This window comes from Pyxidicoccus sp. M15 (assembly GCF_056858435.1).
This window is the reverse complement of sequence record NZ_CM166495.1, coordinates 9,620,649-9,675,627: the sequence shown is the minus strand read 5'-3', so window position 1 is coordinate 9,675,627 and position 54,979 is coordinate 9,620,649. Positions and strand designations below refer to the sequence as shown.

The 54,979-nt window shown below is 71.0% G+C and carries 51 protein-coding genes (2 of these 51 only partly in view); 16 read left to right on the top strand and 35 right to left on the bottom strand.

Features of this window, described 5'->3' with window-relative positions:
* A protein-coding gene (locus ACX9TP_RS35710) for a sulfite exporter TauE/SafE family protein (RefSeq protein ID WP_482975123.1) crosses the window boundary here: on the bottom strand, positions 1-279 show its beginning. It extends 429 nt beyond the left edge of the window; the window shows 279 of its 708 coding nt (coding positions 1-279); it begins with the start codon at positions 277-279; its stop codon lies beyond the left edge, outside the window.
* A gap of 48 nt (positions 280-327) precedes the next feature.
* On the opposite strand from ACX9TP_RS35710, the gene ACX9TP_RS35705 reads away from it, so the two are divergent.
* From ACX9TP_RS35705 to ccoG, 6 genes are read left to right on the top strand one after another with little or no spacing between them, the layout of a single operon-like run.
* Positions 328-2,814, top strand: coding sequence for a heavy metal translocating P-type ATPase (locus tag ACX9TP_RS35705; RefSeq protein ID WP_482975122.1), 2,487 nt, complete (start codon positions 328-330; stop codon positions 2,812-2,814).
* Positions 2,811-2,999 carry a cytochrome oxidase gene (locus tag ACX9TP_RS35700; RefSeq protein ID WP_482975121.1) on the top strand — a complete coding sequence of 63 codons (189 nt, stop codon included), beginning with the start codon at positions 2,811-2,813 and terminating at the stop codon, positions 2,997-2,999. Before ACX9TP_RS35705 ends, ACX9TP_RS35700 begins: the two co-directional genes overlap by 4 nt.
* A gap of 4 nt (positions 3,000-3,003) precedes the next feature.
* Positions 3,004-5,367, top strand: a complete 2,364-nt coding sequence (gene ccoN / locus ACX9TP_RS35695) for a cytochrome-c oxidase, cbb3-type subunit I (protein ID WP_482975120.1) — start codon at positions 3,004-3,006, stop codon at positions 5,365-5,367.
* A complete protein-coding gene (locus ACX9TP_RS35690; protein WP_482975119.1) occupies positions 5,367-5,546 on the top strand; it encodes a cbb3-type cytochrome oxidase subunit 3 in 180 nt (59 codons plus the stop codon). The genes ccoN and ACX9TP_RS35690 overlap by 1 nt, the downstream gene beginning before the upstream one ends.
* Positions 5,539-6,090 carry a c-type cytochrome gene (locus ACX9TP_RS35685; protein WP_482975118.1) on the top strand — a complete coding sequence of 184 codons (552 nt, stop codon included), beginning with the start codon at positions 5,539-5,541 and terminating at the stop codon, positions 6,088-6,090. Before ACX9TP_RS35690 ends, ACX9TP_RS35685 begins: the two co-directional genes overlap by 8 nt.
* 28 nt (positions 6,091-6,118) lie before the next feature.
* Positions 6,119-7,531, top strand: coding sequence for a cytochrome c oxidase accessory protein CcoG (ccoG, locus tag ACX9TP_RS35680; RefSeq protein ID WP_482975117.1), 1,413 nt, complete (start codon positions 6,119-6,121; stop codon positions 7,529-7,531).
* A 25-nt stretch (positions 7,532-7,556) separates the two neighbouring features.
* On the opposite strand, the gene ACX9TP_RS35675 is transcribed toward ccoG, so the two are convergent.
* From ACX9TP_RS35675 to ACX9TP_RS35660, 4 genes are all read right to left on the bottom strand, one after another.
* Positions 7,557-8,147: a hypothetical protein gene (locus ACX9TP_RS35675; protein WP_482975116.1), complete on the bottom strand. Its 591-nt coding sequence runs from the start codon at positions 8,145-8,147 to the stop codon at positions 7,557-7,559.
* A 297-nt stretch (positions 8,148-8,444) separates the two neighbouring features.
* On the bottom strand, positions 8,445-9,323 hold the full coding sequence (locus ACX9TP_RS35670; RefSeq protein WP_482975115.1) for a hypothetical protein: 879 nt from the start codon (positions 9,321-9,323) through the stop codon (positions 8,445-8,447).
* Positions 9,320-10,852 carry an alpha/beta hydrolase gene (locus ACX9TP_RS35665; protein WP_482975114.1) on the bottom strand — a complete coding sequence of 511 codons (1,533 nt, stop codon included), beginning with the start codon at positions 10,850-10,852 and terminating at the stop codon, positions 9,320-9,322. Before ACX9TP_RS35665 ends, ACX9TP_RS35670 begins: the two co-directional genes overlap by 4 nt.
* 142 nt (positions 10,853-10,994) lie before the next feature.
* Positions 10,995-11,876, bottom strand: a complete 882-nt coding sequence (locus ACX9TP_RS35660) for a LysR family transcriptional regulator (protein ID WP_482975113.1) — start codon at positions 11,874-11,876, stop codon at positions 10,995-10,997.
* A 124-nt stretch (positions 11,877-12,000) separates the two neighbouring features.
* On the opposite strand from ACX9TP_RS35660, the gene ACX9TP_RS35655 reads away from it, so the two are divergent.
* Positions 12,001-12,597, top strand: coding sequence for a glutathione S-transferase family protein (locus tag ACX9TP_RS35655; protein ID WP_482975112.1), 597 nt, complete (start codon positions 12,001-12,003; stop codon positions 12,595-12,597).
* An 18-nt stretch (positions 12,598-12,615) separates the two neighbouring features.
* On the top strand, positions 12,616-14,418 hold the full coding sequence (locus ACX9TP_RS35650) for a CocE/NonD family hydrolase (protein ID WP_482975111.1): 1,803 nt from the start codon (positions 12,616-12,618) through the stop codon (positions 14,416-14,418).
* Between the two features lie 35 nt (positions 14,419-14,453).
* Here ACX9TP_RS35650 and ACX9TP_RS35645 read toward each other — a convergent pair whose 3' ends face one another.
* From ACX9TP_RS35645 to ACX9TP_RS35550, 20 genes are all read right to left on the bottom strand, one after another.
* Entirely contained in the window at positions 14,454-15,686 is a 1,233-nt protein-coding gene (locus ACX9TP_RS35645) for an alpha/beta fold hydrolase (RefSeq protein WP_482975110.1), read from the bottom strand.
* Between the two features lie 104 nt (positions 15,687-15,790).
* The gene (locus ACX9TP_RS35640; protein ID WP_482975109.1) at positions 15,791-16,669 is read right to left on the bottom strand and encodes an alpha/beta fold hydrolase; all 879 of its coding nucleotides are present in this window, start codon (positions 16,667-16,669) and stop codon (positions 15,791-15,793) included.
* Positions 16,670-16,803: 134 nt separating this feature from the next.
* The gene (locus ACX9TP_RS35635; RefSeq protein ID WP_482975108.1) at positions 16,804-17,562 is read right to left on the bottom strand and encodes a hypothetical protein; all 759 of its coding nucleotides are present in this window, start codon (positions 17,560-17,562) and stop codon (positions 16,804-16,806) included.
* A 13-nt stretch (positions 17,563-17,575) separates the two neighbouring features.
* Positions 17,576-19,261: a hypothetical protein gene (locus tag ACX9TP_RS35630; RefSeq protein ID WP_482975107.1), complete on the bottom strand. Its 1,686-nt coding sequence runs from the start codon at positions 19,259-19,261 to the stop codon at positions 17,576-17,578.
* Between the two features lie 3 nt (positions 19,262-19,264).
* Positions 19,265-19,474, bottom strand: a complete 210-nt coding sequence (locus ACX9TP_RS35625) for a hypothetical protein (protein WP_482975106.1) — start codon at positions 19,472-19,474, stop codon at positions 19,265-19,267.
* Positions 19,471-21,198, bottom strand: coding sequence for a tail fiber domain-containing protein (locus ACX9TP_RS35620; RefSeq protein WP_482975105.1), 1,728 nt, complete (start codon positions 21,196-21,198; stop codon positions 19,471-19,473). The genes ACX9TP_RS35625 and ACX9TP_RS35620 overlap by 4 nt, the downstream gene beginning before the upstream one ends.
* Positions 21,195-22,583: a hypothetical protein gene (locus ACX9TP_RS35615; RefSeq protein ID WP_482975104.1), complete on the bottom strand. Its 1,389-nt coding sequence runs from the start codon at positions 22,581-22,583 to the stop codon at positions 21,195-21,197. Before ACX9TP_RS35615 ends, ACX9TP_RS35620 begins: the two co-directional genes overlap by 4 nt.
* Positions 22,580-24,100, bottom strand: coding sequence for a hypothetical protein (locus ACX9TP_RS35610; RefSeq protein ID WP_482975103.1), 1,521 nt, complete (start codon positions 24,098-24,100; stop codon positions 22,580-22,582). The genes ACX9TP_RS35615 and ACX9TP_RS35610 overlap by 4 nt, the downstream gene beginning before the upstream one ends.
* On the bottom strand, positions 24,097-24,579 hold the full coding sequence (locus tag ACX9TP_RS35605) for a hypothetical protein (protein ID WP_482975102.1): 483 nt from the start codon (positions 24,577-24,579) through the stop codon (positions 24,097-24,099). The genes ACX9TP_RS35610 and ACX9TP_RS35605 overlap by 4 nt, the downstream gene beginning before the upstream one ends.
* A gap of 57 nt (positions 24,580-24,636) precedes the next feature.
* The gene (locus ACX9TP_RS35600; RefSeq protein WP_482975101.1) at positions 24,637-25,050 is read right to left on the bottom strand and encodes a contractile injection system sheath initiator; all 414 of its coding nucleotides are present in this window, start codon (positions 25,048-25,050) and stop codon (positions 24,637-24,639) included.
* A complete protein-coding gene (locus ACX9TP_RS35595) occupies positions 25,050-25,700 on the bottom strand; it encodes a hypothetical protein (RefSeq protein ID WP_482975100.1) in 651 nt (216 codons plus the stop codon). Before ACX9TP_RS35595 ends, ACX9TP_RS35600 begins: the two co-directional genes overlap by 1 nt.
* 3 nt (positions 25,701-25,703) lie before the next feature.
* Positions 25,704-26,339: a phage baseplate assembly protein V gene (locus tag ACX9TP_RS35590; RefSeq protein ID WP_482975099.1), complete on the bottom strand. Its 636-nt coding sequence runs from the start codon at positions 26,337-26,339 to the stop codon at positions 25,704-25,706.
* On the bottom strand, positions 26,339-26,881 hold the full coding sequence (locus ACX9TP_RS35585; protein WP_482975098.1) for a hypothetical protein: 543 nt from the start codon (positions 26,879-26,881) through the stop codon (positions 26,339-26,341). Before ACX9TP_RS35585 ends, ACX9TP_RS35590 begins: the two co-directional genes overlap by 1 nt.
* Positions 26,881-27,762 (bottom strand): hypothetical protein, encoded by an 882-nt coding sequence (locus tag ACX9TP_RS35580; RefSeq protein ID WP_482975097.1) that lies wholly within the window; start codon positions 27,760-27,762, stop codon positions 26,881-26,883. The genes ACX9TP_RS35585 and ACX9TP_RS35580 overlap by 1 nt, the downstream gene beginning before the upstream one ends.
* 1 nt (position 27,763) lies before the next feature.
* Complete coding sequence (locus tag ACX9TP_RS35575) at positions 27,764-28,792, bottom strand: hypothetical protein (protein WP_482975096.1); 1,029 nt, start codon at positions 28,790-28,792, stop codon at positions 27,764-27,766.
* Between the two features lie 4 nt (positions 28,793-28,796).
* Complete coding sequence (locus tag ACX9TP_RS35570) at positions 28,797-29,213, bottom strand: hypothetical protein (protein WP_482975095.1); 417 nt, start codon at positions 29,211-29,213, stop codon at positions 28,797-28,799.
* 1,205 nt (positions 29,214-30,418) lie between these two features.
* Positions 30,419-31,282 carry a hypothetical protein gene (locus ACX9TP_RS35565; RefSeq protein WP_482975094.1) on the bottom strand — a complete coding sequence of 288 codons (864 nt, stop codon included), beginning with the start codon at positions 31,280-31,282 and terminating at the stop codon, positions 30,419-30,421.
* A 3-nt stretch (positions 31,283-31,285) separates the two neighbouring features.
* Complete coding sequence (locus ACX9TP_RS35560; RefSeq protein ID WP_482975093.1) at positions 31,286-31,675, bottom strand: hypothetical protein; 390 nt, start codon at positions 31,673-31,675, stop codon at positions 31,286-31,288.
* A 15-nt stretch (positions 31,676-31,690) separates the two neighbouring features.
* Positions 31,691-33,277 carry a phage tail sheath protein gene (locus ACX9TP_RS35555; protein WP_482975092.1) on the bottom strand — a complete coding sequence of 529 codons (1,587 nt, stop codon included), beginning with the start codon at positions 33,275-33,277 and terminating at the stop codon, positions 31,691-31,693.
* A gap of 171 nt (positions 33,278-33,448) precedes the next feature.
* Entirely contained in the window at positions 33,449-33,934 is a 486-nt protein-coding gene (locus ACX9TP_RS35550) for a hypothetical protein (RefSeq protein WP_482975091.1), read from the bottom strand.
* Positions 33,935-34,568: 634 nt separating this feature from the next.
* On the opposite strand from ACX9TP_RS35550, the gene ACX9TP_RS35545 reads away from it, so the two are divergent.
* From ACX9TP_RS35545 to ACX9TP_RS35515, 7 genes are all read left to right on the top strand, one after another.
* Positions 34,569-36,623, top strand: coding sequence for a hypothetical protein (locus tag ACX9TP_RS35545; protein WP_482975090.1), 2,055 nt, complete (start codon positions 34,569-34,571; stop codon positions 36,621-36,623).
* A complete protein-coding gene (locus ACX9TP_RS35540) occupies positions 36,620-36,904 on the top strand; it encodes a hypothetical protein (RefSeq protein ID WP_482975089.1) in 285 nt (94 codons plus the stop codon). Before ACX9TP_RS35545 ends, ACX9TP_RS35540 begins: the two co-directional genes overlap by 4 nt.
* Before the next feature lie 11 nt (positions 36,905-36,915).
* Complete coding sequence (locus ACX9TP_RS35535) at positions 36,916-38,625, top strand: hypothetical protein (protein ID WP_482975088.1); 1,710 nt, start codon at positions 36,916-36,918, stop codon at positions 38,623-38,625.
* A 54-nt stretch (positions 38,626-38,679) separates the two neighbouring features.
* Positions 38,680-41,376, top strand: coding sequence for a tetratricopeptide repeat protein (locus ACX9TP_RS35530; RefSeq protein ID WP_482975087.1), 2,697 nt, complete (start codon positions 38,680-38,682; stop codon positions 41,374-41,376).
* A 169-nt stretch (positions 41,377-41,545) separates the two neighbouring features.
* On the top strand, positions 41,546-42,916 hold the full coding sequence (gene hemN / locus ACX9TP_RS35525; RefSeq protein WP_482975086.1) for an oxygen-independent coproporphyrinogen III oxidase: 1,371 nt from the start codon (positions 41,546-41,548) through the stop codon (positions 42,914-42,916).
* Positions 42,917-42,924: 8 nt separating this feature from the next.
* Complete coding sequence (locus tag ACX9TP_RS35520) at positions 42,925-43,500, top strand: hemerythrin domain-containing protein (protein WP_482975085.1); 576 nt, start codon at positions 42,925-42,927, stop codon at positions 43,498-43,500.
* Between the two features lie 75 nt (positions 43,501-43,575).
* Positions 43,576-44,154 carry a peroxiredoxin family protein gene (locus ACX9TP_RS35515; RefSeq protein ID WP_482975084.1) on the top strand — a complete coding sequence of 193 codons (579 nt, stop codon included), beginning with the start codon at positions 43,576-43,578 and terminating at the stop codon, positions 44,152-44,154.
* Between the two features lie 173 nt (positions 44,155-44,327).
* Here the strand turns inward: ACX9TP_RS35515 and ACX9TP_RS35510 are convergent, their stop codons facing one another.
* The 5 genes from ACX9TP_RS35510 to ACX9TP_RS35490 all read right to left on the bottom strand — a co-directional run bounded on the left by ACX9TP_RS35510 (position 44,328) and on the right by ACX9TP_RS35490 (position 48,344).
* On the bottom strand, positions 44,328-44,987 hold the full coding sequence (locus tag ACX9TP_RS35510; protein ID WP_482975083.1) for a proline and serine-rich protein 1 family protein: 660 nt from the start codon (positions 44,985-44,987) through the stop codon (positions 44,328-44,330).
* A 54-nt stretch (positions 44,988-45,041) separates the two neighbouring features.
* Positions 45,042-46,040, bottom strand: a complete 999-nt coding sequence (locus tag ACX9TP_RS35505) for a M28 family peptidase (RefSeq protein WP_482975082.1) — start codon at positions 46,038-46,040, stop codon at positions 45,042-45,044.
* Positions 46,041-46,125: 85 nt separating this feature from the next.
* Entirely contained in the window at positions 46,126-46,734 is a 609-nt protein-coding gene (locus tag ACX9TP_RS35500) for a 2,3-bisphosphoglycerate-dependent phosphoglycerate mutase (RefSeq protein ID WP_482975081.1), read from the bottom strand.
* A 76-nt stretch (positions 46,735-46,810) separates the two neighbouring features.
* Positions 46,811-47,272, bottom strand: a complete 462-nt coding sequence (locus ACX9TP_RS35495; RefSeq protein ID WP_164002756.1) for a YaiI/YqxD family protein — start codon at positions 47,270-47,272, stop codon at positions 46,811-46,813.
* Positions 47,273-47,312: 40 nt separating this feature from the next.
* Complete coding sequence (locus tag ACX9TP_RS35490) at positions 47,313-48,344, bottom strand: serine hydrolase domain-containing protein (RefSeq protein ID WP_482975080.1); 1,032 nt, start codon at positions 48,342-48,344, stop codon at positions 47,313-47,315.
* Between the two features lie 196 nt (positions 48,345-48,540).
* Here ACX9TP_RS35490 and ACX9TP_RS35485 point away from each other — a divergent pair, with 196 nt between their 5' ends.
* Entirely contained in the window at positions 48,541-48,873 is a 333-nt protein-coding gene (locus ACX9TP_RS35485) for a hypothetical protein (protein WP_482975079.1), read from the top strand.
* A gap of 1 nt (position 48,874) precedes the next feature.
* Here ACX9TP_RS35485 and ACX9TP_RS35480 read toward each other — a convergent pair whose 3' ends face one another.
* The 5 genes from ACX9TP_RS35480 to ACX9TP_RS35460 form a co-directional block, all read right to left on the bottom strand.
* Positions 48,875-50,020: a LamG domain-containing protein gene (locus ACX9TP_RS35480; RefSeq protein ID WP_482975078.1), complete on the bottom strand. Its 1,146-nt coding sequence runs from the start codon at positions 50,018-50,020 to the stop codon at positions 48,875-48,877.
* Between the two features lie 198 nt (positions 50,021-50,218).
* Entirely contained in the window at positions 50,219-51,553 is a 1,335-nt protein-coding gene (locus tag ACX9TP_RS35475; RefSeq protein WP_482975077.1) for a serine/threonine-protein kinase, read from the bottom strand.
* Positions 51,550-53,388 (bottom strand): sigma 54-interacting transcriptional regulator, encoded by a 1,839-nt coding sequence (locus ACX9TP_RS35470; protein ID WP_482975076.1) that lies wholly within the window; start codon positions 53,386-53,388, stop codon positions 51,550-51,552. Before ACX9TP_RS35470 ends, ACX9TP_RS35475 begins: the two co-directional genes overlap by 4 nt.
* Before the next feature lie 51 nt (positions 53,389-53,439).
* Positions 53,440-54,165: a class I SAM-dependent methyltransferase gene (locus ACX9TP_RS35465; RefSeq protein ID WP_482975075.1), complete on the bottom strand. Its 726-nt coding sequence runs from the start codon at positions 54,163-54,165 to the stop codon at positions 53,440-53,442.
* 50 nt (positions 54,166-54,215) lie between these two features.
* Positions 54,216-54,979, bottom strand: the 3' portion of a protein-coding gene (locus ACX9TP_RS35460) for an ARPP-1 family domain-containing protein (RefSeq protein ID WP_482975074.1). 193 nt of this gene lie beyond the right edge of the window; only the last 764 of its 957 coding nucleotides appear in the window; the start codon falls outside the window, past its right edge — the gene reads right to left on this strand; its stop codon occupies positions 54,216-54,218.

Genomic DNA, 54,979 nt, shown 5'->3' with positions numbered 1-54,979 from the left:
GGCCAGGGCCTGCGTCACTCCGCCACCGAGTGCGCCCAGCGCCCCGCCCACGAGCGTGTACGCCGCCACGCGTGCCCCCTGGTACGCGAGCACCGCGCGGCGCCGCTCGGGGCCGGGCACCGCGGGCAGCCCCGCGCAGGCCAGCGGCCCGCACATGAGGAGGCAGTGCACGCTCCCGGTGAGCCCCACCGTCAGCGCACCGAGTGCGCCTGCCGCCACCGTTGAAGCGGGCGAGAGCGCGGCGGTCAGCGATGAAAGGGCGGTCATTTCGAGCGGCATGTCCTCCTGCTTCGCAACAGGCATGCCGTTCGCAAGGTGACACCGTGCATGCCTGCCTCCTCGCAAGCCGCACCCGCTTCGGACGCCTGCCTCCACTGCGGCAGTCCCGTCCCCGTGGGCGCGGCGTCGCGCGGCTTCTGCTGCGCGGGGTGCGAGGCCGTCCATGGCCTGCTGCGGGAGCAGGGCCTCACCCGCTACTACCAGCTGACGCAGGGGAAGGCGGCGCCCGCGCCGGAGCCTCGCAAGGAGCGGGGCTTCGCGTGGCTGGAGCCGCTGGTGGCTCGCGCGGAGGCCGTGCCCGGCCCGGTGTGTGCGCTGGAACTGGACGTGCAGGGCATCCACTGCGCCGCGTGCGTGTGGCTGATGAACGAGCTGTTCCGCCGGCAGCAGGGCGGAGCGGGGCTCACGGTGGACCCGGCGCTGGGCAAGGTGCACCTGCAGTGGCGGCGCGGCGCCTTCGACGTGGGCGGCTTCCTGCGCGGGGTGGAGGGCTTCGGCTACCTCTTCGGCCCCAGCCGCAAGCACCCGGAGGCCGCCAGCCTGGACCTGCCCATCCGCCTGGGCATCTGCGCCGCGCTCACGATGAACGTGATGCTGTTCTCGGTGAGCTTCTATGTCGGGCTCACGCCCGAGGATGGCGACGTCTTCCGCCTCTTCACGCGGCTGAGCCTGGCGCTGTCCACGGGGGTCGTCCTGGTGGGCGGGTGGCCGTTCTTCCGCTCCGCCGCGCAGGGGTTGCGCCGCGGCGTGCTGCACCTGGACCTGCCGATTGCGCTGGGCATCCTCCTCGTGTTCGGCACCTCGCTGGTGCAGGCCCGGGGCGGCCGGGGCGACCTGGCCTACTTCGACACGCTCAACACCTTCGTCACGCTGATGCTGGTGGGGCGCTGGCTCCAGCAGCGGGTGCTGGAGCGCAACCGCCGCTTCCTCCTGGAGGATGACGGCGCGGAAGGGCTGTTCGTCCGCAGGCAGGAGGGCGAGCGGCTCTCCACGGTGCGCGCCGCCGAGGTGGGCGAGGGCGACGTGCTCGTGATTGCGCCGGGCGACCTGGTGCCCGTGGACGCGGTGCTGCTGGACTCGGCCGCGCGCGTGTCCACGGACTGGATTACGGGCGAGCCCGGGGAGCGCGCCGTGGCCCCGGGGGAGTCGCTGCCGGCGGGGGCCTTCAATGCGGGCCGCGAGGCGGTGCGCGTGCGCGCGGCGCAGGCCTTCACCGACTCTCCGCTGGTGGCGCTGCTGCGTCGCGCTCCGGCCGGGGTGGGAGCCGCCGCGGTCCACACGCGGTTCTGGGACCGGGTGTCGCGCCGGTGGGTGGTCACCGTACTGGCGGTGGCCGGACTGGGGCTCGCGCTGTGGTGGCCGGCCGGCCCGGACAAGGCGCTCGAGGTGGCGGTGGCGCTGTTGGTGGTGACGTGCCCGTGCGCCATCGGCATCGCCACGCCGCTCGCGTATGAGCTGGTGCAGGCGCGCCTGCGTCGTGTTGGCTTCTTCGTGCGGAGCACGGACCTGTTGGACCGGCTGCCTCGCGTGAGGCAGGTGCTGTTCGACAAGACGGGGACGCTGACGCTCGGACGGCTGGAGCTGGTGGACCGGACGTCGGTGGAGGCGCTGGCGCCCGAGGCCCGCGACGTGGCCTTCGACCTGACCTCGCGCAGCAACCACCCGGCGAGCCGCTGTCTCAGCGCGGCGCTGGCTCGCGTGGGAGCGCGGTTCTCCGCCGAGGCCCGGGTGACGGAGCACGCGGGGCAGGGCGTGGAGCTCACCCGTGACGGCGTGTGCTGGCGGCTGGGCCGGGCGCCCTGGGCCGTGACGGGGCAGGGACATCCGCCCGCCGAGGCGGCCCATGGCGCCTCCGCGCACGCGTCGCTGGCTCAGGCCTCCGCCGTCGAAGCCGCTCCTGCTTCGGGCCCCGTGCTCACCCGGGACGGCGTGCTCGTGGCCGCCTTCGCCCTGCGCGAGTCGGTCCGCTCGGACGCGCGGCGCGAGGTCCACGCGCTCCAGGAGGAGGGCCGCGCGGTGTGGCTCATCTCCGGCGACGCTCCGGCGCGCGTGAGGGCCCTGGCCGAGGCGCTGGGCATCCCCGTCACGCAGGCGCTGGCCGGACAGCGTCCCGAGGACAAGGCCTCGGCGGTGGCGGCGCTGGACGCGGCGGACACGCTCTACCTGGGCGACGGCGTCAACGACAGCCTCGCCTTCGAGCGCGCCCTCTGCGCGGGCACGCCCGCCATCGACCGGCCCGTGATGCCGGGCAAGAGCGACTTCTTCCTCCTGGGGGAGGGGCTCGCCTCCATCCGCGAGGCCCTCCGCCTGTCGCTGCGGCTGCGCCAGGTGGTGCACCGGCTGCTGACGCTCGCCGTGGCCTACAACGTCGTGGCCGTCACCGTGTGCCTCGCCGGGTGGATGACGCCGCTGCGCGCCGCGCTGGCCATGCCCGCCACCAGCCTCGCCACCGTCCTCTTCACCGTGTGGAGCCTGTCCCCCGCGCGCGAGCGCCCGGCCTCGCCTCCCACGCGGCTGCGGGAGGTGCCCGTATGAATGTCCTCGTCCTCCAGGTCTTCGTCAGCCTGATGCTCGTCGCCAGCTCGGTGCTGCTGTTCGCCTACAGCGTGCGCCACAGGGACCACGAGCACGCCGACCGCCTCTCCCTCTTCCCGCTCGAGGACGACAGCGCCCCACCGGCCGCCTCGCCCGAGCCCCAGCCTTCCGCTTCCGAGGAGTAACTCCGTGCAACAGCAACGCATCGTCTATGACGACACCACGGTCCGACGCTTCATCGCGGCGTCGGTGCTGTTCGGCATCGTGGGCATGGCGGTAGGGGCGCTGGTGGCCAGCCAGCTCGCGTGGTGGCAGGCCAACCTGGGCATCCCCTACACGACGTACTCGCGCCTGCGCCCGCTGCACACCAACGCGGTCATCTTCGCCTTCGTCGGCAACATGATGTTCGCCGGCATCTACTACTCCACTCAGCGCCTGCTGAAGACACGCATGGCGTCGGACGTGCTCTCGAAGATTCACTTCTGGGGCTGGCAGCTCATCATCGTCGCGGCGGCCGTGACGCTCCCGCTGGGCATCACCACCTCCAAGGAGTACGCGGAGCTGGAGTGGCCCATCGACCTGGCGATTACGGTCATCTGGGTGGTCTTCGCCATCAACTTCTTCTGGACGCTGAAGAAGCGCAACGAGAAGAACCTCTACGTCGCCATCTGGTTCTACATCGCCACCATCGTCACCGTGGCGGTGCTCCACATCGTCAACAGCCTGGCCCTGCCGTTCTCCCCGCTGAAGAGCTACTCCGTCTTCGCGGGCGTGCAGGACGCGCTGGTGCAGTGGTGGTACGGCCACAACGCCGTCGCCTTCTTCCTCACCACGCCCATCCTGGGCATCATGTACTACTTCCTGCCCAAGGCGGCGGAGCGGCCCGTCTACTCGTACCGGCTCTCCATCATCCACTTCTGGGCCCTGGTCTTCATCTACATCTGGGCCGGCCCGCACCACCTGCTCTACACCGCGCTGCCCGACTGGGCGCAGTCGCTGGGGATGATTTTCAGCGTCATGCTCTGGGCCCCGTCGTGGGGCGGCATGCTCAACGGCCTGCTCACGCTCAAGGGCGCCTGGTACAAGCTGCGCGAGGACCCCGTCCTCAAGTTCCTCATCGCCGGCGTCACCTTCTACGGCATGGCGACCTTCGAGGGGCCGCTCCTGTCCATCAAGTCGGTGAGCGCGCTGGGCCACTACACGGACTGGATTGTCGGCCACGTGCACAGCGGCGCGCTGGGGTGGAACGGCTTCATGGCCGCCGGCATGTTCTACTGGCTGGTGCCCAGGCTGTACGGCACGAAGCTGCACTCCACGAAGGCGGCGGACGCGCACTTCTGGCTCGGGACGGTGGGCATCCTCCTCTACGCGGTGTCCATGTGGATCAGCGGCGTCACCCAGGGGTTGATGTGGCGCGCCACCAACGCGGACGGGACGCTGCTCTACCCGAACTTCGTGGAGACGCTGCTGGCCATCCGGCCCATGTACATCGTCCGCTTCACGGGCGGCTCCATGTACCTGGTGGGCTTCATCATGATGGCGTGGAACCTGTGGAAGACGGCCCGCGCCGGCCAGCCCGTCAATGGCGAGGCCACCGTCGTCGTGGAGACGCCGGCCCCCGCGCCGGTGCCCGCCGCCACGCCCGCGCCCGGCTGGGTGCAGGTGGTGACGGGCCGGCCGCTCATCTTCGCCATCGCCATCCTCACGGTGACGATGTTCCTCGGCTGGGCGAGGCCGGTGCGCGCGCTGGTGCTGATGGGCGCCATCATCGCCCTGGGCGAGTTCGCCTGGATTGTCACCCGGCGCGAGCGCGAGGCGGGCAAGCCGTCCTGGTTCGGCCTCATCGAGGGCCGGCCGCTGGCCTTCACGGTGCTGACGCTGGTGGCCATTCTCATCGGCGGCGTCGCGGAGCTGCTGCCCACCATCATGCTCAAGCAGGCGGTGCCCGCGCACGGCGAGGCGCAGCAGCCGTACTCGCCGCTGGAGCTGCAGGGGCGTGACCTGTACGTCCGCGAGGGCTGCTACACGTGCCACTCGCAGATGATTCGCCCCTTCGTCGCGGAGACGCAGCGCTACGGCGACGTGTCCCGCGCGGAGGAGTTCATCTACGACCACCCCTTCCAGTGGGGGAGCAAGCGCACCGGGCCGGACTTGCACCGGCTGGGCGGCAAGTATCCGAACCTCTGGCACTACACGCACATGATGGACCCGCGAGCCACCAGCCCCGGCTCCAACATGCCGTCGTACCCGTGGCTGGCGAAGAACCCGCTCAAGACGAAGGAGGCGCCGAAGAAGCTGGCGCTGATGCAGAAGCTGGGCGTGCCGTACTCCAACGCGGACGTGGACACCGCGGAGGCCCGGCAGAAGTCACAGGCGGAAGGCATCACCGCGGACCTGGCCACGCAGGGGGTCACGGTGGCGTGGGACTCGGAGATGGTGGCGCTCATCGCCTACCTGCAGCGCCTGGGGCGTGGGCCGCAGGACGCGCCCGTGCAGCAGCCCGGCGGGCCGCCCACCGCCTCCGCCGATGGCAGCCAGGGAGGGAGTCGCTGATGTACAAGCAATTCTACGAGGGGATGACGCTGACAGAGCTTCCGCTCTTCGCGCTCATCCTGTTCATCGCGGTGTTCCTCGGTGTCTGCGTCTGGGTCTTCGGGGCGCGGCGCAGCCAGGACTTCGACGCGCTCGCGCGGCTTCCGCTCGCCGAGCGAGGGGAGGCGGGCCATGAGTGAGAAGGCACCGCTGCACTACATCTACGACGGCATCGAGGAGCACGACAACCGGCTGCCCAACTGGTGGCTGTTCATCCTGTGGACGTCGCTCGTGTTCAGCGCGGGCTACTGGTTCTGGTACCACATCGCGGAGCTGTCGCCGGGGCAGCTCGGCGAGTACTCCGGCGAGGCCGCTGAGGTGGCGAAGCGCAACGCGGACCACAAGCCCGTGTCCGACGAGACGCTGCTGGCGCTGGTGCAGGACCCGACAGCGGTGGGCAACGGCAAGGCCGTGTTCCAGGCGAACTGTGCCTCCTGCCACGGCGCGCAGGGACAGGGGCTCATCGGTCCCAACCTGACGGACGGCTTCTGGCTGCATGGCGGCGGCAAGCCGGTGGGCATCCACAAGGTGGTGGCCGAGGGCGTGGTGGCCAAGGGCATGCCCGCGTGGGAGCGCACGCTGGGGGCCGAGCGCGTGCGCGCGGTCTCCGCGTACGTGCTGACGCTCAAGGGAACGAACGCGCCCGGTGGCAAGGCGCCGCAGGGTGAGCCCGAGCAGCCGTAGCGCCCGAGCACGGAGAGGACGCGTCGTCATGGCAGCCGCACCGCAGCAGGACAGTCCCCGCATCGACCAGCTCAGCTCCATCCGGGCGGATGGCTCGCGTCTGGCCATCCACCCCTCGGACATCCACGGCCGGTTCATCACCCGGCGGCGGGTGCTGTTCGCGGTGCTGATGACCTTCTACGTGGCGCTGCCCCTGGTGGAGGTGGGCGGCCACCCGGCAGTGCATCTGGACGTGGCGGCGCGCCGCTTCTACCTCTTCGGCGGCACGTACAACGCGCAGGACTTCTGGCGTGTCCTCTTCCTCGTCACGTCGGTGGGCTTCGGCCTGCTGTTCGTCACCGCCTGGCTGGGCCGGGTGTGGTGCGGCTGGGCGTGCCCTCAGACGGTGTTCCTGGAGGGCGTGTACCGGCCGATAGAGCGCTTCTTCGACGGGCCCCGCGAGCGGCGGCTGAAGCTGGCGGGCTCGCGGTGGACGCCAGGCAGGGTGGGGCGCGCGGGGCTGAAGCATGGCGCGTACCTGGGCGTGTCGCTGCTCATCTCCCACGCGGCGCTGAGCCTCTTCGTGTCCGCGGGCGGGCTGGTGTCCATGGTGTCCGAGGGCCCGGCCGTGTCGCCGGTGGCCTTTGCGTGGGCCATGGCCGTCACCGGCGCGCTGTACTTCAACTTCGCGTGGTTCCGGGAGCAGCTGTGCGTGGTGGTGTGTCCCTACGGCCGGCTCCAGTCGGCGATGCAGGACAGGGACTCGCTCATCATCGGCTACGACGTGAAGCGGGGAGAGCCTCGCGGGCGGATGCTGAAGGCGAAGCCGGGCGAGGTGGCTCCGCCGCGCGGGGACTGCGTGGACTGCCGCAGGTGCGTCACGGCGTGCCCCACCGGCATCGACATCCGCAACGGCTTGCAGATGGACTGTCTGGCCTGCGCGCAGTGCGTGGACGCGTGCGACGACGTCATGGACAAGGTGGGCCGGCCGCGTGGGCTCATCCGGTATGACTCGCTCAACGGGTTGGATGGGAAGCCCCGCCGCGTGCTGCGGCCCCGGCTGGTGCTGTATGGCGCGCTGATGGTGGCGGCCCTCACCGGCCTCACGCTGAGCCTCGTGCAGCGCGTTCCCTTCGAGGCCAACCTGCTGCGCTTCCAGGGCACGCCGTACCTCATCGAAGCGGGTACGGTGCGAAATCAGTTCGAGCTGCACCTGGTGAACAAGAATCCGGGCGAGACGACCTTCACGATTCGCGTGGACAGCCCCGTGCCCGCGCAGGTGGTGGTGCCCCAGGCGGAGGTGAAGCTCGCCTCGTTGGAGAGCTTCCGCGTCCCGCTGTTCATCACGGTGCAGCGGGAGCGCGTCAGCGGGCCCTTCGTCTTCACGGTGGAAGTGAAGGACTCGGCGTCCGGTGAGGTGAAGCGGATGGAGGCGCGGTTCCTGGGGCCGGTTGGCGGGTGATGGCTCGCTGATGCCAGGTCGCGCCTCACCAGGAGATGCGCGTGCCCAGCCCCAGGGACTGGGTGTTCGGATAGCCCGTGAGCGAGCCCGTGAGGGGACGGTAGGCGCGCACGTCGATGGACAGCGGCAGTCGACCCAGCATGAAGGTCACCTGTCCCCCCAGGAAGTAGAAGAGGTCAGCCCTGCTGCCGGATGCGGAAACGGCGGGCCCCAGGAGGAGGGCGGGACGGATGGGGCCCCGGTCGAATCCGACGCGCAGCACTCCCGCGAGCTGGAAGAGCATTCCCTTGCGGGTGGTGTAGACCTCCCCTTGGGGAGTGTTCGGTGTGACGATGCGCTGGGAGCCGGCGCCGAAGTAGAGGGCCAGCTCCGGACCCACCGCGATGTACGGATTGAACCGGGCGAGCAGTTGGACTCGTGCTCCCGGTCCGCTGTGCTCACCGCCTTCGATGTCGTTCGCGAAGGCGTAGCTCAGCTGGAGGCCCAGTTCCGGCCGGACGCCCTCGGACAACCCGGACTGCTTCGGAGCTTCGCTGGCCTCAGGCTCGCTCGGAGCCGCCTCCTGGGCCAGGGCCCCACCCGCCGAAAGACACAGCAGCACGGCTACACGGAACATGGATGTCATCATCCCACCGGTGCAAGACGTACGTGCCGGCCCCTCCACCCGCGTCGCGCCCAGGCACTCTAGGCGGGCAGGCCCTGAAGTCAATGGGGTGTCTTCAAGGCATTCGCGCTCGCAATGCCTCTCATTGTGTCAGCGGCTCGCTCAGCACGAGCAGCCCGCGCACCATATCCACCACACACCCGGGAGATATGGAGTGGAGGCGGCGGGAATCGAAGCCGCCCCCACCCGTCGCACTCCGGGGGCCATGAGACGCAGCTCACGGCGCCACCGGAGTGCCTGGCGTCCCTGCTACTCGGTGGCCCCCCCATCAGGTTGAGGCCGCGGGTCGCACGCAATCTCCGGGCAGTTCTTGGACGCCGAGCACGTGATGCCGTCGCAGCAGCGGTACGGCTCGCTGGCGGGGCAGGCACAGGGGCAGTACATCGTCCCGCCGCACCCGTCCGGAAGGCTGCCGCACTGGCCGCCCTGCTGCGCGCAGGTGGTCTTCGTGCAGCACAGGTTGTCCGGCATGCACGTCTGGTTGAACGAGCAGTACCCGCAGTCCACGGGCCCCAGGCGGGACTCGAGGATGGTCCCACACTGCTTTCCGAGCTCCTGCTGGCACTGCGTGCGCGTCAGTTGCTGCCGCTGCTCCGCGAACTTCAGCTCGTTGAAGGTGGCGAACTGACGGGTCGGCGCGGTGGCCGAGGGCGCCGTGAAGGTGTACCAGTACCCCGTCGTCGCCACCGCGCGCTGCCGCTCCTGCTCCAGGGCGGTGGCATCCATGCCCGTCGCCACCACGCCGGGCAGCGTCAGCCACACGGTGGCCTGGCTCCCCGCCGGAGGAAGCGGCGCGAGGACGCGGGCCTCCCCCATCGTCGCCAGGGGATTGACCACCACCTTCGCGATGGACGAGCCCACGATGAAGTCGGGCCGCGCCATCGCGCGCGGCTCGAACACCGACGGGGACAGGCCGCTCACCCGGAGCAGCACCCCGTCGTTGACCACCTGCTTCTGCCCGTCGGTGATGACCTCGAAGCCCGCCGTGACGCGGACCTTTTCGACGGTGCTGACAGTGATGACGCTCTGCTGCTGTGTCGCCACTGCCGCGGCGGGGGCCGGGGCCAGCGCCTTCTCACGCTCGGTGCAGCCCGCCAACAGAAGCGCAAGGATGAGGAAACGTCTCATGGGTATTCAATCTCCACGTCATCGACCGCCAGGGTGCCGGACGAGGCCTCGCCGGCCTCACCGAATCGCAGGCGGACCTTGGTGATGTTGCCGAGGTGCAGGGCAGACACATCGAACGCCTCCATGGGCAGACGGTATGTCTGAAACGCACCGGAAGTCGTGTCATGCCGCTGGGCCGTCGGCTCGGTGCTGCCGTCCAGTCGCTGCTGGGCAGGCGACCAGATGTTCGCGGGCGACACCGGGGCCACGAAGTCCTTCAGTCGGACGGACACCGCCTGGCGGCGACCCGAGGCATCCTCCAGCTCGACCTGGAAGCTGCTCTGGCCCGGAGCGCTGCGCAGCGGCTGCTGGGCCACCCGCAGGTTGAGAGAGCGCGCCCAGCCCAGGTCCCTGTCGGACGGGGCCAGCGTGAACTCGTACGCCGCCTGCGCGGCCCAGGAGAAGAGGACGCCCTGCGTCTGGTTGAAGAAGCGGTTCTCCACCTCCACCTCCGACGCCAGGTTGCGGTCCAGCAGCAGGCGCTCCTCCGTGCCCGTCACCGTGAAGGTCACCGGCTGGCCGTTGCTGGACAGCGTCCGGCTCAGATTGAACTCGTAGTCGTCGATGATGCGCGACGTCGCGCCGGTGCGCAGCTGGGACTGGGAGACGAGCCGGAGCGTCGAGGGCACCCCTATGCAGCCAATCATCTCGGTCGCGTCGCTGTAGCCCCAGCTGGTGTTGAAGGCATTGTGATTGCCTCCCATCAGCCGCAGGGTGAAGCGGTTGCCCGTGGCCCGGTCATAGTGGCGGAACGGCATCACGGAGGGGAACGCCCCGTTGACGTCGCCGTCGGCGCTTCCGTACAGCAGGAGGTAGGGCACGTCCGGGGCCACGAAGCCCCCGTACTCCAGGACGTAGCTGACGGGCGACAGGCTCACGATGCCCTTGATGCCGGAGGGCTGCGGAGCGACGGCCAGCGAGCCACCCGGAGGGACGATTCCGGAGCGCGACACCGTCCCGGCCAGGTGCTTGAGCTGCGCGAGCATCACCTGCACCGCCTCTCCGCCGCGCGAGTGCCCGACGAGGTAGGTCCGGCCGAGGTCGATGCGGCCGCTCAGGCTCCCCGCTCCCAGCGACGCGGCGTGGGTGACGAGGTGCTCGATGTTCTTCAGAGTGACCCAGGCGCGCAGGAGGATGCCGGCGCCCCGGATGTCCGGGTACGGGTCTCCGGCGCCCGACATCTCGTCCAGGTCCACGCTCAGTGTCACGTAGCCGCGCTTCGCCAGGTGCTCCTGGAGGTAGGCGTAGCCCCGGCAGTTCTCGTCGGACGTCATCGTCGCCGCGACGCGGACCCAGAAGAGGGAGCCGGAGCTGTTCCGCTCGCCCACGTACAGCGGGGTGTGGTTGCCGTGCGCGAAGACGACGAGGGGACGGCTCACGCTCATGTCGGTGGGGTGGGTGACCCGGCCCCGCAGCCGGAAGGGCTGGGGCGCTCCCACGTTGAGCCCGTCCCAGCCGTCCGGCACCGTCGTGGTCGCGAGCGGGGCCACCCCGAGGGGGGATGCGTCCCATCTCGTCGGGGCGGTTCCGTTTCCGGGCTGCACCCGGAATTCATACGGAGGCTGGCTTGGAGTCTGGTCGTCCGGAGGAATTGGGCCCGGGCTCACCCGCCGGAAGAGGGCTTCACCCCCTTTACTGGCGCCTGCGTCGCGCCGCTCCGTGCAGCGGCAACATCGGCTTGACCCGGGTGGCCAGCGTCTCGACGAAGAGCCGGACCTTTGACGGGAGATTCAGCCGGCTCGGGTAGACGGCGTGAACGGGCCGCAGCATCGCGGGCCTGGGGCCGAAGAGGACCTCGAGCCGACCGTCACGGACCGCATCTCGGCAGAGGAGCGCCGGAACGCAGGCAATGCCGACCCCGGCGATTGCCGCCTCGCACGCCACCTCGAGGTCATTCACGGTCAGCACCGGGTCGATTCGCGACTTCACGCCCTCGACCACCCAGGTCTCGAACGCACTGAAGCCGATGCACCGCGCGGCTCGGAGCTCCCTGGCGCTCGGCGTCCCGTGCTTCGCCAGGAACCCGGGGCTCGCAACGAAGTACACGGGACCCTCTCCGAGCTTGCGCGCCACGAGCGACGAGTCGTCGAGCGGTCCGATGTGAATCGCGACATCCAGCCCCTCCTCGAAGAGGTTGATGCGGCGATCCGCCAGCACCAGCTCCACCCGCGCCTTGGGGTAGCGGCCGAGGAACTCCGAGACGACGGGCGCCAGGTAGCGGCGTCCGTAGAGCATCGGCGAGGACACCCGCAGCAGGCCGACCGGCTCCGCCTCCCGCTGCTGCACCTCGCTGTTGGCCTCGTCTATCTGCGCGGCGATGGCGGCGCAGCGTTCGTAATAGGTCGCTCCCGCTCCGGTGACCCGCAGCCGCCGCGTCGTCCGCTCGAGGAGCCGCACCCCGAGCTGCGCCTCCAGCTTGCTGATCCGCTCGCTGGTGGTCTGCTTGGTGATGCCGAGCTGTCGCGCCGCCCGGGTGAAGCTGCCTTCCCGGACGACCGCCGCGAAGAGGAGCATGTCGGCTGGTGAAATCATCATCGTCAAGGCTACCCTGACAAAGAGTTCGCGCGTGGCCGCATTGTCCGGCGGCCCCGCGGACCGCAAGGTTGCCGGGACGCGACCCACTTCCAGGAGTGCTCCCATGAAGCTCTACTTCGCCCCCAGGACCCGGGCGACCCGTCACCGCTGGCTGCTCGAGGAGCTCGAAGTGCCCTACGAGCTGGTGAAGCTCGACCTGTCGAAGCAGGAGAACAGGACGCCGGCCTACCTGGCGCTGCACCCCTTCGGCGAAGTCCCCGTCCTGGTGGACGGGGACGTGACGCTGTTCGAGTCGTCGGCGAGCTTCCTCTATCTGGCCGACCGCTTTCCGGAGAAGCACCTGGCGCCGCCTCCGGGCTCGCCCGAGCGCGGCCCCTACCTCCAGTGGGTGCTCTTCGCCGAGGTGACGCTCGAGCCCGTGGTGCTGGAGCACCACCGCGATGCGCGGCTGCCCGAGGCGCGGGAGACGAACCAGGCGAAGCCGCACGCCCGGCTCGACGAGGTGCTCACGGTCATCGACACCCGGCTAGGGGGAAGGGAGTTCGCCGTGAGCAACGCCTTCACCGCCGCCGACCTGGTCCTGGCGTCCATCCTCCACCTGGCGAACACGCTGAAGCTGCTCCAGGGGCACCCGCGGCTCATCGACTACGTCCTTCGCCACACGAGGCGCCCCGCCACGATGCGAGCCGTCGCGGGGTGAATCGGGTATGTCGTCCCCATGGTCGACCAGGGCCGCTTCCCCGGCAATCCCGTGTCAGCTCCGCCGCGCTTCAAGGGCGTGGTCTCCCGCTCGCTGCAGCTGACGCTTCGTGACGGTGTCCAGCTCGCGCTCGACGTCAGCCTTCCCAGGAACCTGCCGGACGGCGAGCGGCTCCCCGCGGTGCTGGTCATGAGCCGCTACTGGCGAAGCTTCGACCTGCGCCTGTCTCCTCCGGACCGGGTGCCCATGGGGCCGCGCGAGCCCATCGGTGACGCGCTGGTGGCCCGGGGGTACGCGGTGGTGGTCGTCGACGTGCGCGGCTCCGGTGCCTCCTTCGGGACCTGGGCCCATCCCTGGTCGGACGTGGAAGTCGCGGACCTGGGCGAGGTGGCCCGCTGGGTGGCGGACCAGCCCTGGTGCAACGGCCACCTGGGCGCGGTGGGTATCTCCTACGAGGGGACTACCGCGGAGTTGCTCGCGGCGGCTGCGCCGGAACACGTCCGGGCGGTGATTCCCCAGCAGATTGAGTTCGACGTGTACACGGACGTGGTCATGCCGGGAGGCATCCTCAACGCGGGGTTCATGCGGCGGTGGGACGCGACCAACCGCATGCTGGACGCCGGCCGCGTCCCGTCCGTCTGGGGCCTGGGGGCGAGGCTGATGGTGCGTGGGGTCCGCCCCGTGGACGGAGACTCCGACCGCTCGCGGGTCCGCGCGGCCCTGGAGGCGCACCGGGACAACGTCGACGTCTGGGCCGCGGTGCAGTCCATGACCTTTCGCGATGACGCGTTCGGCTCGCAGCCCGTCACCACCGACGACTTCAGCCAGTTCCGCAGGAAGGAGGCCATCGAGGCCTCGGGAGCGGCGGTGTACGGGTGGGGGAGCTGGTTCGACGGCCGCACCTCCGACGCCGTCATCCACCGGTTCCTCAACTTCGCCAACCCCCAGGTGGGCGTCATCGGGGCGTGGAGTCACAACATGAAGACCCATGCCAGCCCCTTCGCCCGGCCCAAGGGGCAGCCGAATCCTTCCATGGCCGGTCAGTGGGAGGCGTGCACCGCCTTCTTCGACCGGACGCTCGCGTCCGGCGCGCCCGCCACGGAGAAGCTGCTGCACTACTTCACGGTGGCCGAGGAGTCCTGGAAGTCGACACCCGTGTGGCCCCCCGCGGGCTTCTCCACGGAGCGCTGGTACTTCGCGGCGGACCACCACCTCGCTCGCGAGGCACCGGCAGGCGAGGGCGCCGACACCTACGAGGTCGACTTCGCCGCCACCACTGGAACACACAATCGCTGGCACACGCCGGATGGGATGACGCCGGTGGTCTACGCGGACCGCGCCCGCGAGGACCGGCGGCTGCTCACGTACACGAGCGCTCCGCTGGACGTGGACGTGGAGCTCACCGGACACGCCGTCCTCACCCTGCACGTGGCCTCATCTGTCGAGGATGGCGCCTTCTTCGTCTACCTGGAGGAGGTCGACCCGCGGGGCCGGGTGACCTACTTGACGGAGGGGCAGCTCCGGGCGCTGCACCGGAAGCTGTCCGGCTCGGCGCCGCCCTACGTCACGCCCGTTCCCTACCGCTCGTTCCGGCGCGAGGACGCCTGTCCCCTCGTTCCGGGCGAGGTGGCGACGCTGACCTTCGGGTTGTTGCCCATCTCGGTCCTCATCCGCCGGGGGAATCGCCTGCGGGTCGCGCTCGCGGGCGCCGACGCCGACAGCTTCGCCCGCATCCCCGCCGAGGGCCGTTCCTCCTGGCGGGTGATGCGCGGCTCCGAGTACCCGTCCTGCATCGACCTGCCATTGAAGCGGCGGGGCTGACTCAGCGCCTGCCCACCACCCGAGAGCGGAATGTGTCAGCGCGAGGCAGGCCCCGTGCCAGTCGATGCAGGGCCGGGCGGGGACACGTCGGCGGGAGCCTGCTCCGTGCCACGCGCCGCCAGCGGCAGCACGTCCTGCACGAGGTGGAGGAGCATGCGCCCGGGCTCCTCCACCATCATCATGTGGGCGGAGTTCTCGAACCAGATGAGACGCTTGCTCGGCGCGCTCACCCGCGTGAGCCATTGGGCAGGGACTTGCGAGGGCGTGGTCGTGTCGTGCCGCCCCGCGAAGATGACGAGCGGACACCCGAAGCGGGTGACCTGCGTGTAGTCGAACTTCGCAATCTCCGGCAACAGGTACGGGAGCGAGAGCTGTGAGCCCAGCTCGATGGCCGCCACGTCCGCCGCGGAGTAGTCGGGAGAGAGCTCGGCCAGGTTCAGGTAGTGGCCGATGTCGTCGCGCCCATACACCAGCCCGCCGAACGTGTTGGACCACTTGCGCTCGATGCTGACCTTCTCGAAGGGGAGCGCACCGTCCTCCTCCGGATAGGGCGCAATCGCCTTCAGCTCCTGGAGGGCGGTCTCATTGCGGGCGGCCTCGGCCGCGGCGAGCGTGAGGGCGTAGCTGACGCGCTCGTTCTCCTGCCCGCTGATGACCTGCCCCATCCCCACGTAGGCGAACAGCCACTCGGGGTGGCGGTGGGCGAGCACCAGGCCCACGAGGCTCCCCCAGGAGTGACCGAGGACGAAGACCTTCTCCTTGCCGTAGCGGCTCCGCAGATACTGGACGACCTCCGCGGCGTCCTCGGTGATGCGTTCGAGGGAGAGCGTGGGGGCGATGCGGGCCGGGTCGTTGGCGTTGTACGTCTTGCCGCTGCCGCGCTGGTCCCACTGCACCACGGTGAAGAAGTCCTCCCAGCCGCCCTGGAAGGCCCAGCTCGTCGGAAGCTCGGGGGAGGCAGGCCCGCCGTGAATCATCAGCAGGATGGGATTGCGCCGGTCCTTCCCCCGGACCGAAATCCACTGCTTCGTCCCTCCCACCGGAATCTCGAGCAGCTCCTCCACGCCCTCCCGCGTGGCAATCTTCCGCGCGTCCGCGATGATGGCCCGTGCATCGACGCGGGCCTCGACGGGGGGAGCCGCCTTGTCATGCGCGCCGGCCTGCCCTGGCGCGGACGGAGTGGAGGCGCAGGCGGTACCGAGGCCGTAGAGCGCGAAGCACTGCGTGAGCACGGCGAGGCGGCGGAGCGAGGGCGAAGCGAGCGGCATGTCGGACGGTCCTCCGTGAGAGGCCTGGACACATAGAACAGATTCGCCTCCCTGCCTCGGTCCTCCGCCCGGCAAGAGGGCTCCCAGTCCGCCGCACTTTCGCGTCAGCGCCGGCCCGACAGCATCAGCGATTTCAGGATGTCCCCGGCGTGGGTCCACAGCAGCGACCCTCCGGCCCCGGAGACCACGTGCCTGCTCACCGTGGGGATGCGGCGCGCGAGCATGGCCCCATGGTCCGGCGAGTGGACGACGCTGGTGTCATGCTCGCCATACCAGAGCGAGACGGGGACCCGGATGCTGGCGAGGTCGAAGGGCCAGCGGCCCATGGCCAGCGTGAGGTCCCGAGCGTAGCCCCCGGCTCCCTGGGAGAAGCCCTCTTGGAGCGCGCGCCGGTAGGCGGACTCGAAGCCCGGGGCGGTGTACACGGCGAGGTCGACGGGGGAGCTCGTCCCGGTGACGAGCTTCCACAGCACCTCGGCGTTCCCCAGGCCGGCGAACATCGCCTCGAAGCCCGCGGCATCCTCCGCCACCCTCCGCACCATCCCCGCGACCTCGGGGTGCAACAAGCCGGCGAGGGCCGGCGCGTTGAGGTCGTCCTGCCCCGACACCACCGCCACCGCGCTCGGGAGCCCCGCCGCCGCACAGGCCAGCGCGAAGGGCGCGCCCTGGGAGAACCCGACGATGCTGAAGCGGGACAACGCGAGGGCGGAGGTCAGGTCCCGGATGTCCGTCGCCCAGTCGTTCAGCGTCCGCTTTGGCCTGGGGCTGGAGGCCCCGAGTCCCGGGCGGTCCACCGAGATGAGCCGCACGCCCAGGCCGGCGAGCACCTCCGCACCGAAGCCGAGACTGCGTCCCATCGCGGCGCCGGAGAAGAACAGGACGGGCGCTCCGTCCTCGGGGCCCCACTGCGCCCAGCCCAGCATCCTGCCATCCGGTAGCCGCGTCTCTCCGAGCCGCTCCGGCTCTTTCACTCCAGGGTCCATGCCGGGCATCGTAGACGCTGAGCGAATTCACGTCCTGGCGGTGGGGCCAGCGGCCGGCCCGGGGCCCTTCATCCGCTGGGGCCTCCGGCTACGATTCGGGCGCCAGGTCTCCTCGATGAGCGTGCGCCGGGCGGTCACACCCGCCGCACCTCGCGGATGATGCCCGTGGGCTCGGGCTCTCCCACCGCGACCAGCTGCTCGAGCTCCCCTCGGATGAGGAACTCGGCCTGGGCGCGGAAGAAGCGCTTGTCGTGGAGCAGCTCGGCGCCGCGCGCGAGCCCGACGAGCACCATGCTGGGCCGCAGCAGCCGGATGCGCACCCCGGACTCGTCCGAGGCCGGGTCGTCGAAGTTGCCCATGCCCGAGGAGGCCAGCAGCGCCGCGCTCAGCGCGCTCGACAGCAGCGTGTCCGCGGCCCCGTGTTCCTGACTCCAGGCCCGGATGATGAGCGGGATGTCACAGGGAGACCGCTCGAGGAACCCGGGCGCGCTCGCTCCTCGCAGGAGCGCCACCACGGCGGCATCCGCTTGTGCGGGAGGGCGGTAGAAGCGCACGATGCGGCCCTCCACCAGGTAGTCGTCGCCCCGGCGCAGCGGGCGGCCGGGAGGCGACTCGACCTCCGCCACCTGTCCCGGGGCGCCTTCCGGCAGGACGAAGTCCACCTGCTTCCCGTCCGCGCGCCAGCGGTGCACCCCGAAGCGGAAGCCGGGCTCGCGGCGGGACGTCAGGTCCTCTCCCTCGGGCCGCGCCAGCTTCAGACCCGAGGCGGTCACCTCGACGAGCTGGGTGACGTCGGCCGCGGGGCCCAGGGAAGGGCCGGTGGCCACGTCGACATCGTCCGGCAGCGCGGACATGAGCGCGTCATGGAAGAAGGTTTCGACGGAGACCAGCATGGCGGGCGGAACCTCACGACGGCTGGAAGAGCGGCCAGGTGTCGCTCCGGGGGCTCGTTACGCGCAGCTCGGAGAGGGTGAGCTCCCCGGCGACCCGGGAGCGGACGACGACCTCGAGCGCGGGCGCGGGGCCCGTCGCGGGGGCACCGGGAGGGGGCAGGCCCGCGAGCACGCGCTCGTCCAGGCTGACGCGCCCTCCGGCGTCGGGCGTCACGGCGAGCTCATGCGGGCCCCAGCGCAGCACCACCTTTGGCGGGGCGGGCGGCTCCGTGGCAGAGGCGAGCAGGCGCGGGCGGCTGTAGGCCCAGGGGCCCACCTTCGTGCCTCCCGTCGAGGGCACCTCGCGCTCCAGCCAGGGGCCGGTGTCCTCGGCGCGGTAGAGCGCGGCGCGCGGCGCAAGTCCCCCCTTGCTGGAAACAGCCGCTGCGTCCCCGAGGCTCCAGAGCACACTCCCCTGGGTGATGGCGAGCACCGCCCAGCAGGGCGTCTTCTCGTCGAGCGCAACGGGCTCGGGCAGCTCGAAGGAGACCCAGCGCGCATCCCAGGGCGCGTTGCCCCGCTCCTCGATCGCGAGCTCCACGGCGACGCACAGGGGCACCTTGCCTGGCCGGCCGAACTCATCCGGGAAGAGGGTCAGCGTGCCCTGGACGGAGCGGGTGAGGGGACGCAGGTGGAGGTCGATGCCGGCGAGCGCGCCGCCCCCCTCGGGAGGGGAGAACGCCTGTGCCGCGGCCCAACCCTCGCCGCACCGGTGCGCCTGCGCGGGTTGGGCGGGCGGTTTGAACTCCAGGGGGATGCGCTCACCGCGCGGCTGGTAGCGCGCGAGGAACCGGACCTCTCGCAGGGGCCGGTTCGGCGGCACCTCGATGCGGCCCACGCCCTCTCCATCCGTGGAGAGCGGCAGGGTGAGCGAGTCACCGCCGGGGCTCCACACCCGGGTGAGCACGGCGGTGTCCAGGGTGAGGGCGAGCCTCCGGAGCCGCGAGGGCGCGGAGGAGCGGAGCGTGAGGACGACGGGGCCTCCGCGCAGGCTGGCGGGCCAGGCCCGCTGGAGCGCGGCGCGCAGCTCGTCCCGCAGCGTCAGCTCCTGGAGGGGCTGGAGCGGCATCGCATGGTGGAAGAAGAGCTGCTCCGGCTCGACGAGGGCCGTCACGTCCGGAGGCCGCGCGGAGGCCTTCACCACGAGCTCCGACAGCAGGATGGCGGTGGTCTTCTTGTTGGGGTCCGGAGGTATGGGATTGGCCGGGGCCGGGAAGAACTCCACCATCAGCCGGCTGGCCATGATTCCGGGCAGGGCCTGCCCATTGCCTCCCAGCACGGCGGTGCTGCCGGGCGTGGGCGGGAACCACGGGCCTCCCTCGGCGACACTGACGCGTCCCTCCATGTCCTTCGCGGAGGTCTTTATCTGGAGGAACGTCAACGGGCGGCGTGCGCCCCAGTCGAGGCTGATCCAGTCGATGGCGCTGTTGGCGGGCGCCGGCCCGGGCCCCAGGCTGGTGGCGACGGTGGCCGTCGGCGGGAGGTCCACCGTCACGTCATCCCCCGGGGCCTGGAGGACGAGCGAGGCGCGCAGCAGCTCCACATCGGCGGGCACGTCGAGCGTCACGGCGAGGCCGGCGGGGTCCACCGGTGCGGTGGGGCCCGCGGGCACCGGTTTCCCGCCGTACTTCAACGTGACTCCGACGCGCGCGTCGCCCATGGCTCAGCGTGCCGCCTTCGGCAGGTCCGTCACGTTGTCCGCCTGCGGCTGCTCCTGCGCCAGCAGCTCCTGGATGACCTGCATGGCGCCCTCGATGCGCAGCAGCGTGGTGGTGAGCTGGTTGCGCTTCGCATCCAGCTCGGAGAGCATCTTTTGTCCGGCCTCGTACTCGGACTTGAGGGTGGCCAGGCGCTGCTCGAGATGGCTCTTCATGAGGGGTTCTCCTGCGTGGCGGCCCGCAGCGCGGTCCGCAAGTCGTCGAGTTGCTGCTGCTGGGCCTTGATGGCCTCGATGAGCGGGGCGACGAGTCGAGCGTAGCTGATGCCCTTCATCCCGCCCGGTCCCTCGTCGATGACCTCGGGGAAGACCTCCTCCACCTCCTGGGCGATGAGGCCGATTCGCGGGGACTCGTCCCGGGACTCCGCCATCCGGAAGCGCGTCGCGCGCAGCTTCAGGACCTTTTCCAGTGAGTCTTCCAGCGGGGTGATGTCGCGCTTGAGGCGCAGGTCCGAGCCCTCGAAGCGACCATCACTGGTCCAGATCTTCCCGTGGACCTCCAGGCGGTCCCAGAGCTTGACGATGCGGCCGTTGGGCATCTGGCGGCCCAGAATCATCAGGGCATCGTAGTTCCTGGAGTTCTCGATGGCCGCGTAACCCTGGGTGTTGCCGATGCCGCTGTGGTCGTGGTCCGTCTTGGTGAAATACACGGCCGAGTTGGCGGCGTAGAGGTCGCCCTGGACCTGGAGCGTCTTGGTGAACGTCGTGCCATTCGTGTCGATGAGCAGGGGAATGGACAGCTCGCCTCGGGCGTCCGAGAGCTGGCGGATGGCGAAGCCACCATGTCCGCGCGCGGAGATGTTCCAGTTCCTCAGATTCGCGGCGCCGTGCGTGCTGTAGAGGTCGAGCTCGGCCCAGCCTCCCGTTCCGCCCGCTTCGATGCGCGCCAGGACGCTGGTCCTCGAGGCGATATGGAGCGCGCTCTGGGGCGTGGTCGTCCCGATGCCGACCCCACCGCCGCGCTTCAGCACGAGGCCGTTCGCCCAGTCCCAGTTCCCATCCGCCTGGTCGGAGGTGATTTGCAGGAAGTCGCCGATCCCACCCCGGGAGTGGAGGATGAACCGCTTGTTGTTCGCATTGGTCCCGAGCAGCAGGTCATTTTCCGTGTGGATGTTGCCCGTGGTCTTGAGCGCTCCCTTTGGAAGCTGTGCCCACTCTCCGACGGACAGACCGCCCTCGCCAATGGCCACCGTGTTGTAGAGGGCGATGGCCTTGTAATCGACGTTGCTGTTGACGCGCAGCCAGTCGTCGGTGGCATTCGTCTCGAGGATGCGCCTGCCGGTGGCGCTCAACAGCGAGGGCCCACCAATCTTGAGGTCGCCTCGGACGGTGACCTTGCCAGTGCCCCGGGCCTTCAGGCCCAGGTCCTGGTCCGCGTTGGAGCCGGTGGCGTAGAGGGTGGAGTAGGCAATCCCGACTCCCTGCGTCCCGTTGGTGTGCCGGAACTCGACGCCATCCGCCTCGGCGCCGAAGTCACCCGTGACGTACAGCCCCCTCACCGTGGCGGGGTGTGCTCCCGAGCGGACCGCCTCCTGGATGTCCAGCTTCGCCCTGGGTGACGTCACCCCGATGCCCACGTTGCCGGTCACCGTCAGCGCGCCGGAGACAGCGCCTCCCGTGACGGCGAGCTTCTCGCCGACCAGGCCCGTGAGCCTGTCGAACACGTTGAGGCCCCTCACCGTCAGGGTGGTGGAGGCATTGACCTGCTTCACCGCCAGCGTGGTCTCGGGGTCGATGCTGCCGCCACCCAGCTTCTTGCCGTCATCCCCTCCCAGGTGGGTATGCGTGCGGAGCGCTTCAATCGTCCGCACCTGCACGGTGTTCCAGTGCTCGGAGAGGATGGGGTCTCCGGGTTCGGCCTTGATGTACGGGTCGGTCATTTCTTGAACCTCGAGGTATCGAAGCGGGTGCCATCGAAGACGCCGGACCAGGAGAGCCGGTCATCGGGTTCGGGGAGTTGCTCCTCGAACTTGATGGCCTGTCCGAAGGACGTCAGCGTGTCCTTGACGGCAGGCGGCTCCGCGAAGGTGGTGGTGAGCGCCATGTGGGCCGGGCTCTCGTCCACGGAGACCTCCTCGCGCGGGAGCGTCAGCATGAACTCGATGCGCGCGCGCACGCCCGAGGCCCGGCCTTGATTCAGCGTGGCCGTCAGCTCCCGGACCAGGTCGGGCAGGCCCTTGGCCTGCGGGGGGACGTAGTCGACGGGGATGCGCAGGACGAAGGTGGCGGGGGTGACCTCCGTCCACCGGAACTGGATGTCGATGCGCGGTGACTGCTTGGGCTCCTGCGCCAGCTCCAGGGCCTTCTGCCGGGCCTTCTCCAGCACCGGGTCCTGTCCGGCCGGCAGATAGTTCTGAAGCTCCTTCCTGCTCAGCGTGCCGTAGCTCCAGTGGTTCTCACCGGGGGCGAGCTCCGGCAGCTTCTGGCTCTGGTCGAACAACGAGAAGCGCGCCGCCTCCGTGTCGAAGCGGAACGTCTGGTTCCCGTCGTCGAAGCGCGAGGGATGCGAGAGGAGCACCGGCTCCTGCGCCGGGCTGCCGTTGATGAGGGGCGTGCGTTGGTGGCGCAGCGTGAGCGTCCTGCCCCGGGGCACGCGCCCCAGGAAGAGCAGGTCCAGCCCGGACTCGTGGTGGTGCAGGATGGGAATGGAGATGTCCGCATCCTCCGGCGCGGTCAGGAAGACCTCCGGGCGGGCGGGGTCCAGGCCCTGGTTGAGGGTGAGGAGCCGCTGGTCGGCGGGGATGCCCTGGAAGCGCGCCAGCGCGGGCGTCGGCGGGTTGTCGTCGAGCTCGACGTGGAGCTGCTGCGTGCCCGGAGTGCCATCCGCCCCGGCGGGCCCGGGGACGGTGAAGAGTCCCACGGCCGTGTCTCCGTCCCAGGAGAGCTCCGGCGGTTGCTCGGCCCTGTACACCAGCGACACCAGCCGCAGGAGGGCCGGCGCGGTGTTCATCCCCGTGCGGTGCAGCTCCACGAGCGAGGCGATCCGCTGACGGAAGTAGGCGTCCTCCTCGTCCGGGCCGGGCTGGAGCCCGTAGAGCGCGCCCAGCTGGCCCAGCTCGGAGCCCGCCTTCGTGGCGAGCGAGTCGTCCGCCCGGAAGCCCTGGGCGAGCGTGTACCAGCGCGAGCGCATGAGGCGGGTGATGCCGCCCTCCATCACGCCCAGCTCCTGGGCGATGACGTCGAAGAGGAGGTTGATCTTCCCGCCGCTCTGGAGGAGCGGCGGGAGATACCCCACCATGCGGCGTGCGCGCTGGAACGGGTTCATCCCAGCCCCACCAGTTCCGCGCCACCGAGCGCCAGCCGCACGCGCAGGGGCACGGTGCGGGTGGACAGGGCTCCGGTCTTCTCCAGGGAGAGGGAGAGCCCGCTGTCCGTGGTGAGCGTCACGGACAGCACCTCGTCCACGCCGGACTCCTTGCGCAGGGCCGCGCGGAGCGCGTCCCAGACGACCTCCGCCTGCGGCTTCTTCGTCGCCTGCGCATCCGTGGTGATGCGTGCCGAGTACACCTCCACCGCGCCGCGGAGCGACTGGCGCACCTGCTCGGGCGTGCGCCGGTCCGAGCTCGGGAGCGACACGACCAGCTCCAGGCGGTAGACGAGCGGTCTCGTGCGGGAGATGTCGGGCGGCAGCTTCGCGAGGTCGACCGTCGGCTTCTCGTCGGGTTCGAACTTCCAGTCGGGCCCGAGCTCCCGGCGCGGCCCATCCTTGAGCAGCTTCTGCTGGGCGTCCCAGACGTAGGTGCGCAAGGTGATGTCGCCGATGTGGCGCACGGCCGGGTTGGAGAAGAGGATGGCCTCGAGCTTGCGGCGGCTCAGCAGCTCACCCGCGGGCACGCTCTCGACGAAGCGGCTCAGGGCCTGCTGGAGCTCGCGGCGGAGCCGGTCGAACGCGGCCTCGTCGAGGTCCGGGTCCGCGGGCTCCACCTGGAAGTCGGGCAGGAGATAGAGGGTGCGCGCGTAGCTGAGCCGGACGCGGATGCCGGCGGCCTTGGAGTCGCGGATGGCCCGCTCCACCCGCTGCACGCCGTCCGGCTGATGCTCGAAGTCGGGGTCCGCCACCAGCACCTCGATGATGCCCGGAGGCGCGTCCGGGGGCTCGCGCACGGTGACTTGCTGGACGCCCTGCTTGCGCACGGCGGCGGCGATGGCCTCGAGCGTGCCCATCTCCCCATCCCGCAGGGTGGTGCGGGCCCGGGCGCGCAGGCTCGCGTCCGTCTCGTCCTGGCCGGTGCGGCGGATGGGGGCCCGGTTGGTGACGGCCTCGATGCCCAGCACGGGGCGGGGCATCACGTTGAGCTTGCCCGGGTCGATGGTGGGGGGCGCCTTCTTGGAGGCGTCCGAGTCGTCCTGCACCTCCTGCATGGGGATGACGACCCGGGTCTCCCCCCGGCGGAGCACCGCGTCCTCCATCGTCTCGAAGAGGGGCAGGGGCTCGTTCTCCGCGAGCACGCCCGTCACCTGCCGGCCCGCGGGGATGCCGATGTCCTCCGGGGCGGGCGAGTTGCGGCTGAACTCCACGTCCCCGGTGAGCCGGCCCGCTCGGGCGCGCGAGATGCCCAGCACGGCCACCACGTTGTCCAGCGCCGCGCCCTCGGCCGTGTCGAGGTAGCCCGAGCGGTGCGCCAGCTCGAGCATGGCGTAGAAGGTGGCCATCTCGCGGCCGTAGGACTCCGCCAGCGTGCGGGCCATGCTGCCCGCGTTCTTGTCGATGTCCGGCCCGAGGTTCCCGAGCAGCCGGTCGACGATGGCGCTGAAGGAGGTGTCGAGCGGCGTGAGGCTCAAAAGGAGATCTCCCAGCTCAGCGTCATGACCATGTTCGCTCCCCGGTTGACCGGGGGGAACTGCACGCGGTTGAAGAGGATCTTCTCGGTGCCCACGGTGATCTGGATGCCCGCCTCGGTCAGCGGCTGCACGGTGCCCGCCGGGGGCGCGGCCAGGGTGGCGGACACCGTGCCCTGGACCACCGTGGCATTCGCGCGCGAGATGACCGCCACGTCGGGGTCGCGGTCCTCCGCCTGCTCGGGGATGGGCGCCTTCAGCGCGGTGTCCGCCACGTTGGCGGGCTCCGTCCCGGTCCCCACCACGATGGCCCAGCTCGTGGGCAGGGCGTTCTTCTTCCCCAGGAGGAGGTCCGCCAGCAGCTGCTTGCCGCGGGTGGTGATGAGGTTGTGGTGCTGGTACCGCTCCATGAGCGCTCCGCTCATGTCGCGGAGCTCGATGGTCAGCACCCCTTTCAAGCCCGGCTTCTCACTGAGGTCCATGGTGCGCTCCCGAAATCGTGTCGTGTGCTGCGAACCCGCTCATTGACCGCCGCCGTCTCACCCCAGGTCGAGCGCCAGCCCGAGCTCCACCTCGTCTCCCGTGGTGGCGAGGATGATGGCCCGGACATCCACCGCTCCGGGCAGGTCGGGACGGGCGCTGACCGTCAGGCTCGTCACGTCCTCCACGCGGGAGTCTTCCTTGAGGGCCTGACGTACGTAGCGGCGCAGCAGGTCCAGGTTCTGCCGGTCCAGCGGCTCGCCGATGAGTTCCGCCACCTTGCTGCCGTAGCGCGCATGGCCGAGCTGCTCCAGGTGCCCCCGGTAGATCATCAGCCGCAGCGTGAGGGCCTGGACGAGGTTGTCCTTGCCGCTCACCGTCCTGGCGCCGCCCGCGTCGGTGGACCAGTCGAGGTCCACCTCGCCGGTGTCCTTGAAGGCGAGCCGCAAATCCGTCTTCAGCTCGTCTGCCATCACATCAACCTCCCGGGCCCGGCGGTGGCCCCGGGCGAGGCGGGAATGCCCGGGGTGACCTTGAGCCGCGACATCATCTGGGTGAGCGCGTTGGAGAGCGTCTCCGCCATGGCGCCGGCCAGGTCGGGGATGTTCTCTCCGCGCAGGCCCTCGGCCTGGAGGAAGCCCAGGATGAGGGGTTGGAGCATGGGCTTCGCGGGCGCCGCTCCCACCAGCGAGCCGGGGGAGGTCGTGGTGAAGCCCGCGATGGCCATGCCCGGCGCGACCTGCACCTGGAGGCAGAAGAGCGTGAGTGCCTGCGCGATGGACTGGGCAATGGCCTTGGCCAGCGCGGGCTTCTGCTCGCCGTTGAGCTTGTTGGAGGACAGCGCGCCCAGGGCCATGGGCTCTATCTGCGAGGCCCCCGGGCCCCCGGCCGGCGGGGGCAGCAGCATGCCCGGCCCCGCCGTGCTCCCCGAGCCGGGCGGAGGCGGCGCCGCCGCGGGGATGCCGGGGGCCACCATGGCCATGGACACGAAGAGGGTGAAGGCCTGCCCACAGACCTGACCCAGGGCCTTGGCGAGGTCGGGCGCATTCTCGCCCCGGATGCCCGCCGACTGGAGGGCGCTCTTGGCGAGGTTCTCGATTTCGGATGCGCTCGGAGCCGGCATGGGTCAACCCTTGGCCTTCACCTTCTGCGAGCCCTTGAGCGGAGCCCCGGTGAAATAGCACTTGTGGCTTCCCTCGGTGATGACGCCGGTGCCTCCCGTGCCCAGCTCGATGTTGCCCGAGGCGTCCACCGTGGCGTCCTTGCACTTGAGCTGCACGTTGCCGTCGACCTCGATGCTCAGGTCCTTCTTGCCGACGATGGAGATGGTGTCGTCCTGCTTCACCGTCACCACCGTTTCGCCAGCGGTGATGACCACCGACTGGTCCTTGTCGATGGCGATGGACGTCTTCCCGCCGGGAGGGGAGACGACGCGCCACTCGTCCTCGGCGTGCTCGGGCGGGTTCGTCTCGTCCGAGTAGAGCCGGCCCACCACGATGGGGCGGTTGGAGTCGCCTCCGACGTAGGAGATGAGGACCAGGTCGCCCACGCGCGGTGCGCTCACCATGCCCACGTGTGGGGTGGTGATGGGCACGCGCCGCAGCTCCAGCCCGCCCTCGCGCAGCTTCACGTTGCACTCGTGGTTGTGCGCGTCTCCCTCGGCGTGGGGGAAGGTGCTCGTCACCACGCCGATGTCGCCCAGGCGCAGCGAGGCGAGCTCGTCGCGGATGATGGCCCGCATCAGGGACATGAGGTCGCTCATCAGGTCGCTCCCGCCAGGCCGGGCTTGAGGGTGCCCGGGGTCAGCGCCTTCTTCGGGGGCTCCGCCACGAGGCGCTGCTCGTACGACTTCAGCGTGGCCGCGAAGTCCACGACGGACTGTCGCAACCGGGCCAGCGCCTCTGGCGGCAGCAGTCCCCGCAAGATGGCCTCCGCGCCCTTGCGGACCTTGTTCATGACGTCGAGCATGGCCCGGGCCGCGGTGGTCAGGGGGGAGAGCGCATCGAGGCCGGCCTGCCGCAGGTCATCCGCCGAGGTCGTCGCGAGGCCCTGGACCTGTTCCAGCGTGGGGTCCAGCGCCTCCAGCAGCTTCGGGATGGCCGCCACCTTCTCCAGCTTCGCAATCCACTCGACGAGCTGGCCCAGCACCGTGCCGAGTGCCTGCAGGCCCGTCCTCACCGGCCCGCCGATGCCGAGCTGACGGACCAGGTCCACCAGCGCCTCCACGGTCTGGGTCTTGAACAGCTCGTCCAGCGCCTGGATGAGCCGGGAGATGCCGTCGACGATGTCGCTCGTGTTGCTCATCACTTCACCTCCAGGTCCTGGAAGGGGGCCATCACGTCGAAGTCCTGGATCTGCATCCCCAGCGCCTGCGCCTCGTCCACCACGCGCTTCAGCTTCGCGAGGAAGTCGCTCGCCCCGGCGAGGCCCTTCACGATGCTGAGCGCCGCGCCGAGGTCGACTCCGGTCAGCGCCTCCAGCACGTTGATGCCCTCGGTGGCGAGCTTCTCGATGAACGAGCCCAGGTTGCCGCCGTTCTTCAGGGTCTCGATGAAGTCACCGATGATTTGCGGGTTCACCTTGCCCAGCGCGCCGAGCAGGGAGCCGAAGTTCTTGCCGCTCAGCGTGCCCTGGCTCTTGGCGACGACGGAGCCGAGCTCGCCCGCGCTCAGGTGTCCGAGCAGCCCGGGGTTCTTGTCGACGGCGGACATCAACGAGTCGGGGTTCTGCAGCACCCCGGCGGCATCCACGGCGCCCGCGGCCCACGAGGCGGCATCGTTGGCCACGGCGTCGTCCACGGCGGCGACGCCCGCGTTGGCGGGCTGGGGCGGCTCCTGGTGCTCGCGGACCTTCAGGTAGAAGCTGAACCGGTTCTGGTGACCGGCGAGCTGCTTCACCTGGAAGTCGGCGATGATGACCTCGGTGAGGTCGGCTCCGGCGATGGCGTCCGCGGCGAACGACATCGGCTGGGCCTTCATCTGTGCCTGGCGCAGTTCCTCGAGGGCGGCCTGCGTGTCCTCGCCCAGGAGGATGCCCTCCATCACCACCGTGACGGGCTCGCGGCCGAGGTCCTGGAAGACGCTGCCGGACTGACCCGGCACCCGCTGCTGCACGAGGTTGCGCGCGTCCTCGGTGTAGATGTTCGTCAGCCCGACGAGCTCAATCTTTCCGATGCGTACGGGCATCTCAGAACTCCATCCGGGTGACGAAGCCCGTCTGCAGGCTCAGCGTGTGCCGCACCGTGCGCACCCGCAGCACCTTGCCGGAGGCCAGCGCCTTCACCGGGTGCTCGGCGGGGATGTCGTCGAGCTTCACCAATTCGCCCGGCTTCACCTTCGGGCTGCCCAGCACCTCGACAAAGCCCCGCAGGGGCCGGGAGGCCAGCAGCGTCATCCTCGCCTTGGCCTGGGTGGCCGCGTCGTCTCCCGTCCGCACCGCTCCGTCTCGCACCTCCCGCATGAGCTTGCCCGCGCTGGCGGGCTTCACGGTGAACGCGGCGTCCATGGAGGCCTTGCCGCTCACCGAGGCCAGGTCCTTGACGAGCCAGTGGGCCTTGTCGGAGCCCTTGGCGCTCGCCGCGCCCTCGCCCCACACCTGCACGCCGTCGTAGGTCGGTGAGACCTGCTCGAGCCCGGTGCGCAGCACCTGCTCCGGATAGGTGAAGGTGTGGTCCGCGCCGCCCTGCTTCGGCGCGGCGAAGTGCACCTTGCCATCTCCATCCGTGTACACGTCGAAGCCGCACTGCTCGGCCAGCCGCTGGAGGTGGCGGAGCGCACGCGGTCCGCGGTGGAGCACGTAGCTGGGGAACTTGGGGCCGTCCTCTATCTTCCCCGCGGTGGCTCCGGCCTTCTGCACCAGCTCCTTGGCGATGGCTCCGGCCGACATCTGCTCGTAGGCCCCCTCCAGGTCGAGCCGGGCGAGCTTCGCCAACCCGTCGGCGCCCACGATGAGGGCCGTGTCGGGTGAGGCCCTGGTTTCCTGCACCTCGCCGGTGAAGACGGTGGCGCCGCCGTTTCCGTCATCGAGGTTGATGGTCGTCTTGTCCCCGGGCCTGGGGGGCGCCGAGCCGGTGGCGACCAGCTCCAGGGCGCAGTGGCCCCCGGCGCCATCCATGGTCAGCGCGCAGGAGATGACGCGCACCTGTCCGTTGCCCGCGCGGGGCCGGCTCGAGGCCTGGAAGGAGCCGATCTTCACCTCGTAGGCGATTCCCGCCATCGGCTCACACCTCCAACCCGTGGCGGCGGGCGGTGTCGCGGAGGATGTCGACGAGGGCCTCTTCCAGTGCGCGCCGGTCCACGCCGGACGGGGCGCCGGACGGGTCCAGGTGGACGTTGACGTTGAACGTGTTGCGCACGGCCTCACCGGGAAGTGTCGCGGCACCCTGGGCGCTGTTGGACCGCTCCGGAGGGAGTGCGGCCTGGGTGAGCTGGTGGGCCCGCTCCAGGACGGGCGCCATGCCACTCGTGACCTGCCCGGCGAGGCCCGGGGAGACAGGACCCGGTGGACGCGTGAGCGCCTGTGGGTCCGTGAGCTCGGGGGCCGGGAGGAACGTGAGCCGGCGCTCCGGGCGCGGCGCCTCGCCCTGGCTGGAGGGCGGGTTGGACTGCTCCGCGCGCCCCACGACGGGCGACGTCACGGTGCCCTGCTCGGGGCGGAGGAGGAGCCGGACGCGACGTCTGTCCTGGGCGCGTGCGCCGCTGGAGGCGGTGGCTCCACGCGGGTTCGCGGGAGCCGGGTACTCCGGGCTGCCAGAGGCGCGTGCGCCGCCGGGAGAAGTGGCTCCGCTCGGGTCCGCAAGAGCTGAGTACTCCGGGGGCGCGGTGGCTCCGCTCGGGTTTACGAGAGCTGGGTACTCCGGGCCGCCAGAGACGCGTGTGCCGCCGGGAGAGGTGGCTCCGCTCGGGTTCGCGAGAGCTGGGTACTCCGGGCTGCCAGAGGCGCGTGTGCCGCCGGGAGAGGCGGCTTGGCTCGGGTACGCGGGAGGTGGCAGCTCCGGGCTGCCAGAGGCGCGTGTGCCGCCGGGAGAGGCGGCTTCGCTCGGGTACGAGGGAGGTGGCAGCTCCGGGGAAGTGGAGGCCGCCGGGAGAGGCGGAGCGGGAGGGCGGGAGAGCCGTGCACGGGGCGCTTCCACCGGACGCTCGGGCTGCCGCGTTTCCGCCACGGAGTCGCCCTGGACAGGGATGCGTGCGGCGGGCCCGGACGAGGCACCGTCCACGGACCGCGAGTCCGCTGCGGCGAATGGGCGCGCGGGGCTCCGTCCCGCGTTCCGAGCCTCCGCCCCTTCGGCGTCGGCCGGAGGGAACGGGACTCCCGATGGAGTCGGCGACGACGAGCGGGGCTCGAGCTGGGAGAGGAGCCGCACGAGCCGTCTGTCTCGCGGGCGAGCACCGGTGGGGGCTCGACCCGTGCTCCCGGTCTGCGCCAGGGACGTGGGGGCTTCGCCGTGGACCTCCGCCCGCGCGCCGGGGGGAGGGAGCGCGGCAACGCTCGCGGCCCGCTCTCCAGTCACGGCGTGGGGGGCTTCACTCCGGGCCACGCGTGGCGAGGCGCCTCGCGTCTCGGCGCGAGAGGCCGTGGCTTCGGAAGACGGGCGGGGCGCCGCAACGTGGACCGGGGCCGGCGAGCGGGTGGCGTTGGCCGGCGGGAGGGAACCGGCCGTGGTCTCCCCGAGGCCGGACACGGAAGGGGCCGGGGCGGGCGGCTCCGATGCTTCGGGCGACTCCTGCCTGGAGGGCGCTGGAAGCCGGACGCCCAGCTGCTTCGCGACGGACTCCAGCGCCCGGAAGGCCGGGCGCGCGAGGAGCGCGGAAAGCTCCCGCGTCGTGGTGGAGGCGCGCATCGTCAGTCCTCCACCTGGATGACCACCGCGTCCGGATGGTCCGCGAGGCGCGGCGTCCGGCGCACCGGAGCGGAGACCGGCACCGAAGGCTCCGCCACCTCCAGCAGTGCGAGCAGTCGGTCGACCTCGGCCGCGGGCGTCTCCCAGACCTGGGACGGAGTCCAGCCGAGCGCCTTGCACAGGCGCAGCGTCGTTCGCGCCAGCTTCTGGCTGTCCGCGTCCGCGGCCTTCATCCTCCGGTCCTCGTCGCGCTCCCCGGCGTCGTTGAGCGCGATGGCCACCTCGAGCAGCGCGGCCGTGGTGGCTCCGTCGAGCATCTCCAGCGCCAGCCCGGGTGGCTCCAGGGCCACGACGGAGGCGGAGAGCATGGCGCGCAGGTAGCGCTCCAGGCTGAGCTCCTGGCCGCCACCGGCGCTCGGGGTGAGGCTGTCGCCCAGGGCCCTGGAGCGCTCCGCGAAGGTCCACGGACGCAGCCGGGCGCGCACGGAGCCCGCGCGCACCCACCCGTCCGCCTGCACCCCGGAGCCTGGCTCGTACCCGCCGGTGGTGGCCCACCAGAGCGCCACGGGCGCCAGCTCCTCGTCGAGGGGCGCCGGCACTCCCGAGTCCCGCAGCACGTCGCGAGTGAAGCCCTCGGCATCGAACCGGAGCCCCTGCGCATCGGCGCTGGCGTGGCGGTCCAGCGCCCGCAGGTGCTCCTCGAAGCTCCAGCGGCGGAGCCGGACGCGCTCGCCCGTGGAGGTGTCCACCTCCAGCGCTCCGTCCGGGGTTCCCACCTGCACGGAGAAGCTCCTGCCGTCCACCTCGATGGAGGAGGGGACGGCCGAGCCGGACTCCCGAGCCGTGCGCGAGGGGACCTCTGGCACGGGTTACTCCTCGCGAACCCGCGTGGAGGTGAAGGCGTACGTCGTTGCCGCGCTGCCGTGCGCATCAATCTGGAAGGCCTTGCCCTCCACGAAGCAGTCATCGAACGACACCGTGCGCGTGTCGTCGGTGCCCTCGGTGCGCTTCAGGCTCGCCACGAGCTGGAACTTCGCGCGGTCCTGCAGCAGCTTGTCGAGCGCGAAGCTGGCCGAGCGGATGACGAGCTCGCCCTGCACGGTGCGCAGGCCGAAGATGACGTCCACCCGCTCGTTGGAGCCGATGGCGCGGATGTCCTCGCGCTCGGTGACGATGCGGAAGACGAGGGACTGGAGTCCTTCGACGGGATTTCCGTCGACGAGGATGCTGCTACGGTTGGCGGAGAAGACCGTGGGCATCAGCGTGTTCCCTCATCAAACCTGGACCGTGATGGTCGCGTAGATGTAGTCGATGGCGCGCACGGGCCTCACGGCCATGTTCACGCGGACGATGCCCAGTGCGAAGTCGGCCTGCGAGGAGTAGACCTCCACCTTGAAGGCGGGGTCCTTGCCGTCCGTGGACGGGACGATGGCCCCGTCCTTCTCCATCTGCACCAGGGCCTCGACCAGCTTCTGCTTGAGGGCGGTGCGTCCGTCGGCGTTGTTCAGCAGGCCGATGAAGAGGTCGCCGACCATCTTCAGCATGCGCACGGCGCGGTCCGCCACGCGGCGGACGTTGATCTGGTCTCCGTCGGTGGTGAGCCCCCGGAGCACGATGGTGCCGCGTCCACGCTCCAGCACCACGGGCACCACGTTGCCCCGGAGCAGGGCCTTCTGGTCCTCGGTGGAGATGGGGGGCAGGTCGGCCAGCCCCGAGAGCCGCTTGAAGGTGGGCGAGTGGAAGTAGGGGAGGTTGCCCACCAGTCCCGTCACCGCGCCCACGACACCGTTGGGCGCCACCAGCACGAACCGGTCGCTCACCAGGTTGCTCGCGAGCTGCGCGTGCGTGTCCGGGGTGCCGGTCCTCGGCACCTGGCCGAACCCGATGCGGCCCCTGCACTCGTCGCTCATGGCGTTGCAGTGGCTGATGACGGCGCCGTAGACGCGGGCCACCTTCGTCAGGTCCGAGAAGTCCTGGACGGCGGCGAGCACCATGTCCACGTCCGCCTCGTCGCGGAGCCGCTCCAGCGCGGCGGTGTAGTCCGCGGCGCTCGCATCCTGTCCTCCCGCGAGGGTGTACTCGTCCGCCTTGGGCCAGCCGGCCGCCTTCGACTCGTCCACCTTCACGAAGGACGAGCCCTTCAGCGTGGCGGCGAACCCGGCGAGCGTCTGGCTGCGGTACACCTCCAGGATTTCCTCGCGGCCCGCGCTCCTGCGCAGCACCTGCAGGTCGAAGGAGATGGATTGGTCGATGTTGTCGCGGTAGGCGACGCGGACGATGAGGCCGTTGGCCCATGGCCCCGGCGCGCGCGCCATGAGCGCGAGCCCGGCCTTGTCGTTGGTGATGTCCGAGCCCGCCGTCTGGGCGGCGGTGGCCTCGTCCAGGCGCGCCTTGGCGGCCGCGTACCTGTCCTCCGCCGCCTTGAGCTCCACGGGGTCTGCTCCCGAGGCCGCCTTGAGCGCGTCCCGCTTCTTCTTGGCGTCCTCCGCCGCGGCCGTGGCGTCGCGGACCGCCTTGTCCAGCAGGGCCCGGACGGCCTTGGCCTTGCTCTCGTCTCCGGCGACGGACGCCCGCGCGGTGGCTCCCGCGCTCGCGGGGAGCGGCGAGATGACCAGCTCGGAGACGCCGTTGTCGAGCGCCTGCCGCGCCTCGGGCAGGCTGTAGGCGCTGCCGCGGCCCAGCACCTCGACGTAGCGGGACCAGCTCCCCGCCCGGGTGACCTTGAGCGCGTTCTGCTCGGTCAGCTCGGCCCGCTCCGTGAAGCCGATGAGCCCCAGCACTCCGGACGGCGCAAGCTGCTGGGGCAGCACTTCCTTGACCACCGTTACCTGGACACCAGGAATGATGAGGCCACTGGCCATACGCTCTCCGTTCCCTCATGGACGAGGGGTGGATGCCCCTGCTCAGGGCGCAGGTTCCCCGGACCGCGCGCACAGGCGATGCTCGCGCACCCCCTGGGAGACACGGTCCTCTTCAAATCTCGTGGGAGGAGCGGGAGCTCCGCGGCGGAGCTCCCGGCGGCGCCCGCGCGCTCAGGCGGTGAGCGCCAGGCCCGACTTCTTCAATGCGGCGATGGTCTCCGCCGCCAGGGCTTCGACCCTGCCCGCGAGCGCGCCGACGACCTTCATGAGCAGGTCGACGATGGCCACGATGTGCTCGATGCCCGCGTTCACGAAGTCGACGATGACGTTGAGGAAGCGCTTCGCCGTCTCCGCGAAGCTCTGGGCGCTCGCCGGCAACAGGTCCAGCGTGGAGGCGACCACGTCCCGGCCCGCCGTGATGACGTCCTTGATGCCGTTGAGCACCTTCGGGTCGGTCAGCTGCTTCACGACGCCCGCGACCGAATCGAGCACGTTGCTCAGCGTGGTCTGCACCGCGTTCAGGATGACGGTGGGCAGCTGCTTGAGGATGTCCTTGAAGCTCTGGCTGGAAACGGCCGTGTACAGCTTGTACAGCGCCTGCTCGATCTTGATGGCCGTGTTGTCGACTGTGGCCAGCACCGTGGAAGCATCCGGCATACGACCCACCTCTTCTTCGATGAAGGAACGGGAATTAAGACGGACCAGCCTGAAAATCCGTGAATAGCCGTGCTGTCGGAAGGCGGACACACAGTACGGTTCTCTCTACTGTCTGTGCAAGTGGGTTGAGGTCTTTCGAGCCGATTGGCCGTACCGGAGGCCCGCGACGAGCCGGCCTCGCGCGCGGATTGCGGCCCGCCGGGGACAGGGTGCAGAAGTTGCGCGCCCGTTCCATGGCTTCCCAGGCAGACAGCGCTGGCACGGGCCTTGGAATAGGGCGAGCCGTGATGGAACCTCGCCTCGACGTATCCATGCCCTCGGAGGAATTGCTGAGCCGGCACAACGTCGCCGGTCCTTGCTACACCAGCCATCCCACCGCCCCCGTGTGGCGGGGGGACTTTGACTCAGACGTCCTCTCCGAGCGGCTGAGCATCGCCGCGTGTCCACGAGCAGCTCTGCGTGGTGGTGTGCCATTACGGCTCAAATCCAGTATCTTCAACGTTGATATTGATTCGAAAGACTGCTGCGCCTGAGGGCGTGGCATCCGCGCAGTCGGGGAGGGGACTTGACGCATCGAACTCGGATGGCGTTTGCCGTACGTCCATGGCTTGTCACGGCGGTGTTAGTCTTTGCAGTGGTTTCGGAGGCCGGCGAAATCGCGGTGGTGAAGCTGTCGCCGGAGGGGCCGCTCAGCACCTTCCCCGCCACCGGGGCGTTCTACCTCGAGGGGGACTCGGACAAGACAGCCCGGGTGAGGGCCGTGTTCGTGCGGACGCGGGCCGGGGCGTTCGGTTCCCCTCCCTCCTGCGAGAGCGTCTCGGCGGCCGTGGACGGTCGCCTGATGCGCGACGGCAAGTCCTTCGGGGTCTTCCAGAAGCCCTCGGCGCGCTACCCGCCGAGCGCGCTATGGCAGCCGCCTGCTGCGGCGGCTGAAGCCAGGACGTTCGCCGAGCTCGACTCGGACTCCGTCTTCCTTCCGCCGGTATGGGAGGGGGCCGCCGATGCGAAGACATACAAGATTCTCGTCGACCAGCCCGCCTTCTTCCGCCCGGGCTCGCAGCACTGTCTCTTCGTCTACCGGGAGAAGGAGGACATCAAGTCTCTCGACGCGGAGATCTCCAAGCTCGTGCTCGCGGGCGCGGCGAGCTACCTCACCTGTGAGGAGGAGACAGACTCCGTCAAGAAGAGCACCTGCGAGGCGAATGCGAAGGACGCGCTCTTCGGGAAGCTGAAGGAGTCGTGGAAGCGCCTCGACGTCAAGGTCCAGGACGCGGCGACCCTCAATGTCCGCAACAGGCTCTGGGGCACCGCCCTGGACCTGTTGCGGAGCGGGCCCGCGCTCCGGCGCGACTTCGCCGCGTGGCGCTCCGTCCTGGGCAGCCCCCTTCCGGGCTGGGATGGGTCGCTCCGTCCCATCGCGGCCGCTACGCCCCAGGCCGTCACCGCCTGGCTGCTCGTCCGGGAGGCCGCGCTCCAACAGGTGTCCCTTCCTGTCGTCGTGGACGGCAAGGTGGCGGGGCGGCGCCTGGCCTTCTTCACGAAGCAGGGCTCGGAGGTGCTCCGCATCGGAGTGGCGGCGGACAAGACCACGCTCCAGATTGCTGGAGCGGAGGCCGCGCCCCCCGCGGGCGCGATGGAGCCGCTCAAGGTCGACCCGGCGTCGCTCCGGTTCCCCCACTCCGCGGTGAGCTTGAGGGAGGCGCTGTACTTCCTCGAGGGGCGGGTGCGCTGGGGCTCGAGCTTCCTGCCGCTCGAGGACGTCGGTCCCGAGGTCCAGCGGATTGTTGCGAAGGGGGCCACGCTCAGCGCGGAGGAGCGGAAGCGGCTCGAGGAGCTGCGAGACCAGCTTGTCGCGATGACCGGCCTTCTGGGGGACGCGCGGAACACGCCCCCGCTGGAGGAGCTGCGAGGCTGGGCGGGCAGGGTGATTGCCGGGTGTACGGACGCGAACAGCGGCAACCTCGCGCAGGCAGGCGTCCCGTGTCCGGACGACAAGGAGAAGGCCGCCGAGGCGAAGGCGGTGGCGGGGGGAGCGGAGCCAACCTTCTTCTTCGGGTTCATCAGCGCCGAGGAAAGCCTGTTCCACTACCTGGTGAACCACCTGCGCAACCACCTCCAGGCGGTTGATTCCTGGAATGGGCCGGGCGGTGAGCGGGTCGAGATGCATGAGTTCGTGCTCGCCGAAATCCCCCCGGCGATTCGCGTGCCGGTGGCCATCGAGCACCCGACGTTCGTCACCCAGCTCGTCACGCCCGTCATGGGCCACACGTGGATTCCGCTCGCGGACCGGACGGGCTCTCTCTTCACCCTCGGCTTCCAGCTCTCACTCCGTCCCAACCCCGTCGAGCAGCCGATGTGGACCAACGGCCGCGAGGACCTGGGAAGGCTGGTCGCGTTGGAGCTTGGCATCGGGTTGAAGTCGGGCTTCGACCCGCGCGGCCGCGCGAAGGGCCTGGGAGTGCTGGCCGGAGCGCCGGCCTTCGTGGGCATCGCCTTGCGCCCGTTGCCCTACGTCTCCTTCTCCGGAGGGGCGGCCGTGGTGACCAACCAGCGCAGCGTCCTCGGCGTGGAGCAGCGCTCCGTGGGGCTCGCGCCGTACTTCAATATCAGCGCGCAGGTGAATGCCCTCGATGCGCTTCGTGCCGCGTATTCCGATCCAGTGACTTCCGTCGCCAAGGTGGTGCCATGAGCGTTGCAGACTCCGTCAAGTTCACCGGTGGGCCCGACGTCATCGAGCAGGACAAGCCCTTCACCCTGGCGCTGGAGTTCGAATCCGAGGCGGCCGGCAAGATCCGCTTCTTCGTCGACGAGGGGCGGAGCATCTACCCCTCCAGCATCGACGTGGGAGGCGACATCGTGAATGGGAAGCTGAAGGACTCGTTCGTCATCCACGGCGGCGGCTCGTCGAGCGTGAGCATCACCTGCTCACTGCGCGGAAGGACCACCACCCGGATGTTCCCCATCTCATGAGGAGGCCTGGGATGCGCACGACAATCCAGTGGTCCTGCGTGGCGCTGCTCACCACGCTGGGGTGTGTCTCGGGGATGAAGCCCGAGGAGGTCCAGCTCTTCGTGATGAAGGAGCACCCGGGCGAGGCGGGGACCTCCTGCTACGAGGCGTGTGATGCGATTCCGCCCGCGGAGCTCGGGCTGCCGATGTGCTCGGTGGCGACGAGCCAGTGTGAAATCACCGCCGGGTGGGAGGGGCTGCGCGTCGTCGCGTACTACGGCTCCTTCGCCCTGGAGGAGAAGGTCACCCTGCCCAACACCGCCGTCGAGCTGGTGGTCGACGGCGCCCCGCAGGCCCGCCGCTACGACGCGGTCCTCAGCGCCGGGGAGCGCACCCGCGAGACGCAGCGGCTGGCCATCGCGGACTTCGTGGTGCCGGCCGTCACCGGGCAGACCCTGGAGGTGCGCGCGGTGACGGGCGAGGCGTGGACCCAGTCCCCGGTGCGCATCCCGCTGCGCCTGCCGGGCATCATCCTCCGCGCCTCCGCCGCGTGTGAGACGGCGCCGTGTCCGCTGACGCGGAGCACCGGCCGGGTCGGCTTCACCCTCGAGGCGCCGGTGGGCTTCGCCTCGAAGACCGCCCAGCTCACCTTCAGGCAGGACGGCCTCCACACGGGCACTGTCCCGGTGCCGCTCACGGCCGTGGGCGGGCGCGCCGTGGGGAGCCACTCCGAGGCGGTGCCATTGGCGGGCTCCCGCTGGGAGGCGCTCGCGACGGTGGAGGGCTTCGTCTCGCCGCCCGTGTCCTTCGAGCTGGCCAGCCCCACGGTGAGCCTCGTCGTCGCGGGGTGCGCCGCACCGTCGGCCTGCACCGCCGTGCGGGGGACCGGAGAGCTCGAGTTCTTCGTCACCGCGCCCGAGGGCTTCGTCCCGCCGAGCGTCACGCTGGAAGGCCGGACGGATTCGAACGCCTACGTGACGCTGGCCTCCCGCCCGTTCGAGCTTCGAGACCGGGTGATGGTCGCTCGCGGAACGCTCCCGGTGCCGGAGACGGGCGAGCGCTGGCAGCTCGTGGGCGTCGTGGCGGGGGTGTCCACCCCGGTGGTCGACGTCGGCCTGACGGCGCCCGCCTTCCAGGTCCAGTCGCCGCGCTGCCCGGGCTCTGGCGCGTGCGTGCTGGAGGAGGGGGTGGGGGACCTTGACCTGACCGTCTCGGCGCCTCGCGCGTTCCGGGCCACCGAGGTCTCCGCGCTGGAGCGGCTGGATGGCGTGGCGCGGACCGGAGGGACCGGGAAGTTCGCGAAGCTCGCGGACGCCAGCGTCGCGTCCGTCCGGCTGCCCGTGCCGGAAGGAGGGCAGGTCTGGTCCGTGCGGCTGGAGTCCGGGGGCCAGCTCGTGGGCGAGCAGTCCGTCTCGCTCGTTGCGCCCTCCATCGACGTCAGGGTGCAGCAGTGCGGTGATGCGCCCGCGTGCAGCCTGGCCGCGGGCGCCCCGGTGACGCTCGAGGTCAGCGCTCCCGCCGGCCTGAGAAGCACCACGCTGTCCGTCGAGTACCGGCGCAACGGGGTCTCCACCGGGGTGCTCGAGACGGTGAAGCTCGACACGCTGGACGGCGCGCGACGGACGGGCCGGATGACGACGGTCCTCCCCGCCGATGCGGTCGGGCAGGCGTGGCAGGCCAGCGTCAGGGCGGGACGCTTCGCGTATCCGGCGCCGCCCATCCAGGTCACCGCGGCCCCCTGAGTCCCCCCGGTCAAAGGTGCGAGGGGCCGCGAGGGTCCTCGTGAGGAGGAAGCCGTGAACCTGCCACTGCTCATGCTGGCCCTCGGCATCCTTGGTGCCGAGCCGCCCGGCGGCCTCGAGGCCGCGCGCGCCGCCGTTGTCGCGGGGGACCTGGCCGAGGCCGTGCGGCTGCTCGCGCGGCCTTCTCCCACCGAGGCGGCGTACGCCACGGCCCTCGGCGTGGCGCTCGCCCACGAGGAGCAGTTCCGCCTCGTGTACCACACCGCGAACAAGGCGACCGACGTCTCGAACGCGGTGCTGGAGCGGCTCCGGAAGGACTCGAACCTGGAGGGGACTCCGGAGCTGGTGGCCCATGCCGCCCGGCTCGCCACCTGGCAGGGCGAGCTGGATGGGCTCCGAGCGGGCGCGAGCACCGCGGCGGAGCGCGGTGAGCTGGCGAGCGCGAGGCTGCTGTACGAGCGCGTTCGAGCCCACCCGCTCGCGAGGGGCACGACGGCCGAGCCGCTGAGGAAGGAGGCCGAAGCGGCGCTCTCGGAGCTCGCGCGGCGCGTCGCGGCGGAGGCTTCGCGCCGGGCCGAGCTGGAGGCGGCGCTCGATGACGGCGCACCGGCGGTGCTGCCGTTGCCCCACGTCGCGGCCGGTGAGCTTGGCGCCGCGCCGCTGCCCGGCGTGGACGCGGCGAAGCGATGGGCGAAGTACGAGGACGCGCTCGAGGAGCTCCGACGCCAGGACCTGCTGGTGCGGCTCGCCTACCAGTCCGGTGGCAAGGCGGCGGCCGGGAAGGTCCTGGAGGCGCTCAAGTCGTCCGAGCCGCTGAAGCCCTACCCCGCCATGGCCGCCCATGCGTACCGCCTGGAGCGGTGGGTTCAGCAGGCGGACCGGGCGGACTGGCCCCGGCAGCTCCTCGACGACAGCTGGGCGGCCGGCACGTCCTTGCTGGAGCTGGCGCTCATCGCGGGCGCCGTGCTCGTGCTGGGCGCGCTCGTCCGTTGGCTGCAGCGGTGGCGCGCTTCCAGGAGCACACTCGCCGAGCTGAGCGTGTTCGAGCTGGCCGCGGGCGCCGGCCCGCTCGGCCCCAGCGAAGCGCAGGCGCTCCGGTTCAAGGTGGTGTTCGAGGAAGTGCGCGCGGCCGAGCCGCTCGAAGGCCGCAGCCATGACTCGAACCTGGGGGAGTCGCTCCCGCGCTGGGAGTCGCTCGCGGGCAAGGACCTGGCCAGCTTCGCTTCGCATATTCCCGAAGCCGGGAAGCTCTCGATAGGGCCGCTGGCGATTCCGCTGCGCGCGCTGTGGGCGTTGATGGTGCGCGCGTTCGTGGTGCCGCGCTATCGCTGGACGGTGCTCATCCGCCAGGGGACGGACACCGTCACCGTGTCTCTCTCCGTGCTCGACGCCTCCGACAGGAAGAGTCAGTCGTGGAAGGCGGTGGCGAGCGGGGCCGAGGCGGCCACCGTGGACGAGGCCTTCCGCAAGCTGGCGCTCCAGTATGGGGCTGGCTGCAATCCGTCGAAGACGTTCGCGAGCCCGGATGCGTTCGTCGAGTTCCACGATGGCGTTCGCGCGCTCGCGAGAGGCGCGCTCGCGGAGGCCCGGAAACATCTCGATGCGGCGCGGCGCCTCGACCCGACGCATGCCCGGACGAAGCTCGTGCTCGCCACGGTGTTGAGGCGCTCCGGAGACCGGGAGGGCGCCCGCGCGCTCCTCACCGATGTGTCAGGCCGCCTCGCGACAGCGACGCCCACCACCGCCACCCAGGAACTGAACGACGAGGTGCGCTTCCAGACCGCTTTGCTCGACGCGCAGACCCACCGTGCCAACAGTCTCTGGAAGGCCGTCTGGACCTTCGAAGCGCTCGCGAAGGGGAAGAGCCCGCTCGCGGTCGAAGTCCGGGCGTGCCTGCTCGACGCCTACGTCACGCTCGCCAGCGACCGGGAGCTCAAGCACGGAGGCGTGGAGGACACCCGCCTGATGCGGAAGGCCGGGGAGCTGGCGAAGTTCTTCGCGTCCCCGGCGCGTCCCGAGGGCTTCGGCCTGGGGGAGCAGGCCTGGAACGAGGCGCGGGGGTACGCCCTGCATGCGCTGGGAAAGCTCCATCTGCACAAGGGGGATTTCAAGAATGCGACGGATGCGCTCCATTGGGCCCTGCTGTGCTCACCGGAGCTCCTGCCGGCGTACGTCGCGGTGGCGCGCACCGCACGCTCCGCGAAGGGCAAGATCATCGATTGGGAAGGCGTCGCGGAGCGCGCGTTGAGTCGTGCGTTCGCGCTCAGCCCAGGGGACCCCGCCGTCAACTACGAGTTCGGCCGCTTCCACAAGGAAAGGTCGGCGCCAAGGCTGGACGAGGCGGCCCGGCACTTCGAGATCGCGGGCCAGCAGTGGGCGGCGGCGAGGTACCAGCTCGGGTGGCTGAAGGGACAGAGTGAGCCGCTGGAGGGGCTGAAGCTGATCGGCCAGGCCATTCAGAAGAGCGGGAGGATGCCTTCCTATTACGCGGAGGGGATTCGCGAGTGCCTCGCGTCAGCGCTGAAGGCCGCCTCGGCCGCGGGCCCGGGAACACCCCCGTCTCCCGGAGCTGACCTCGTGAAGCGCCTCGCCCAGGCGATGCGCGGGTCCTTGCCACCCAAGGCGGGGTGGTTGAAGGGGGCGAGCGAGCAGCTCCGCGAAGAGGGCGCGAAGGCGGAGCCGGGCATGAAGGCGGTGCTGGATGGATTCGCCAGCTCGCTCGTCTCGGACGAGGCTGCGCCTCCGGCCTGAGCCCGCGCACCTGCCCCTGCCTGCCGCGCGGCCGCCAGGCCCGCTTCCCGGGCGCAAGCGGTGCGCTCGTCGGAGAGGGTCCGGCATGATTTGCGCGGCGCGGGCGGGGCCCCGTCCCCATTGCGTCGAGCACGGGGTGGCACGGAGCTTGGAGGAGGGCAGGGATGTGATGGAACCCCGCCTCGACGTCCCCACGCCTTCCGAGGAATTGCTGAGCCGGTACAACGTCGCCGGCCCCCGCTACACCAGCTATCCCACGGCGCCCGAGTGGCGCGGCGACTTCGGCCCCGACGCGCTCTCCGAGCGGCTGGCCGTCGCCGGCACGCGGGACAGCGCGGAGCCGCTCTCGCTGTATGTCCACCTGCCGTTCTGCCGCAGCCTCTGCTGGTACTGCGGCTGCAACGTGGTCATCAGCAGGGACGCGAGCGCGGCGGACCGGTACCTCGACCACCTGGTGATGGAGCTGGACCTGGTGGCGGAGCGGCTGGGCGCCCGGCGCGGCCTGTCGCAAATCCACTGGGGCGGAGGCACGCCCACCTTCCTCTCCGAGCCGCAGCTCGAGCGGCTGTGGACGGAGCTGACCCGCCGCTTCACCCCGCTGCCCGACGCGGAGGTGGCCATTGAAGTCCACCCCGCGCTGACGACACCGGGACAGCTCTCGCTCTTGCGGAGGCTGGGCTTCAACCGCGTGTCCATGGGCCTGCAGGACTTCGACCCGCTGGTGCAGCAGGTGACGAACCGCCTCCAGACACCGGAGCAGACGCGGGCGCTGCTGGAGCATGCGCGAGAGCTGGGCTTCACCGGCGTGAATTTCGACCTCATCTACGGCCTGCCACACCAGGACGCGGAGCGCTGGGCCCGCACGCTGGAGACGGTATTGGCGATGCGGCCGGACCGGCTGGCCGTCTACTCCTTCGCGTTCATGCCGGACGTGCTGAAGCACCAGAAGCGCATGCCGGCGGACGCGCTGCCCGGTGCCCGGCAGAAGCTGGACCTGTTCCGCGCCGCCTACGAGGCCCTCGTGACGGCGGGCTACCGCCCCATCGGCATGGACCACTTCGCGGTGCCCGAGGATGAGCTGGCCCGCGCGCAGGCCGAGCGCCGGCTGGGCCGCAACTTCCAGGGCTACACGGTGAAGGCCGCGTCGGACGTGGTGGCGCTGGGCAGCACCGGCATCAGCGACGTGGGGGGCGCCTATGCCCAGAACGTCCGTCCGCTGCCCGCCTACTACGCACGCGTGGCCGCGGGGCGCCTGGCCACCGAGCGCGGCATCGCCCTCACCGACGATGACCGGCGGCGCCGCGCCGTCATCACCCAGCTCATGTGCAACTTCTGGACGGACCTGGGCGACGACGGCGCGCGCGACTTCGCACCCGAGCTGGAGCGGCTGCGCCCCTTCGAGGACGACGGGCTGGTGGTCCGCTCCGGAACGCAATTGGAGCTGACGGCGCTGGGCCGCCTCTTCGTGCGCAACGTGGCGATGGTGTTCGACGCCCGGCTCCCCCGGGCCGCCACGCCCCGCTTCTCCCGGACGGTATGAGGACCGCGATGGATGCGTTGGATGTGTTGAACCAGGAGCACCGGCAGATACAGCACGTGCTGGACGTGCTCGCCCTCGCGGTGGCGCGGGGACGCAGGGGCGAGTTCGTCTCCGCGTCGCTCTTCCTGCGGGCCGCCAACTTCTTCCTCACGTACGTGGATGGCAGCCACCACGCGAAGGAGATGGTGCTCTTCCGGACGATGCTGGTGCACCGGCTGCCGCTGGCCCCGGGGCTGCTGTCGCAGGTGACGGGCGCGCACGGCGCGGGCAGTGAGCAGGCCCTGGCGCTGCAGCGCGCGGCGGAGGTGACGCTGCGCGAAGGCGTGGAGCCGGCGTCGATGCTCGACGCGGCCGAGGCCTACCTCCAACTGCAGCGGGGCCACACCACCGTGGAGGAGACGCAGGTGTTTCCCCTCGCGCGCCGGCTGCTCCCCGCCGCCGTGCTGGAGCGCATGCGCACGCGCTTCGCCCGCATCGAGGCGTCCCACGGACCGATGTCCGAGGCCGTGGAGGCGCTGGAGCGCGCCTTCGCGCCCGCTCGTCCTTCCCGTTCGGGGCTGCTGGGCAGCGTGCGCTCGTTCTGAGCGGGCCAGGTCGGCGCCAGGGAGCAGGCAGCCACCCGCTGGCCGGGCCTGCTACCCTGGAGTCACACCGGGTGAATGACCACCTCTACCCGCGTGGACCTGGAGCCGGGAGCGCGCATGGCACGACGAAACGGAGTCACGGGGACGACGCTGAGGCGCTGGGTGCTGGCGGGCGCGCTGCTCGCCGCCACCGCCACGGGCGCCATGCCCGCGCCCGGAGAGACACTGCCCGACTTCGCCACCAAGGACCTGCTGGACGCGCCCCACCGCAGCAGCGAATTGACGGGGCGGCCCACGCTGCTCGTCGTCATCACCGACACGGACGGCGGCGATGCGATGCGGCAGTGGTTCGACGCCGCGGGGACACGCGTGCCCGACTCCGTCCACCGCGCGTCCATCCTCAGCTTCAAGCTCCCCTTCTTCGTGAGCACCGGCGTCGCGCAGGGCAAGGCCCGGCAGAAGGTGCCCCGCGCCGCCTGGGGAGACACGTGGCTGGACAAGAACGGCGGCATGGCGAAGGCCCTGGGACTGGCCTCCAGCCCTACGCCCTACGCCTTCGCGCTCGATGCACGCGGGCGCGTGGTGGCCGCCGTCCACGGCACCGCCGACGCGCCGGAAGCACAGGCCGTATGGAAGGCCCTCACCGGGGGCTGATACACCGTGGTGCGGTGGAATGTTACGGGCACGCCACTGTGAGGACGGCGGCGCCTGCACCTACCGCGTCCAGTGGAGCTGAGCGCCCGGGTGCCCTGAAAAGACCACGGGCGCCTCGGGGAGTGTCCCGAGGCGCCCGTGGTGCTCCAGTCACGCTCGCGTCGTCCGGCCCGTCAACGCTGCGCGAGGATTTCCTGGAGGCGCTTCTTGTCGCTGGAGAAGGAGAAGGCGCTGTAGAGCTGGTAGCCATTCTCCGGGTCGAGGATGCGCGGCTTCAGCTCGCGCACCAGGGTGAGCTTGTCCTGCGAGAAGGAGAAGTGCCCGAGCAACTGCCCCACGTGGGAGATGAGGAAGTAGTTGTCACCGGCGGCCATCTTGAGCACGCGCATCTTGTCCTCGACGAAGGTCTCCTTGGCCACCGCATCGTTCAGGCGCTTGAAGTGGCCGTCCGGAATGGGGCGGACCACCGGCTCGGGCGGGGGCGGGGGCTGCGGGGCCGGCGACGGCGTGGGGTAGACGGCACCCACGGGCGGGGCCTCGGCGACGAACTGCTGCATCGAGTCCAGCGTCTCCTGCGCGCGGCGCAGCTTGTTGCGCCCGTCGCCGCGGTTGTCGATGCGGCCCTCGAGCTCCTTCAGCAGTTTCTCCAGGCGGGCCATGCGCTCGCCCAGCTCCTCGCGGTCCACCGCGGCCAGGCTGCGCGCGGGCGGCGGGGGCTGCGGCATGGGGCGGCCCGGGGGCGGGGAGCGGCGCAGCTCGGTGGACTGCGGCTCGTTTCCGGCGAACGCGGAGGAAGCGGTGAGGATGGCGACGGCGACAGCGAGGGCCTTCATGGGGAAGCGTCCTTTCGTGTACTCGACACTATGACGCGTCCGGCCCCCCTGCATTCAATCTCCGGGGAGCGGGCCCGAGGCCAGCGTCCTCACGGCGGCATACACCCCCTGGACGGCGCGGGCCATACGCGCGTAGTCAAGCGTGTCCCACGTATCGTCCTGGGTGTGGTAGCGCAGGTTCCGGAAGAAGGCCGTGTCCGTCACCATGACGGCCCGGTAGCCCTGCTCCCAGAAGCTGGCGTGGTCCGAGAGGGCCACCCCCGGCAGCGCGGCGGGCGCGCTGAGGGTCTCCACCGGCAGGGGGCTGCCCGCGCGCATCGCCTCCGCCACCTGCTCCGTGAGGCCTCCGTCCTCCGGCAGGCCCACCACGCCGATGAAGTGGCCCGTGTCCGGGTAGCGCAGGCGGAGCAGGGGCAGGGGGTAGTCCTGGCTGTCCGGCGTGTCGCTGTAGACGCCCAGCATCTCCAGCGCGAGCATGCCGCGCACCTTCACGCCGGCCTCCTTCAGCCGGCGCGCGTGCACCGCGCTGCCCATCTGCCCGGTGCCGAAGTAGGGCGGCTCCTCCAGCGTGTAGGCCACCAGGTCCACGCGCAGGGACGGCGGCCGCTGGCCCAGCAGCACCGCCAGCTCCAGCAGCGCGGCCACGCCGCTGGCGTTGTCATCCGCGCCCGGCGTGCCGTGGACGGAGTCGTAGTGCGCGCCGACGACGAGCCGCTCGCCGTCTTCCGGCCCGAAGCGGGCGATGACGTTGCGGTAGTCCTGGCCGTCCACGCGGAAGGGCTGGGACTCCACCTGCCCGCCGGCCCGCGCCAGGTGGTCCGCGATGTAGTCCGCGGCGCGCTCCAGGTTCTCCAGGTGTCCCGAGTCGCGCGGGTGGAAGGTCTCCGAGAGCATGCGCACGTGCGCCCTCAGCGTCCCCGCTTCGACCGCGGGGCTGGCCTGCGTAGGCGGGGCGATGGGCGCGGGCTTCCGCGCTCCACCGACGCTCCACGCCAGCCCCACCGCCGCCAGCGCCGCGACTCCGATTCCGGTCCACAGCCGACCGCGTCCCATGGGCCCTCCCTGGCCGGGCGCCTCACGCGCCCGGCCCGTCCTCTTCTTGGACTCACGGGAGGCGAACACCGTTCCCGAGGGCGGCTCAGGGCACGGGCAGTCGCTTGGACAGCACCTCGCCCGTGGGGGAGATTTCGTAGACGAGGGGCACGCCCGTGGCCAGCTCCAGCCCCACCACCTGCTCGCCGGTGAGCGCGTCCAGCTTCATCACCAGGGAGCGGTTGGAGTTGCCGTGCGCCACCACCAGCACGTGCTTGCCCTGGCGCAGGTCCCCGGCGATGGCGCGGTCATAGAAGGGCAGCACGCGCTTCGCCGTCATCGCCAGCGACTCGCCGTTGGGCGGGGGGATGTCGTACGAGCGGCGCCACAGCTTCACCTGCTGCTCGCCGAACTCCTTCGCCGCGTCGGCCTTGTTGAGTCCCTGCAAGTCACCGTAGTGGCGCTCGTTGAGGGCGGCGTCGCGGATGACGGGGATGCGCTGGCCGAGCGCCTCCAGGATGATGGCGAGCGTCTCCTGCGCGCGGGTGAGGACGGAGGTGTAGGCGACGTCGAACTTCATCCCCTGGAGCGCCTTGGCCGCGAGCCGGGCCTCGTCGCGGCCCTGCTCGGTGAGGGGCACGTCCACGAAGCCGGTGAAGCGGTTCTCATGGTTCCAGAGGGACTGACCGTGTCGGACGAGGGCAAGGTTGGGCATGGGTTGCCCAGGTAGCGCATGCCGGGCGGGGCGGCCAGGGCGGGCGCGGCTTTCCGGGCCGCGTGCGTTTCGCGCCCTACACTGGCGGCTTGCGCAGCAGCCGCGTCAGCTCGCGGTCCAGTGCGGAGGCGAACTGCTGGCGGTCCTGCGCGTTGAAGCCGCTGGGGCCTCCTGTCTGAACCCCGCTCTCACGCAGCTCCTGCATGAAGTTCCGCACGGAGAGGCGCTCGGAGATGTTCTCCTCGGTGAACAGCTCTCCGCGCGGGTCCAGCACCACCACGCCCCGGGGCACCAGCAGCGCGGCCAGGGGGATGTCCTGCGTGACGGCCAGGTCGCCCTTCTGTGCGGAGGCGGCGATGTGCTGGTCCGCCACGTCCAGCCCGGCGCCCACCTGCACCGTGGAGACGAGCTCCGAGCGCGGCAGGGACAGGGCGCGGTTAGCCACGAACACGGTGGGGACCTTGAGGCGCTGTGACGCGCGCAGCAGGATGTCCCGGACGGGCCCGGGGCAGGCATCGGCATCGACCCAGATTTTCATGCGTGCGCCATCCTCTCCCAGGTGGAAGCGTGTTCCGAAATCACGGCGAGGGCAGGAGGCGATTGAGGAGCGCGAGGCCCGGCGCCTCCAGCGGAACCCGGCCCCTCAGCGCGGCGAACAGCGACCACCCATGGTCCGCCAGCAGCACGACGCCCGCCTCCGCCGCCGGCGCGAAGCCGACGAAGCCCGTGTAGCCCCCCATGACGGACGAGCGCCACACCACGTCGTGCCCGCGCACGGTGGACACCGTCCAGCCCAGCGCCATCCGCGCGGGGCCGGCGTCCACGCGCGGCGCATGGGACAGGCGCAGCGCACGGACGAGGCCCGCGTCAGCGCGTCCGAGGTGCGCATCGAGGAAGCGGAGCAGGTCCGGCGCGGTGGAGTGGAGCGCGCCCGCGCCGGGGAGCGCCGGGAAGGTCCAGGCGGGCAGCGGCTTGCCGCGTGCGGTGTGGCCGGGCGTCAGTCGCGGCTGCTGCTCGTCCGAGAGCCGCGCCGTGGTGTCCGTCAGGCCCAGGGGCTTGAAGAGCAAATCCCTCAGCGCGTGCCCGTAGTTGAGCCCCGCGCGCCGCGACAGCGCATGGCCGAGCACACCCATCCCGAGCAGGGACTCGGCGTAGGGACGCGGCGGGGGACTCGCGGGCTGGTAGCCGCGGAGGAAGTCCCCGAAGAGGCCCGCGGAGTAGTGGCCGAAGGGGTCCTCCGGCTTCTGCGCCTCCGTCTCCAGGTTGGGCGGCAGGTGCGGCAGGCCGGAGGTGTGCGTCGCGAGCTGCTCCACGGTGATGCGGCCCGCCGTCGCGTCGGGCAGCAGCGGCCGGGGGATGAGCTCCGACAGCGGCGTGTCCAGCCGCAGCTCGCCCCGCTCCACCAGCAGCGCGAGGAGCGCGCCCGTGAAGACCTGGGTGAGCTCGCCCAGGGCGAAGAGGGTGTCGGACGGCGGGGGGGGGCCCCGGCCCCGGAGGCCGTGCACGTGGTGCTCGCCGCGCCAGGTGACGCCCGCGCACAGGGCTGCCGAGCGATAGCCGCGCAGGTAGCGGCGGGTCTCCTCGTGGATGAGCTCGGAAGGGGTGGGCATGGGCCGTGGCGGCTGTCTCACGTCGCTCGTGGGAGCGTCAACCCGGGCGGGCCGTCGTCTCGCTGTCACGGGCCCGGGCCGGAATTGACGGATTGTCGCGCGGGCCGGCTCTCGGCGCGGTCCAAGTCCCCGGAATCCCGAGCGCGGCGGGTTGGAACGCCATGTGTAGAGGCGAGCCCCGCCAGGAGGTCTCGCCATGAGCTGTCCGGTCCAACCCCGCGCATTCTCCCTGACCCGCCACTTCCTCGAGCGCCGCGCGAGCCGGCAGCTTCGAGACGACGTCCTCGACTTCATCCTCGAGTTCGGCGACCGCGCCCGCGCCGCGGGGATGACGCATGTCACGGTGCTGGAGCGTGATTTGCCCGCCGCCTGGAGGACCTCCGCGCTGGCGAGGCAGGCGCGCGGCTGGATTGTCCTGCTGAGCGACGAGGAGCGGCTCGTCACCTGCTACCGGCGCGGCGACGCGAGCCGCTTCATCCGCCGCAAGCCCAAGCGCCGCATGTCCGACGCCCAGGTGCAGCGGGCCTGATTCATGGCGGCGCCCACTGCGCGCCGTGGATGAAGCCGTGGGACTCGTTGCCGCTGTGGTCCTTGACGCGGCTGGCACGTCCCTCGTCCAGCGGCCAGTAGCCCGCGAGCCCCTCCGCGTCCTTGTCGGGAGGCTCGTCCATGTCCTCTTCAATCTGCGCCTGGGTGCGCGCGACGCTCCAGATGCGCACGTCCCGGATGTTGCCGTTGAAGGTGCGGTCTCCGCCGGCACCCTTGGAGCCGATGGCCCAGCGCGCGTTGATGGGGAAGCCGCCGCCCTGGGGCTGGGGGGATTCGGCGAGCAGCTCGCCGTTGCGGAAGAGCCTCCACTTCTCGCCGTCATGGACGGCGGCCACGTGGACCCAGTTGTTCACGTCCTGCAAGGGCATGAGGGCCGTGGTGCCGCCGAAGGACTTGCCCTCCATGTACGAGCCGGCCTGGTAGTTCCCCGACAGGATGCGCAGGTAGACCTCGCCGCTGGGGGTGGAGGTGTAGCCCCGGGCCACGATGTTCTGGATGCCGTTGGTGTTCACCGGACGCACCCACGCCTCGATGGTGATGGGGCCGGTGATTTCCAGGGACAGGGGCTGCCCCAGGTCCACGTAGGACGTGGTGCCGTTGAAGGTCAGCACCGGCGCCGGGGGAGGAGGCTCGGCCTGCGTCACGCCATCGCCGGAGCCGCCCGTCCCGGGCTCCTCCTTCTTGTCCCGGCCCAGCAGGACGCCCACCAGCACGATGAGGAGCACGCCCGCCACGGCGGACACGGGAATCCACCAGGGAATCTTCCGGCGCGGGGCGACCACCGGGGCAGGCACCTTGAAGGCCACCGGGGAGCTCTCGGCGAAGTACTCGTCGGGGTTGGACTGGTCCGCGACGAGCAGGTGGAAGGCATGCTCACCCGCGGGCTGCGAGGGCGGGGCGGCCACCTGCACCTGGAAGACGTGCGTGCCACTGGCGGAGAAGTCCCGCTCCGCGTCACCGTCGAGGGCGAGCCACTCCGGAGGCGTCGCTCCCTCGGCGACGATGACGGCCCGGCCCCGGACCGGATGGCCGCGTGAGTTGGTGACGGTGAAGGCCACCTCGCCCTTCCGATTGCCGCCCAGCTTCAGCGTGGGCGAAGTCGTGGTGATGTCGAACGCCCGGGCCATGCAGGACCTCCAATCACGGACGGCAGGGCAGAGCTCGCGGCCCCTTCATGATGGAGTGTGGCCACCGTCGGCGTGAGGCGCGCCGTGGACCCGCACCTCCTGCCTGGAGCCGGAGCAGGGCTGCGCGGCATCCTCCGCTCGGGTCGTCCAGGAGTCCCAGCCCCCTGGGGAGGCACGGGCGGCGCACCGGGCTCCCGGCTACTCCTTCACCGGCGACGCCTTCTGCTCCGGTGCCTTCAGCCGCTTGCGCTCCCGGGAGGCCGCAGCCGGTTTCTTTACCGAGGCGTCCGGGGCGAAGAGGCCGCCCTTCCTCCCGAGGGGAAACGTCTCGAGGTTGAGGCCGGCCTTCGCCGGGGGCGAGGGCTGGAGCGCTCCCGTGTCCGGGGCCCGCGCCGGGCGTTCCACGGCCGCCTGCGGTTGCGCCGGTACGTCCAGGGATTGTGCCTGGGGCACGCTGGCGGGCAGGGGCGGGCTCTCCTGCTGGAGCGCCGTGGCCTGGGGGGCGGGCTGCGCCGGGGCGTCCTTCGTCACGACGGCGTCCTTCTTCGCGGCCGGAGGCTCCTGCCTCGCGGACGCCGGACCCAGGAACAGGAGCGCCGCGAGCGCCAGCACCGCCGAGGTGCCCACCGCCAGCACGCCCACCGGCACGCGCCGCTCCAGCAGCCGCCTGGCGGACTCCGCGCTGTCGGGCCGGTCCTCGATGCGCTCCGCGAGCAGTCGCGACAGGAGCCGCCGCAGGCGGGACGGCACTCCGGCGGGCAGCGGCTTCTCCCCGGGGAAGCCGCCCGCGAGCGACTCGTACAACACGAGGCCCAGCGCGAAGAGGTCCGACTGCGCCACCGCGCGGCCCAGTCGCTGCTGCTCGGGCGCCATGTAGCGCAGCGAGCCGATGAGCGCGGCGGACTCCGTCAGCGTCGTCGCCCCGTCCAGCCGGGCGATGCCGAAGTCACACAGCTTCGCGCCGTCCGCCGCGAGCAGGATGTTGCCCGGCTTCACGTCGCGGTGGATGAAGCCCTTCTCGTGCGCGGCGCCCAGCGCCTCCAGCATCCTCCGCGCCAGCCCCTCCACCTCCGGCCAGGGCATGGCGCCATCCTTCGTCAGCTTCGCCCGCAGGTCCGGCCCGTCCACGCGCTCCATGGCGTACCAGCAGAAGCCCCGCTCCTCGCCGTCCGCGAGCACGCGCACCACCGCGGGGTGCTGTACCTGCCGGAGCGCCTCGGCCTCGCGGCGGAAGCGCGCCCGCACCGCCGGGTCCGCCGCCACCAGCGTCGACAGCACCTTCACCGCGCAGGCCCCCGGGTGGCCCTCCGCCGCGTACACCGTGCCCATGCCGCCGGCGCCCAGCCGGCTCAACAGCCGGAAGCCCCCGAGCGACTCGCCGGTGAGGTCCACCTCCGGCGACAGGCGCGCGGTGCCGGGCGCCGTCTCCGCGCGGGCCAGGTCCACCTGCACGCCACACGCGGAGCAGGACACCACGAGCACCGTGCGGGTGCCGGGAAGGGGAGTGCGGCATGCGGGACAGAGGAAGTTCATGCGTAGAGGTCGATTCCGTACTCTTCCAGCTTCCTGTCCAACGTCGGCCGGGAGATGCCGAGCACCTCCGCCGCCGCGCTCTTCACCCCTCGTGCCCGCTTGAGCGCGAGGACGATGTGCTCCCGCTCCACCGCCCGCAGGGCCTCCGCCAGCGTGCCTTGGACACCGACGGGCGGGGTCGCGGTTCCCGGACGGGTTTCCGGGCCGCCGGGGCGCTCGGGGGACACCACCTCCGGGGGCAGGTCGCCGGGCGACACCCGGTCTCCAGGGCCCTTGAGCACCAGCGCCCGCTCGACGGCATTGGCGAGCTGCCGCACGTTGCCCGGCCAGGGACAGGCGCGCAGGGCGGCGCTGGCCTCGGGCGTGAAGCCCGACGCGCGGCGGCCGAGCTGCGTGCCCAGCTTCGCGAGGAAGCGCTCCGCCAGGGGTAGCACATCCTCGGGGCGCTCGCGCAGCGGGGCCAGGTGGATGCGCACCACGTTGAGGCGCCAGTAGAGGTCCTCGCGGAAGGCGCCCGTGCGCGCCGCTTCCTTCAAGTCACGGTGGGTGGCGGCGACGACGCGCACGTCCACCGGCACGCCCGAGCGCCCACCCACGCGCTGGACGATGCGGTCCTGCAGCACGCGCAGCAGCTTGACCTGGAGCGGCGCGGGCAGGTCACCGACTTCATCCAGGAAGAGGGTGCCGCCGTCGGCCTGCTCGAAGACGCCCTCGCGCGCGGACTGTGCTCCGGTGAAGGCGCCCTTCTCGTGGCCGAACAGCTCGCTCTCCGCCAGCTCCGCGGGGATGGCGCCGCAGTTCACCGCGATGAAGGGGCCCCTCGCGCGGGGACCCAGGGCGTGGAGCGCGCGCGCCACCTCCTCCTTGCCCGTGCCGCTCTCGCCGGTGATGAGGACGGTGGACTGCACCGGGGCCGCGGCTTCCGCCACCCGCATCGCCTCGCGCATGCTGGCGCTTTCCGCCACGGGGGGCTGGAAGCCCGGGGTGGCGCGGGGCTCGGGTGGGCAGAGGGAGGGCCCCACCGCCAGCGCCAGCGCGCCCGCCAGGGACAGCTCCTCGTCGTGGAAGGGCTGCTCGCGCAGGATGCACAGCGCGCCGGCGGGCTGGCCCGCGGTGTAGAGCGGGGCACAGAGGACGTGGGCGTCCGCGCGGCGCACGCGGGTGGTGTGTGCATCGTGCTCGGCGCGGGCCTGGGCCTCCGACATCGCCTGGGCCCGGCCCGTCCGGAGAGCGGCGTCCACCAGCTCGCGGCTCACCGTGAGGTGCGCGCCGTGGGGCCGCGTGTGCCGGGGCCGCGGGCCCTGGGGGCCCAGGCGCAGCAGGACGAGCGCGGAGGGTTGCAGCGCGGACTCCAGCGCTTCGAAGACGAGCCCCACGGCGGCGTCGGGCGAGGGCGTGGTGGCCGCGCGCAGGGCCAGCTCGCCGGCGCGGGCGAGGGCATCCGGGCCGGGGGCACCGCCGCCGCGTGCGCGCTCCACGCGGGTGCGGGTGAGGACCAGGGTGGACTCGCCGTCGCGGGCGCGCAGGGCGTCGAAGGACGGCTCGTACACGAGCACGCTCTCTCCCACGGAGACATGGTCCCCGGGGCGCAGCGTCGTGGCCTGCTGGGCCGGGAGGCGCTGCCCGTTGAGCCAGGTGCCGTTGCGCGAGCCCAGGTCCTTCAGCGTGTGCCCGGCCCCATCGGGTGAGAAGACGCAGTGCTCCCGGCTGACCTTTTCATCGAGGAGCTGGAGGCCGCCCTCGGCGGCACGGCCCACCACCAGCGGCGCGTCGAGCTCGCGCGCCACGCCCCTGCACGGACCGAACATCGCCACGAGTCTCGCCACGGGGTGCATTGTAGCGGAAGGCGCCGGCTTGCGTGCTGGCGGCCCGGCGCTCTCATCCGGTCATGAACGCTGGCAGAGGAAGATGTCGTCGAAGGTGCCGTCACCGATGGGGCGCTGGAACGTCCCGACGCGGAAGCCCGCCTGGGTGAGCACCCGGTGCCAGGTCTCCCGGGAGAAGAGCCCCTCGACGTGCCGGTCATGGACGGCCCGGACGGTGTCCCCCTCACGGAGCAGGAAGGCGTACTCGGTGACATAGGTGCTGTCTTCCGGGTGCGGGTCCCAGGACCACATGAGGCCCCGGAGTGAGCGGCTCCCGTCGTCCGCCGTCAGCGTGTCCGTGCCGTCCTCGAAGGTCTCCCGGTAGCAGTCCGGCGCGAAGATGGCCGCGCCACCGGGCCGCGTGTGGACGAAGGCCGTCCGCGCGGCGGTGAGGAGCTCCTCCTCGGTGAGCATGTACATGATGGCGTCGTGGACCAGCACCACGTCGAACGTCCGGCCGAGCCGCAGTGTGCGCATGTCCGCGAGGACGTGCTCACAGTCGGGGTTCTGCTTGCGGCTCAGCGCCAGCATGTCCTCGTAGAGGTCCGTGAGGGTGCAGGTGAAGCGGCGCTTGAGGTGGAGCGCCGTGTTCCCCGCGCCCGCGCCAAGCTCCAGCAGCGTCTGGGGCTTCGGTGAGACGGCGCGCTCGAAGGCGTCCTGGAAGCACGCGGCTTCGTCTTCATGGTCCGCGGGTGGGTCGACCAGGTCGTACCAGGGGACGAGCTCGCCGTAGAGGAGGGGTTGCATGCGGGGTGTTTCTATCATCCCCGCGAGCGCCGGTTCGCTCGCGGCACGTCCTACTTCTTCTTCGGTCCGAAGAAGGTGCCGTGCACGGCCTTGCCCTTGGAGCGGAACATCTTCTTCTCCCCTCCATCCTTGGTGTTGCCGCCCACGAACTTGTCGATGTGCTCCTTCTTCAGCCCCCGTGCCTTGACGCGGCCCTGCTCCTCGTCGCCCGTGCGGCCCGGCTGCTTCTCCAGCGCGGCGAGCACGTAGGACGCCAGCAGCTTGCGCTCCAGCTTCCCGTACAGCTTCGGGCTGTCGAAGACGTCCACCACCTCCAGCTCCCCATTGATGGCCACCGCCAGCCCGGCCAGCCGCTCGTCCCGTGGCAGCTTCGTCTGGATTTCGTCCAGGTACCGGCCGATGCGCTGGCGCAGCGCCGCGTCCTGGAACACGCGCCGGTACGTGCCCGTCGGGCTGGAGACCCCCGACACCTGGGACTTGCGCGCCACCTCGCCCCAGACGGCGCCCTGCTCCGAGAACAGGGCCGCGCGCCGCAGGTCCGGATGTGCCACCGCGAGCCCCGGCTGGAAGGCCAGGCTCTGGCCTGCCCACCGTCCCTGCTCCACGCAGAACACCGGCACCCGCTGGCGCTCGCCCGCGTCCACCACCACGTCACTGCCCACCATGCGGTCCTGCTTGCCGCCCAGCAGCAGCTCCCCGCCCACGAGGTACAGCGGCCGCTCGTCCTTGTTGTGCACCCGCAGCGCCTCCACCGTGCCGTCGCTGTCCAGCTCGCGGACGGAGACCTTCTTCGCCGCCTGCGCCTCCTCCAAGA

Excerpts from the sequence above, each read along its gene's own strand:
- ACX9TP_RS35705 (WP_482975122.1), top strand. The coding sequence starts at position 328 with ATGCCTGCCTCCTCGCAAGCCGCACCCGCTTCGGACGCCTGCCTCCAC.
- ACX9TP_RS35700 (WP_482975121.1), top strand. The coding sequence starts at position 2,811 with ATGAATGTCCTCGTCCTCCAGGTCTTCGTCAGCCTGATGCTCGTCGCC.
- ACX9TP_RS35690 (WP_482975119.1), top strand. The coding sequence starts at position 5,367 with ATGTACAAGCAATTCTACGAGGGGATGACGCTGACAGAGCTTCCGCTC.
- ACX9TP_RS35685 (WP_482975118.1), top strand. The coding sequence starts at position 5,539 with ATGAGTGAGAAGGCACCGCTGCACTACATCTACGACGGCATCGAGGAG.
- ccoG (WP_482975117.1), top strand. The coding sequence starts at position 6,119 with ATGGCAGCCGCACCGCAGCAGGACAGTCCCCGCATCGACCAGCTCAGC.
- ACX9TP_RS35675 (WP_482975116.1), bottom strand. The coding sequence starts at position 8,147 with ATGTTCCGTGTAGCCGTGCTGCTGTGTCTTTCGGCGGGTGGGGCCCTG.
- ACX9TP_RS35670 (WP_482975115.1), bottom strand. The coding sequence starts at position 9,323 with ATGAGACGTTTCCTCATCCTTGCGCTTCTGTTGGCGGGCTGCACCGAG.
- ACX9TP_RS35660 (WP_482975113.1), bottom strand. The coding sequence starts at position 11,876 with ATGCTCCTCTTCGCGGCGGTCGTCCGGGAAGGCAGCTTCACCCGGGCG.
- ACX9TP_RS35655 (WP_482975112.1), top strand. The coding sequence starts at position 12,001 with ATGAAGCTCTACTTCGCCCCCAGGACCCGGGCGACCCGTCACCGCTGG.
- ACX9TP_RS35650 (WP_482975111.1), top strand. The coding sequence starts at position 12,616 with ATGGTCGACCAGGGCCGCTTCCCCGGCAATCCCGTGTCAGCTCCGCCG.
- ACX9TP_RS35645 (WP_482975110.1), bottom strand. The coding sequence starts at position 15,686 with ATGCCGCTCGCTTCGCCCTCGCTCCGCCGCCTCGCCGTGCTCACGCAG.
- ACX9TP_RS35640 (WP_482975109.1), bottom strand. The coding sequence starts at position 16,669 with ATGGACCCTGGAGTGAAAGAGCCGGAGCGGCTCGGAGAGACGCGGCTA.
- ACX9TP_RS35635 (WP_482975108.1), bottom strand. The coding sequence starts at position 17,562 with ATGCTGGTCTCCGTCGAAACCTTCTTCCATGACGCGCTCATGTCCGCG.
- ACX9TP_RS35630 (WP_482975107.1), bottom strand. The coding sequence starts at position 19,261 with ATGGGCGACGCGCGCGTCGGAGTCACGTTGAAGTACGGCGGGAAACCG.
- ACX9TP_RS35625 (WP_482975106.1), bottom strand. The coding sequence starts at position 19,474 with ATGAAGAGCCATCTCGAGCAGCGCCTGGCCACCCTCAAGTCCGAGTAC.
- ACX9TP_RS35620 (WP_482975105.1), bottom strand. The coding sequence starts at position 21,198 with ATGACCGACCCGTACATCAAGGCCGAACCCGGAGACCCCATCCTCTCC.
- ACX9TP_RS35615 (WP_482975104.1), bottom strand. The coding sequence starts at position 22,583 with ATGAACCCGTTCCAGCGCGCACGCCGCATGGTGGGGTATCTCCCGCCG.
- ACX9TP_RS35605 (WP_482975102.1), bottom strand. The coding sequence starts at position 24,579 with ATGGACCTCAGTGAGAAGCCGGGCTTGAAAGGGGTGCTGACCATCGAG.
- ACX9TP_RS35600 (WP_482975101.1), bottom strand. The coding sequence starts at position 25,050 with ATGGCAGACGAGCTGAAGACGGATTTGCGGCTCGCCTTCAAGGACACC.
- ACX9TP_RS35595 (WP_482975100.1), bottom strand. The coding sequence starts at position 25,700 with ATGCCGGCTCCGAGCGCATCCGAAATCGAGAACCTCGCCAAGAGCGCC.
- ACX9TP_RS35590 (WP_482975099.1), bottom strand. The coding sequence starts at position 26,339 with ATGAGCGACCTCATGTCCCTGATGCGGGCCATCATCCGCGACGAGCTC.
- ACX9TP_RS35585 (WP_482975098.1), bottom strand. The coding sequence starts at position 26,881 with ATGAGCAACACGAGCGACATCGTCGACGGCATCTCCCGGCTCATCCAG.
- ACX9TP_RS35580 (WP_482975097.1), bottom strand. The coding sequence starts at position 27,762 with ATGCCCGTACGCATCGGAAAGATTGAGCTCGTCGGGCTGACGAACATC.
- ACX9TP_RS35575 (WP_482975096.1), bottom strand. The coding sequence starts at position 28,792 with ATGGCGGGAATCGCCTACGAGGTGAAGATCGGCTCCTTCCAGGCCTCG.
- ACX9TP_RS35560 (WP_482975093.1), bottom strand. The coding sequence starts at position 31,675 with ATGCCCACGGTCTTCTCCGCCAACCGTAGCAGCATCCTCGTCGACGGA.
- ACX9TP_RS35555 (WP_482975092.1), bottom strand. The coding sequence starts at position 33,277 with ATGGCCAGTGGCCTCATCATTCCTGGTGTCCAGGTAACGGTGGTCAAG.
- ACX9TP_RS35550 (WP_482975091.1), bottom strand. The coding sequence starts at position 33,934 with ATGCCGGATGCTTCCACGGTGCTGGCCACAGTCGACAACACGGCCATC.
- ACX9TP_RS35540 (WP_482975089.1), top strand. The coding sequence starts at position 36,620 with ATGAGCGTTGCAGACTCCGTCAAGTTCACCGGTGGGCCCGACGTCATC.
- ACX9TP_RS35535 (WP_482975088.1), top strand. The coding sequence starts at position 36,916 with ATGCGCACGACAATCCAGTGGTCCTGCGTGGCGCTGCTCACCACGCTG.
- hemN (WP_482975086.1), top strand. The coding sequence starts at position 41,546 with ATGGAACCCCGCCTCGACGTCCCCACGCCTTCCGAGGAATTGCTGAGC.
- ACX9TP_RS35520 (WP_482975085.1), top strand. The coding sequence starts at position 42,925 with ATGGATGCGTTGGATGTGTTGAACCAGGAGCACCGGCAGATACAGCAC.
- ACX9TP_RS35515 (WP_482975084.1), top strand. The coding sequence starts at position 43,576 with ATGACCACCTCTACCCGCGTGGACCTGGAGCCGGGAGCGCGCATGGCA.
- ACX9TP_RS35510 (WP_482975083.1), bottom strand. The coding sequence starts at position 44,987 with ATGAAGGCCCTCGCTGTCGCCGTCGCCATCCTCACCGCTTCCTCCGCG.
- ACX9TP_RS35505 (WP_482975082.1), bottom strand. The coding sequence starts at position 46,040 with ATGGGACGCGGTCGGCTGTGGACCGGAATCGGAGTCGCGGCGCTGGCG.
- ACX9TP_RS35500 (WP_482975081.1), bottom strand. The coding sequence starts at position 46,734 with ATGCCCAACCTTGCCCTCGTCCGACACGGTCAGTCCCTCTGGAACCAT.
- ACX9TP_RS35495 (WP_164002756.1), bottom strand. The coding sequence starts at position 47,272 with ATGAAAATCTGGGTCGATGCCGATGCCTGCCCCGGGCCCGTCCGGGAC.
- ACX9TP_RS35490 (WP_482975080.1), bottom strand. The coding sequence starts at position 48,344 with ATGCCCACCCCTTCCGAGCTCATCCACGAGGAGACCCGCCGCTACCTG.
- ACX9TP_RS35485 (WP_482975079.1), top strand. The coding sequence starts at position 48,541 with ATGAGCTGTCCGGTCCAACCCCGCGCATTCTCCCTGACCCGCCACTTC.
- ACX9TP_RS35480 (WP_482975078.1), bottom strand. The coding sequence starts at position 50,020 with ATGGCCCGGGCGTTCGACATCACCACGACTTCGCCCACGCTGAAGCTG.
- ACX9TP_RS35475 (WP_482975077.1), bottom strand. The coding sequence starts at position 51,553 with ATGAACTTCCTCTGTCCCGCATGCCGCACTCCCCTTCCCGGCACCCGC.
- ACX9TP_RS35470 (WP_482975076.1), bottom strand. The coding sequence starts at position 53,388 with ATGCACCCCGTGGCGAGACTCGTGGCGATGTTCGGTCCGTGCAGGGGC.
- ACX9TP_RS35465 (WP_482975075.1), bottom strand. The coding sequence starts at position 54,165 with ATGCAACCCCTCCTCTACGGCGAGCTCGTCCCCTGGTACGACCTGGTC.